This is a genomic window from Halorubrum sp. JWXQ-INN 858 (genome assembly GCF_009806985.1).
Lineage (GTDB): Archaea > Halobacteriota > Halobacteria > Halobacteriales > Haloferacaceae > Halorubrum.
In genome coordinates, this window is the sequence record NZ_WUAX01000006.1 from 229,769 (window position 1) to 286,772 (window position 57,004).

Below are 57,004 nucleotides of genomic sequence, written 5' to 3' on the forward strand. Positions count from 1 at the left end.
CGTCGGCGCGGGGGGGATCGGGAACGTCCTGATCCGGTCGTTCGACCGGTACGACTACCAGTACAGCATGGCGATCATCCTCTCGATCATCGCCGTGGTGATCGTGGGTGAAGTCGCCAGCGCCGTCGCCAGACGGAGGGTCCAGTAATGGCGACCGAATCGATCGAGACGGCCGGCGAGTGGGACCGGTTCGACCGTCGCGAGCGCCTGCTGCGTTACGTGGCGCTCCTCGGCACGGTCCTGCTGACGTACGTCTCCTGGCAGGCGCTGAACGTCCGGTACTCGTACCTCGTGACGGCGCCGGAGATGACGCTGAACCTCTTCCGTCGGATGTACCCGCCGGACGCGACGTACGCGCCGGAGATCGTGGCCCCGATGATCGCGACGATCAACATCGCGGTCGTGGGGACGATACTGGCGATCGTCATGGCGATCCCCGTGGCGTACCTCGGCGCGCGGAACACGACGCCGAACCGGTACACCTACGGGCTCGGCAAGTTCCTCATCGTCGCGTCCCGCTCCGTTCACGTCATCATCTGGGCGATCGTCTTCGTGATCGTCTTCGGGACCGGGACGCTCGCCGGGATCCTCGCCGTCGCGTTCCGGTCGGTCGGCTTCCTCGCGAAGCTGATCTCCGAGGAGATAGAGGAGATCGACCGGACCGCCGTCGAGGCGGTGGAGGCGACGGGGGCGAACGGCCTGAAGACGATGCTGTACGGGATCGTCCCGCAGGTCAAACCCGCCTTCATCGGGCTCTCCGTCTACCGCTGGGACATCAACGTCCGCGAGGCGACCATCATCGGCTTCGTCGGTGCCGGCGGGATCGGGATGGAGCTTCAGACGCGGATCGACTTCTTCGACTGGAGCGGCGTGTTGACCATCCTGCTCGCCATCCTCGTCGTGGTGATCTTCAGCGAGCTCCTCTCCGCGTGGGTACGCGGGAAGGTCCGATGAGCCGCCTCCGCGGCGCGCTCATCGACCTCGACGGGACGGTGTACCTCGGCGACGAGCTCCTCCCGGGCGTCGTCGACGGGATCGACGCGCTCGAGGAAGCCGGCGTCGAACCGGTGTTCCTCTCGAACAACGCGACGAAACGGCCCGCCCAGTACCGCGAGAAGCTCGCCGGGTTCGGCATCGACGTCCCCGCCGACAGCGTCCGTAACTCCGCGGCGATCGCCGCCGCGTTCCTCGCGGACCGCCACCCCGACGCGGGCGTGTACGTCATCGGGGAGCCGGCGCTCGTCGCCGAGCTCCGCGCCGCCGGTCTCGACGTGGTGACCCGTCCCGAGGACACGGACGTCGTCCTGGCGTCGATGGACCTCGAATTCGGGCAGGACGCGCTCCAGGACGTGCTCGACGCCGACCGACAGGGCGAGATCGCGATCTACGCGACCAACCCCGACCGGACCTGTCCCGTCGAGGACGGCGAGATCCCCGACTGCGGCGCGGTGATCGGTGCGATCGAGGGGCTGCTCGGCCGCGAGATCGACGGGGTGCTCGGCAAGCCCTCGCGGGTGACGATCGACGTCGCGCTCGACCGGCTCGGGATGGAGCCGGACGAGTGCGTGATGATCGGCGACCGACTCGGGACCGACATCCGGATGGGCAAACGCGCGGGCATGCGGACGGCGCTCGTGCTCACCGGCGTGACCGATCGGGCGGCGGTCGAGGCCCACGACGTCGAGCCGGACCACGTCCTCGACTCGCTCGCGGACGCCGGACAGCTGGTCGACGACCGGCGATCGACGGACCGCCCGTGACGGGGCGGGACGACGCCCGCCCGTCCGACCGAGACCCGATACTGTTCGACATGGACGGCGTGTTGCTGGTCGGTCCGGGCACGCACCCGGGCGTCTACCGGATGGCGGCCCACGACGCGCTCGCGGACCTCGGGGTTCGGGACCTCCCCGCCGCCCCCGCCGACCTCGCCGCAGTGCTGGAGGGAAGCGCGTACGATCCGTCGATGGCCGACGCGTGTGCGGCGCTCGGGATCGACGTCGACGCGTGGTGGGCCGCCCGGGAGCGGCACGCCTCGCGTCGGGCGAACGCGCGGGTCCGGTCCGGTGCCCGGGCGACCGACCCGGACGCGGCGGCGACGCTGACGACGCTCGCCCGCGAGCGTCGGCTCGGGCTGGTGAGCAACAACCGGCTGGCGACCGCCTCGTTCGTCGCGGCCTACCGCTTCCCGGGCCGGTTCGAGGTCGTCATCGGCCGGCGACCGACCATTGAGGACTACCGGCGGCGCAAGCCGGACCCGACGTTCATCGAGCGGGCGCTCGCACGGCTCGACGCCGACGGCGGCGTCTACGTCGGCGACCGCTGGACCGACGTGACGGCGGCTCATCGCGCGGGCCTCGATCCGGTCCTGATCGAGCGGCCACACACCGCGGCGGCCGGCGAGGGCGGCGACGGTCCGCCCGCCGACGCGACCCCCGCGGTGACGATCGACTCGCTGTCGGCGCTCCCGGCGGCGATCGACTCGATCCGCGGCGACGACCGGGTCTGAATCGCGCCGTCGACGAACCGGGGGTGAGTCACGTCGCCGACGACCAACCCCGTCACCCGTCGCCGGCCCGCGTATTTATCTCACTCCCCGTCGACGGTGGATGTCATGAGTCAGTCTGTCCCGCGAAAGAACGGGCGGCAGTGGGTCGAATCGCGCGGCGGACGCGAGGTGACGGTCACCGAACACCCCGTTCGAGCGGAGCGCGTCACGTTTTACAACGAGCCCGACGACCCCGCCGTCGGGCCGCTCACGCTCACGTTCTCGCTCGGGGTCGGCCACGAGGTCGGGGTCCACGCCCACCCGAAACAGACGGAGACGATCAGCGTGAACGAGGGTCGTCTCCGGGCGACCGTCGACGGGATCGAACACGCCCTCGAGGTCGGGGACACGGTGACGATCGATCCGGGGACGCCCCACGGGTACGAGGTCGTCGGCGACGACGAGGTCGTGCTCGCGGTGAGTATGACGCCCGGGTTGGCGTTCAAGGAGTTCGTACTCGCGGAACACGCGCTCGCTCCGGAGGACTACGGGGACCACGGGTTGAACCTGCCGTACCTGGGGCTCGTCAGCCGGCGCTACGGCCCGATGATCGCCCCGCCGCAGAGCGGCCTCCGGCTCACACTGCTCCTCGGGGCCTTCACGGCCGTGGGACGGGCGAAGCGGCTGCGGATCCCCGACGAGCCGCTGCCCGTCCGCGACGGCGACGGCCCGGAGACGTGAGCGGACCCGAGTCGGACGCCCGGCGGTGTGTTGCGGGGCCGGTCGTGGGGTCCGAGAGCGGCCGGGGGTTATCAGAGCATGTCTGTGTTGAAATCATGTTCTTCAGACATATCCCCGCCTGAAACAGTCGGCCGATAAGAGCTGCGTACTGTGCAGTTTTTTAGCACATACCCGGACGTGTATTCAGACGCGGGTCATCACGTGGCAATGAGGGCGACTGTAACAGCACCAAACGTGATGTCAAGTTCCTCAAACTAGACGGCTGGCCGCTTACTCTGGCCGTCTTATCAAAGAAAATAATATCCAGCTAGGCGAGCCGAATGAGCTCCTCGTGGACGTTCTTCACGTCTTGGCCAACAACCTTGCAGTCTTGTTGATACTGGATCGCTTTTCGCGACGGATCGCTTCGATGAGATCAAGGGCTTGGAGGGCCGCATTGACGAACGTACGAGGTTCCGTACTGGATTAGAGATACATGAGTGACAACTACCATAGTACCACCAACTCAGTAATAGTCTTTCCATTAATTGATAATAGTTAAGAACACTTACAATCAATGAACTCTCCGATTGACTTGTGTCCCAAGGAACCCCTCTCCTTCGTTTCATTAAGGGAATGACCCTCGATGAATTAAATTCGATCTGTCGCCGTTGTGATTGGTGTAATGTTCGGGCCTATAACGACAAAGCAGACTTAGCAAAGCGAGTTCGAGATTCAATAAAACGCTCAGTTGATAGCGGTGCTCTAACCTACAGCGAAGCTATGCAAGATATTCGGCTACAGGTTCTCATACCGAGACCAGAGACTATTGAAACTGTAGTCCGTCAGACCCTCTATGAGGCACCGATCACAGATCCCACTGGAGATGTCCGGTTAATTGAGGAATGGTTTTCTGCTCAGTTGTATGGGGCTCTGAGCGCAAAAGTACACGAGCCGTATGAAGTATATCTTGAGTACGAAGTCAATAACCGGAGTCGCCATCAGGCTGACGTATATATTAAGAATACAGAAGGTGAAGGAGACATTCTCATCGAAGTAAAGCGGGAAGGAGAGATCAATAACGGAGAAGCTGTCAAACGCCAAATTCAGAGATACCGCCGCCATATTAGTGCCCGCTCTGATCTTAATCATCAAATGACCTATCTTTGTATTATCACTGAGAAAGATACATCGGAGTGGAATCCGGAAAAGATGTTTTTATCAGACTATTTAGAAGTACCCGACACACTAGATAACATTGAGTCAGACCTCAATGATACAGAGTTAGTAATAACGGCGATAGAGTAGTTGGATTTCTCACGAAACACAGTCAATACTCAGCCTCTATTTAATCGGCTTATTGTCGTGACCGCAACTGGACCAGAATATATAATTTGCTAAGGATTTCAACAGAGCCGGTTATACTGCTCCGGTCACGCCGGCGTATAGGAGGGCAAAAACCCCGGCAATCACGACAAGTTCGATCCAGTTCTTCTTCAATTCCTGTTTCAATAATGCTGTACGGGGCCATTCGTCGCTGATCCGTTTTCCGTCACGGCGTGCCTTCCGCTCCACACCAGCCACTGCACCCGTGACTGCTGCAGTGCCGAACGCAATCGCAACAAGTTGCCAGAGCATGGTTAAGACAGCTGCACTTCCCACGACGAAAAGGAACCCCAGCCCAAGGATCGTACCGAGAGAAGTGACGCCAATAAATGGGATGTTCCGCGTAATCGTGCTTAAAAATGAAGATCCGACCCACGCAGCGCCGGCTACGCCGCCTGCTATGAGTAAGATCATAGAGATACCGGGTTGTATGTCTGAGGCCACCATCGCTACCAGAGCGGCTAGGAAATAAGCTGATCCAGCATCAAGCGTTTTTGAAACGCTCCGCTTGATTTTGGGAGATGAGAACTTCGTATTCGTGTATATCGCGGCACCAGCGACTGCCAGAGGTGGAACGTATCTGAACGGTATTTGGCTATCAATGAGTGAGAGAGGCTGTGTTGAATTGAACCCAGTTCCACCCAAATAAATGTCCGATAGCGGAACTCCGTGAGCTCCTAAATAAAGCCACAGAGATGACTTCCATCTGGGAATGCCCGTAAAAGAACCATCAGGTGTGAGCACAGCAATAATCGCCCATCCCGCGACAAAAGCAAGTGACCCAGAAAAAAGGGCATACTTTCGATTATACCGTGTTGTATTATACACCGTTACCATAGCCCACAGTTCAATTTAGAGATGATATAAAACCAACTATCTCTGTTGAAATTTTAGAAATTTGATAGAACCACGAGCAAGGAGATCGACGGATAAATGCAAGATGCGCGCTGTGTCCCGCACAGCTATGGGAACATCTTTTGAATTGGTAAGTCTCAGCGGTCAGTACGCAGGCGTGTTCTATCGGCTAATTCAGGATCCATTTTGAGAAAATAACACTGTCTCTCATGCTGACTACAACTTCTGTGTTTAGCACGGTTGCTGGAAGCTTATCACCAATTAAGTATTACAACAGAGCCGTAGTGGTGTGAGATACTGGGAACGAACTCAGCAGGACGCCAGGATTTGTGAACAGAAAATGTTTGAATATTGTCAATAATGTCGGAATATGATCCTCGAAAACGACTCGTCTGGGCCGATCCTCCGATCCCTCGAATCCATCGCCGCTCGCACTGACAAGTGGTGGTATTTACCGATGTTGTCCGGTGTCAGTGCGTTGTTCCTGTCAGCCGTAGTTTTCTTCACGAATACGTCTGCATGGGCGTTAGAGACGTTCGTCGTCCTGTTTTTTTTGCCGACAACCGTTCTCGCGGGTCCTGCCGTCGTCTTCGACATACTCAACAAGCATACAGGATCCCTCCCACCGGGACTGTTCTTCTATCCACCTGCTTTTTTGATAGCCCTCTTCGTTGGCACGTTCCCGCTCGTCACTGTCGTCGCGGTGTATCTCCTTCTATGGGTGTGGCCTACTGGGACCGTGCTTCGTACGCTTCGGAACTGACCAGTACGGTGCCGAGTTCTCAGGTTTCAGATCGTGCTGGGGTTCGGGCCCCGTCCCGCAACGAATATCGAAACTGCCTCTCCAACTATCGGCATACCGCTTGCCGGTCCGCAGGACGTTCTACCCTCCGATCGCTGGTCGGATGGACGTCGACGACAACGAACCGCCGGGGTCGCACCGACCGATCGCCGGGGTCGCACCGGCCGATCGCCGGAGTCGCATCGACCGACGATCCCGGCACGTTCGTCGTCCCGGAACGCGCCGCCGACGCCGGGAGGCTCATTACCCGTCGGGTGGACCGCCAACGTATGAACCGTCAACCGGTTTCGCGGCGGCAGGTGAGTCCCGATGGTCGGTGAGGCGCGGACCCCCTCGGGCGACGCCGGCCCGCTCGACGGCGTCACCGTGCTCGACGCCTCGCGCGTGCTCGTCGGCCCCTTCTGTACCATGCAGCTCGGCGACCTCGGCGCGGAAGTGATCAAGATCGAGCGGCCGGGGATGGGCGACCAGACCCGGACGTTCCGGCCGCCGGCGTTCGGCGAGGGCGAGGACGCGGAAAGCGCCTACTACGTCAGCGTCAACCGGAACAAACGCTCCGTCGAGTTGAACCTCGCGAGCGAGGAGGGGCGGGCGGTGTTCCGCGACCTCGCGCGCGAGGCCGACGTGCTGGTCGAGAACTTCCGCGTCGGCAAGATGGCCGACTGGGGGCTCGATTACGGCGACCTCGTCGACGACAACCCCGGGCTGGTCTACTGTGCGATGTCGGGGTTCGGCGAGTGGGGCCCCGACCGCGACAAGCCCGCCTACGACATCATGATGCAGGCGCGCGGCGGGTTCATGTCGATCACCGGGATGGAGGACGGCCCGCCCGTCCGGATCGGCGTCGCGCTCGCGGACATCGGGGCCGGGATGTACGCCACGCAGGCGATCCTCGGCGCGCTGCTCGAGCGCGAGCTCGGCGACGGGACGGGACAGAAGATCGATATCAGCCTGCTCGACGGGCAGGCGGCGTGGACCAGCTACATGGCGACGAACTACTTCGCGAGCGGCGAAGTCCCCGGCCGCATGGGGAGCAAACACCCCAACATCGCGCCGTATCAGGCGTTCGAGACGAGCGACGGCTACGTCGTCGTCGCCTGCTCGTCGGACGCGTTCTGGCCCCGACTCTGTGAGGCGCTCGACCGGCCCGACCTGCTGGCGGACGAGCGGTTCGAGACGAACGAGAAGCGCGTCACCAACCGCCAGGCGCTCGACGCCGCGCTCGACGCGCAGTTCGCCGACCTCTCCACGGCGGCGGCGATCGACGCGCTGGAGGCCGCGGGCGTCCCGGCGAGTGACGTCCGTGACGTGGCCGAGCTGTTCGACGACCCGCAGCTGGAGGCGCGCGGGATGCGCGTCGAGGTCGACCATCCGACCGCCGGCTCCATGTCGTTCCCGGGGTCGCCGATGCACTTCTCGCGGACGCCGGCCACCGTCCGGCGACACCCGCCGTCGCTCGGTGAACACACCGACCAGGTGCTCCGCGAGTACGGCTACCGCGACGACGACCTCGATCGGCTCCGGTCGAGCGGGGCGATCCCGGACGACGACTGACCACGGTCGATAACGAGCGCCGCCCGCCGCGAACGACCACCGACCACCGCCGTCGGCCGCGGACGACTGACGACCGCGGACGACTGCCCACGGCCGCGTCGTCGCCGAGGCGATCGGCCTCGCGAGCGTCGGTCCGCCCCCGCGGATCGTGGCCTTCTATAGTCGCGCGGCGAGTTGCCACGGCCGTGAACGAGCGCGACGCCCTCCGACGACTCGCCGCCCGGCTCCCACACGCCGGCGACGACGCGGCCGTCGTCGACGGGACGGTCATCACGACGGACATGCTCCACGAGCGAACCGACTTCCCCGCTGGCACGACGCGGGACACGGCCGGCTGGCGCGCGGTCGGCGCGTCGCTGTCGGACGTCGCCGCCATGGGGGCGAGCGCGACCGCCGCGGTCGCCGTCTACGCCGACGAGACGTTCGATCCCGACGAGCTCGACCGGTTCGTCGCCGGCGCGGTCGCGGCGTGCGAGGCGGTCGACGCCGACTACGTGGGCGGCGACCTCGACACGCACACCGAGTTCACCACGGCCACGACCGCGATCGGACGGGTCACCGACGCCGGACCGGTCCGACGGTCGGGTGCGGAGCCCGGACAGGCCCTCTGTGTCACCGGCGAGTGGGGACGATCCGCGGCGGCGCTCCGGCTGTTCGACCGCGGGACGGCCACGGCCGTCGAGCGCGCGAACGACCTCTTCCGGTTCACCCCACGGATCGCCGACGGCGTCGCCCTCGCGGGGCGTGCGACCGCGATGATGGACTCCTCCGACGGGCTCGCGCGGTCGCTCCATCAGCTCGCGGAGGCGAGCGACGTGGGGTTCACGCTCGACGCGGACGCCCTCCCGGTCCATCCCGCCGTCGACGACGTCGCCGACGATCCGGCCGAGCGGTTCGACCTCGCCGCGATCTTCGGCGAGGACTTCGAGCTCGTCTGTACGGTCCCCGAGGACGCGCTCCGGGCGGCTCGCACGGCGTGTCCGGCCGGTCTCACGCGGGTCGGCTCGGTGGTCGACGCCGCGGACGCGGTCACCGTCGACGGCGAGCCGCTCCCGGACGAGGGGTACACCCACGGGTGAGCCGGCGGCTCCGACCCGCCACACCCGGACTTTTATCGCGCTTCCGACGAAGTGGTTCCAGTATGAGACACGCACAGGGGCCGCTCCTCACGGTCGATCTAACGAACCGAACCGCCACCGCCGAGTCGATCGACGACGTCCTCGCCGACTTCCCGGGCGGCCGCGGGCTCAACACCCGGCTCGCGTACGACCGGATCCCCTTCGACGTCGACCCGCTCGGGCCCGAGAACCGTCTCTATCTCTCGACGGGGCCGATGCAGTACTCGACGACGTCGTACACCGGGCGGATGTCGGCGACCGCGGTGTCGCCGCTCACGAACGGGCTGTGCTCCTCGAACGCGGGCGGGTTCCTCTCGCGCAACTTCACGGGCGCGGGGTACGCCGCGGTGGAGTTCGTCGGCGAGAGCGAGGAGCTCCTCGCGGTACACGTCCGCGAGGCCGACGCCGACGGGACGCCGAGCGTCGAGTTCGAGCCGGTCGAGGACCTCGCCGGGGCCGAGGTCTCCGCGGTCTCCGATCGCTTCGCGGAGAGCCACGACCTGGCCGCCGAGAACGTCGCGTGTATCGGCCCGGCCGGCGAGAACGGGGTCCGCTTCGCGTCGATCATGACGTCCGACACGCGCGCGTTCGGCCGCGGCGGGCTCGGGGCCGTCCTCGGCTCGAAGGGGGTCAAAGCGGTCACCTTCGACGGCGACGCGGACGCGGCGATCGACGTCGACTGGCCCGACGACGCGGGCGACGTCCACCGCGAGGCGGCCACCTCCGACAGCATCATGAAACGGCAGGGGACCGCGAGCGTCACCGAGCTGGCCAACGAGGTGAACGCGCTGCCGTCCTACTACTTCTCCGAGCGCTCCTTCGAGGGGGCCGCGGGGATCTCCGGGGACCGCGTCGAGGAGAAGAAGTACAAGAAGGGGACCTGCTCGGCGTGTGCGTTCGCCTGTAAGCTCCCGACCCGCGACGAGGCGACCGGGCTCGAGACGGAGGGCCCGGAGTTCGAGACGGTGATGGCGTTCGGCTCGAACGCCGGGATCGACGACATCGTCGACGTGATGGGGGCCAACGAGCTGTGTGACGAGCTCGGGATGGACACCATCTCCTGTGGCGACGTCGTCTCGATGTTCCTCGAGAGCGAGGACGAGTTCGGCAACGCCGAGCTGGTCCACTCGCTCGTCGAGCAGATCGCGTACCGCGAGGGCGTCGGCGACAAGCTCGCGGAGGGGGTCCACCGCGCCCACGAGGAGTTCGGCGCGGCCGACTGGAGCGTCAAGGGCTTGGAGTTCCCCGGCCACGACGGGCGAACCCTCAACGGACAGGGGCTCGCGTTCGCGACGTCGAACCGCGGAGCCGACCACATGTACGGGGAGTTCTACCCGTACGAGTACCCGCTCGTCGGCAAGGAGGACGCGCTCGAGCCGAGCGGGCTGGACGGGAAGCCGCCGAAGATCGTCGCCAAGGAGAACCGCAACGCGGTCCTCGACTCCGCGGTGATCTGTAAGTTCTCGCGCGGCGTCGTCACGGACGACCGGCTCGCGCGCCTGCTCGACGCCGACTACGAAAACCTGATCCGCATGGGCGGGCGCGTCGTCGAGTTGGAACGGGCGTTCAACAACGCCCGCGGCTTCGACCGCGACGACGACACGCTGCCGTACGTGGACGCGATAGACGGCTTCGAGGCCGGGCTCTCGGAGTATTACGAGCTCCGCGGCTGGAACGACGACGGGACCGTGCCCGGCTACGCCGACGGCGACGTGCCGGCGGTCGCCGACGACTGATCGGCGTCGGTCCGACCCCGATCCCAACGGAACCCCCGAACGATGGTCGATCAGTCGGCGACGATCGACACGCCACGGAACTCGAACCGTGCGCCGTCGCCGTCGCGTTCGCGTCCCTCACCGCCCTTCTCGTGTTGCTCGCCGTCGGGCTCCGGATGGCTGTCGTCCGCGAGCGAGACCGACCAGCCGTGTGCCCGAGCGATCTCCGAGACGATCTTCAGCCCGAACCCGGTCCCGTCGGGGGCCGTCGTGACGCCCGCCTCGAACAGGTCCTCGCGGCGCGACGGGTCGACCCCTGGCCCGTCGTCGGCGACGTAGAACCCGTCCCCGTCCGGGAGCGCGCCGACGGTGACCCGAGCGTCCTCCTCCCCGTGTTCGACCGCGTTCCGGAACAGGTTCTCGAACACCTGCGCGAGCCGGCTCCGGTCGGCGCGGACCGTCATGTCGGTCGCCATCGAGAGCGTCGCCGCCCGGGTGTCGACGCTCGCCCAGCACTCCGCGGCGAGGTCGGTGAGCGGGACGGATTCGAGCTCGTCGACCTCGTCGCCCTGGCGTGCAAGGGTCAGCATGTCGTCGACGAGCGCGGCCATGCGGTCCAAGGCGTTGGCGACCGTCCTGAGCTCGTCGCTGTCGTGTGCCTCCCGCGCCAGGTCGAGGTTTCCGGCGGCGACGTTGAGCGGGTTCCGCAGGTCGTGGCTGACGAGGCTGGCGAACTCCTCCAAGCGGTCGCGCTCGTGTTTCACCTCCGCCTCCCGGGCGCGGAGCTGGCGCTCCCGCTCGATGCGGACGAACACCATCGTGACGGTCGCACCCCACAGCCGGGCGACCGTCCGGTCGGCCTCGTCGAACCCCTCCGGCTCCGTCGAGCCGACGGTCAACACGCCGTACCGGCCGAGCGGGACGTGGAGCTCGCTCCGGATCGGCGTCTCGGGGTTGTACCGGTCGGGGTCGCCGTGCGTGTCGGCGACGTATCGCGGGTCGCCGGCCTCGAAGACGTCCCACGCGATGCTCCCCGTGCCGGCCTCGAACGTCGGGTGGTCGCCGACGACGTCGACGGCCGCGTCGGTCCACGCGGCCGGGACGAGCGCGTCGACGTCGTCGTCGTACAGCCAGATCGCCGCGATCGGGAGCCCGAGGACGTCGTTGACGTAGTCGACGGCCGCCGCCGCGCCCAGCTCCCTGTCGGTCGTCTTCAACAGCTCCTGGGTGGCCTGGTGGAGCGCGGCGAGCGTTCGGGTCCGGCGGGTGAGCGCCGCCTCCCGTTCCCGCTCCTCGCGGACGTCGATCACGGTCGCGACGATCACCGTCTCGCCGTCGCGCTCGACGGGGCCGAGGCTGATCGTCACGGGGATCTCGGTGCCGTCGGCGCGGCGCGCGTACAGGTCCAAGCCCGTCCCCATCGGTCGGGGTTGGGGGTCGCGCATGTACGCCTCGCGCATGGCCGCGTGCGGCTCGCGGTCGGGCGCGTTGAGGAGCGTCTCGACCGAGTCGCCCTCCAGGTCGTCGGGGTCGTACCCCAACACCGCCTCGACGTGCCGGTTCGCGAACCGAACGGTCCCCGCGCCGTCGACGACGAGGACGGCGTCCGGAAGCGCGTCGAGCACTTCCCGGAGCGCTTCCATGGTCACTCTTCGCTCGCGTCGTGGACGTGCCCGCATTCGGGACAGCGGACCTCCTCGCCGCGGAGGTCGGCGGACGACTCGCGGACCTCGCGCATCACCGCCGAGATCCGGTCCTCCGCGTCGAGCTCGTCGGCGACCGCGAGGTCGACGCCCTCCACCTCGAGGAGGAACTTCGCCACCTCGGTCACCTCGTACATCATCTCGTCTACGTCCTCCGCCGTGAAGAAGCCGGACATCGCGCCGTAGAGGAACGTCGCGCCCGACTTCGTCACCTTCTCCTCGAAGGAGTAGCGGGCCTGGTTGACCGCCTGTGGGGTGTACGTGTCCGTCATGAACGGGACGAGCTCGGGGAGGTTCTCGCCGATCTTCGTCATCTCGACGCCCGTCTCCGTCCGGAAGTCAGCACAGAGCCGGGCGATCGCCCACTCCCGTGCCGTGACGTACGTCCGGTCGCGGAGGAACTCGTTGACGCGCTCGTAGCTCGCGCCGTCCATCTTCTTGAACCGCTCGTACTTGCGGACGTCCGGCGGGAGGTCGTTCGACGCGTCCGCGTCGACCGGCCCGTCGTCGGCGGGTGCGGTCGTCTCCCCGGTTTCGACGTTGCCGTCGGGTGCGGTCGTCTTCCCGGCCTCGGCGTCGGTCGACGCCGCAGTCGCTTCCGTCCCGTCCGAGGCCGTCGAGGGGTCGGTCACGTCCTGCCCCTCGTCCTCGTTCGAGGGCGTCGGCGCTTCCGCCTTCTCCTTCCCCTCCGCTTCTTCGGGCCGGTGCGCCGGGGGCTCGTCGTCGGAGGCGCCCGCCGCGGGGCCGGACTGGTCGCTCATGCACGCAGTGTTCCGACGCGCGGTCAAAAGGGTTGCCGGTCGGGGGCGACCCGACGCCGAACCCTTTTTACCACGCCGGTGGACGTGGGGTTCATGAAGGTACTCTGCGGGATCGGCGGCACCGACGACTCCCTGCGTGCGCTCGAGCGGAGCGTCGACCGGGCGGCCGTGGCCGACGACGACCTCACGATCGCCGTCCTCGACAACCCCGACTCGACCCGGACGCCGGACGACCTCGTCGAGCGGGCGGCGGCGGCGGTCGAGTCGGCCGGCATCGACGCCGAGGTCCGTCGCGTCGACGGCGATCCGGGGAGCCGGCTCATCGAGATCGCCGAGGACGAGGGGTTCGACGAGATCGTCCTCGGCGGCGGCCAGACCAGTCCCATGGGGAAGATCACGATCGGGTCGATCGCGGAGTTCGTCCTGTTGAACGCCAAGACGTCCGTGACGCTGGTGAGATGACGGGACGACGCTTCCCGGAGACGGTCGCCGGCGCGTTCCCCGACGTCCCGGTCCCGTTCGTCGACGCCGCCGGACGCGACGTCGAGATCCGCGCGTACGACGGCTCGGACGGGGCCCGCGAGGCGCTCGTGGCGATGTACGACTCGTTCGACCCCGCCGACCGCGCGCAGGGGATCCCGCCCGGCGGCGACGAGCGGATCCGCGAGTGGCTGGAGACGATCCTCGCCGCCGACTGCCTCAACGTGCTCGCGTGGTGTGGCGACGAGGTCGCCGGACACGCGACGCTCGTCCCGGACGACGAGGCGTACGAGCTCGCGATCTTCGTCCACCAGGACTACCAGGAGGCCGGCATCGGCACCCGCCTCATTAAGGGGCTCCTCGGGTACGGGCGGGCGGCCGGCGTCGAGAAGGTGTGGCTCACCGTCGAGCGCTGGAACCACGCCGCCGTGTCGCTGTACAAGAAGATCGGCTTCGAGACCTCCGACGCGGAGAGCTTCGAGATGGAGATGTCGCTGCGGTTGAACGAGTCGGCCGACGGCGAGGCGTAGCGTTCGAGCGGGGAGCCAGCGACGCTTTTAGCGCGTCCGGCGGGCGCGCCACGCGGAGGGTACGTGGTGGAGGGCGTTTGTCTCCGGTTTGAGGTGACGTCGTCCTCGCCCCTCACGCTCCGGCTGCTCGACCCGGCTCGCGACGAGCGACGTGGCGACCAGTCCGACGACGAGCACGAACGGGGCGCTCGTGGGTCCGTCGTCCGTGAACGCGGATCCGGCCGGCTCCTTAAAAACGGCTCCACTGAGATCGTCTGCGAGTGGGGTAGAAACGGTTGTTGAAGCGAGGGCGACGACGATCACGCCGAAAGGGACCGCCAAAGTCCCGCAAGCGAACCGCACCGCACCTCACACCTCCCCAGCCTCGTCGTGACGGCCTTAAAAGGCCGTCACGACTCCCTCGCGCTCCGTTCGCGCCCGACGGGCGCGAACGGGCGCGCCACCGCACCGCAGCTCTGCTGATAAACGACATCGACACCGAACACCGTCTCTTTTAAGCGGAAACGTGTCCAAAGAACACGGTTCTAACGGAGGATTGACACCTTAAAAACGAGGACGAGTGACCGAACGCCGAGGGGCCGGTCAGACGGAGAGGACGGGCTGGCTCGCGTAAAGGAGCACGTACTCCGCCGCCTTCTCGAGCACCTCCACGGGGCCGCCGGTGACCGGCTCGCGCGGGACGACGATGAAGTCCGCGTCCAGGTCCTCGGCGGTGTCGAGGACGACGCTGCCGGGGTGGACGGTCTTCACCTTCGTGGAGAAGCCGTACGCGATGGAGTTGCCGTGCGGGACGCCGGCGGCCTCCGCGCGCTCGATCACGGAGTCGGTGAACGACTCGGTGTCGTCGGCCACGTCGGCCTCGTCGATCGCGCCCGTCTCGATCGCCCGGACGACGTCCTCGCCGAGGACGTAGAGGGCGTGCACGCTCGCGTCGTACTCGTTGGCGACGGCGATGGCGTAGTCGACTGCCTCGTGTGACTCCTCGCTGCCGTCGACGGGCACGAGGACGAGGTCGATGTCGAGGTCGGTCATACCGGAGCAGTCGACGCCGGAGTTGAAAAACCCCGCTGTGTAACGGTTCTTCCCGATCCGGCGGTCAGTGACGGAACAGGTGGACCGCGTCGCCGTCGCGCAGGAGACAGAACGGCGCGCCGTCGGCGGCGGGGAACCGGGTCCCGACCCGCCGGGTCGTGAACAGCCGCGCGAACGGCTCCGCACACACCGGACAGGGGACGTCCCCCCGGTTCGCCCACAGGCGCGTCCGGCCGTCGTCCCGAAGCTGCTTGAGCGCGTGCCGGTGCTCGTGGACGTCGAAGCCGGTCATGGCTGGGGGTTCCCGCTCTTGCTTATAAACGTGTGGCTCCGCGTCTCACGCGTGGATCCGCGTGTCGGTTCCTCGCGTCCGCCGTCAACCGCCCCTGACCCATCGGCCCATCGTCCCATCGGCCTGCTACAGCTCGGCCTCGGCGAGCCCCTCGCGCGCGGCGTCCAAGGCCTCCGGGTCACCGGTCCGAACGTACTCCCCGACCGCGTCGGCGGCGTCGACGAGCGCGTCGGCGACCGCGGGGTCGACGTCCCCCTGTAGGGCTTCGACGCGGTTGGTCCGGTCGCGGAGCCGCTCGAGGAGCTCCCTGGCCGGGTCGATCCGGGAATGCGGGTCGTCCCCTTCGACCGTCACGGACCGGTCGTCGCGGTCGTCGCGGTTGCCGCGGTCGTCGCGGTCGTCGTGGTCGCCGCGGTCCTCGTCGGACGACAGCTCCTCGAGGAACGTGAGGAGGTCCTCCCGGTACGCCGACACCGACTGCGCCGCGGCCAGCCCGCGCGCGCCGTACAGCGCCGTCGGAACGTCGCCGGGCGCGGGGCGGTCACCGGCCTCGGCCCCGGCGAGCAGCGCGAGGAGGTACTCCCGGTCGGGGTCGGTCGGGTCGCGCAGCCGATCGTAGGCGTCGACCGCCTCCAACAGCTCCCGCGCCGCGAGGTACGTCGCGTCCAGCGGGCGGAGTTCGCCGCCCCGAACGAACCCCCGCTTGCGGACGTACGCTCGGAGGTCGCGTTTCAGTTCGTCGACGCCGCCCGACGGGAGCGTCCCGCGCGCCTCCCCGAACCGCGTGCGGTGGGCCGTGAGGTCGAGGTCGACGGGGGCGTCCGTGTGCGTCGTCCGGCCGCCGACCCCGACGCTCCGGAGGCTGTCACAGTCGGGGCAGGCGACGCTGCCCGTCCCGTAGTAGGACCACCGGGCCCCACAGTCCCGACACTCGCGTTCGCCGCGGACCTTCATACCACGGGGTTGTCCCCGTCCGCGCTAAAGGGCTGTGGGTCCACGCGAAGGAGTCGACCGATCCGGTCGCCGGCCCCGATCCGGTCGCCGGCCCCGATCCGGTCGCTGGCCCGATCCGGTCGCCGACCCCGCCGATCCCCAGCCGGGCTCGACCCCGATCCCCGGGCGCGGACTTTTATATCCGATCCCGAAGAACGCCCGCACATGACGTGGCACGCCGTCGACGCCGTCGACGACGCGGTCGGCGCGACTCGCCGGTTCCTCTTCCCGTTCAGCGTCGTCCGCTGGACGAAACTCGTCCTGCTCGTCCTCCTGATGGGCGGGGCGGGGGCGAACGTCTCGGTTCCGCCGCTCCCGGTCGGGGAACGCGCCGCCGAACGCCTCGATGCCGACGGGCTCGCGGGCGTCGCGACGGACCCGTTCGCGGGCGTCTCACCGAGTATCGTCGCCGGCATCGTCGCCGCGACCGTCGCCCTCGCGATCGTGTTCTCGGTGGCGTCGCTGTCGCTCCGGCTCGTCTTCTACGACGCGCTCCGGACGAACGAGGTCCGACTGCGTGGACCGTTCGTCCGCCGGCTCCGACAGGCGGCCGGTCTCTTCGCCTTCTCGCTCGGCCTCGGGCTCCTGCTCGGCGGGCCGTTCGCGCTCGCGGCGGCGGCGAGCGAGCGGTCGCTCGTCGGGGTCGAGACGCTGCCGCCCGCGGCGATCGCGGCCCTCGCGCTCTGCGGGGCCGTCCTCGTCGTCGCCGTGCTGGCGGCGCTCCGGGCGACCTACGAGTTCGTCGTCCCGGTGATGGTGCGCCGCGACGACGGCGTCATCGCCGCGTGGCGGCGCTTCTGGCCGACGCTACGGGCGTCGTGGACCGGTTTCCTCGTCTACCTCGTCGTCCACTTCTTCCTCGCGCTCGGCGTCGCGATCGCGGAGACGGTCGTCCTCCTCGTGGTCGGCGGCACCGTGCTCGTGCTCGCGGCCGTCGCGCTCGTCGTCGCCGCCGGTCTGCTCGGCGGGCTCGCGGCGCTCACGGGGACCGCTGCGGGGATCGCCGCGACGGTCGCCGTGGCGCTCGTCGCGGTCACGACGCTCCTCGTCGTCCTGTTGCCCGTCCGGCTGTTGACCCGCACGTACCTCGTCGCCTACGAGGTCGCCACGCTCGGCGGGATCGACCCCGACCTCGCCCTGCTGGCTCCCGCGATCGACCCGACGACGGAGGCGGTGGCGGACGGATCGACGACGGACGAATCGACGACGGACGGATCGACGACGGACGGATCGACGACGGACGGGCCGTGACGGCGAGTCGACCCCTCACGACGGATCGTGGACCGACGCCGGCGGAGCGGACGACGGAGATGACAACGAAGCGGCGTGAAACCGGAAGAATCGGCGGCGGTGTTCGACGATCGTCGTCGGTAACGATCGACGGGTTCGGATAGCTTTTTACCCTCTTCGTGAAACGCGTAACACATGGGACTAGACGACGACGCGAGGGAGTATCACCGGCGGGACCCGCCGGGGAAGATCGAGATCTCGACGACGAAGCCGACGAACACGCAGCGTGACCTCTCGCTCGCCTACTCGCCGGGCGTCGCGGCCCCGTGTCTCGACATCGCCGAGGACCCGGAGGCGGCGTTCGAGTACACGGCGAAGGGGAACCTCGTCGCCGTCGTCTCGAACGGGTCGGCCGTGCTCGGGCTCGGCGACATCGGTGCGCAGGCGTCGAAACCCGTCATGGAGGGGAAGGGCGTGCTGTTCAAGCGCTTCGCCGACATCGACGTGTTCGACATCGAGCTCGACATCGACGAGGTCGAGCCGTTCTGTACGGCCGTCTCCGCGATGGAGCCGACGTTCGGCGGGATCAACCTCGAGGACATCAAGGCCCCCGAGTGTTTCGAGATCGAGGAGCGCCTCCGCGAGGAGATGGACATCCCCGTCTTCCACGACGACCAGCACGGCACCGCGATCATCTCCGGTGCGGCGCTTCTCAACGCGGCCGACGTCGTCGACAAGGAGCTCGCCGACCTCGAGATCGTCTTCTCCGGCGCGGGCGCGTCGGCGCTCGCCAGCGCGCGGTTTTACGTCTCGCTCGGCGTGAAGCCCGAGAACATCACGATGTGTGACTCCTCGGGGATCATCACGACCGCCCGCGCCGACGCGGGCGAGGTCAACGAGTACAAACGCGACTTCGCGCGCGACGTCGAGGGCGGCGACCTCGCGGACGCGATCGCTGGCGCGGACGTCTTCGTCGGCCTCTCGGTCGGCGGGATCGTCTCCCAGGAGATGGTCCGGTCGATGGCCGACGACCCGATCATCTTCGCGATGGCGAACCCGGACCCCGAGATCACCTACGAGGACGCCAAGTCCGCCCGCGACGACACCGTGATCATGGCGACGGGCCGCTCGGACTACCCGAACATGGTGAACAACGTGCTGGGCTTCCCGTTCCTCTTCCGGGGCGCGCTCGACGTGCGCGCGACCGAGATCAACGAGGAGATGAAGACCGCCGCCGCCGAGGCGCTCGCGGAACTCGCCCGCAAGGACGTCCCTGACGCGGTCGTGAAGGCGTACGGCGACGACCCGCTCCAGTTCGGCCCCGACTACGTGATCCCGAAGCCGCTCGACCCGCGCGTGCTGTTCGAGGTCGCCCCGAAGGTCGCCGAGGCCGCGATGGACTCCGGCTGTGCGCGGAGCGAGATCGACGCGGAACGGTACCGCGAGCGGCTCGAGGCCCGGCTCGGCAAGTCCCGCGAGATGATGCGCGTCGTGTTGAACAAGGCGAAAAGCGACCCGAAACGGATCGCGCTCGCGGAGGGGACCGACGAGAAGATGATCCGCGCCGCCTACCAGATCGCCGAACAGGGGATCGCGGAGCCCGTCCTTCTCGGCGACGCGGAGTCCATCCGGGGGACCGCCCGCCGGCTCGGGCTCACGTTCGACCCCGAGATCGTCGACCCCGACGAGCGGGACGTCACCGCCTACGGCGATCAGCTCTACGACCTCCGCAAGCGGAAGGGCATCACCCGCCGGGAGGCCGGCGAGCTCGTCCAGCGTGACACGAACTACCTCGGGAGCGTGATGGTGAAAGCCGGCGACGCCGACGCGCTGTTGACCGGACTCACCCACCACTACCCGTCCGCGCTCCGGCCGCCGCTACAGGTGATCGGGTCGGCCGAGGACACCGACACGGTCGCCGGCGTCTACATGCTGACGTTCAAGAACCGGGTCGTCTTCTGTGCGGACACCACGGTCAATCAGGACCCGGATGCAGAAACCCTCGCGGAGATCACCCGCCACACCGCGGAGCTCGCGCGCCGGTTCAACGTCGAGCCGCGCGCCGCGATGCTGTCGTACTCGAACTTCGGCAGCGTCGACAACGCGGGGACGCGGCAGTCGCGCGACGCGGTGTCGCTGCTCCACGACGACCCGGCGGTCGACTTCCCGGTCGACGGCGAGATGCAGGCCGACACCGCGGTCGTCGAGGAGATCCTCACGGGGACCTACGACTTCTCCGACCTCGACGAGGCGGCGAACGTCCTCGTCTTCCCGAACCTCGAGTCCGGCAACATCGGGTACAAGCTCCTCCAGCGGCTCGGCGGGGCCGAGGCCATCGGGCCGATGCTCGTCGGGATGGACGAGCCCGTCCACGTCCTCCAGCGCGGCGACGAAGTGAAGGACATCGTCAACCTCGCGGGCGTCGCCGTCGTCGACGCACAGGAATAAGCGGCGCTCGGGCTCTCCGAGGAGTCCTCGACTCGGAACCCGCGATCGAACCTCAGAACCCGCGCTCGAACTCGAGCGGCTCGGACACGGTGTAGTACGGACCGCCCAGCCGCCCGACGGTGTCGACCTTTCGGGAGTCGATCTTCCCGTCGGTCAACACGTCCTCGTCGACGTGGTAGTGACGGACGTCGCCGAGGATCATCACCTTGTCGTACACCTCGATCGCGTCGTAGAGGGTACACTCCATCGTGACGACGGCGTCGGCCACCCGCGGCGGATCGATGTGTCGGCAGTCCGCCCGCTCGACGCCCGCGGCCTCGAACTCGCTCTCGTCGGGGGCGAGCCGCTCGGAGGTCCGGTCCATCCGCTCGATGAACGCCTCGGTGACGACGTTCACGGCGAACTCCTCGGTGTCCACCGCGTTCCGGGCCGTGTCCTTCATCCGTCCGGACGCCTCGCTCGGCGAGTTGAACACGAGAACCGGCTGGCTCGACCCGACGTAGTTGTACGAGCTGAACGGCGCGAGGTTCTCGTTGCCGTCGGCGTCGACCGTGCTTATCCAGGCGATCGGTCGTGGAGTGACGGCGGTCTTGATCAGCCGCGCGTTCTCGTCGCGGTCCAGGGTGTCGGCGCTGAGTTCGGGCATCGTGACCCGGGGTTGGACGGACCGACGCTAAAAGGTCGCCCTTCAGGCAGGGAACCGCCGGGAATCGCCTCGAATCGTCCCGACCCGTTTCGACCCGTTTCGACTCATTTCGACTCGTCTCGACTCATCTCGAATCGCCGCCGGGAGGCTCCCGCTCGGTCAGGGGTGGAACTCGTCCTCGTACTCCTCCTCGTCGTCCCCCTCGTCGGGCGGCACGAGGTGGCCGGTAAGCAGGAAGCTCACGACGAACAGCACGATGAAGCCGACCCCGACGGCGGCGGTCGTCCGGACGACGAACGGCCACTCCATCCAGAGGAAGTAGCGGTCCGCGATCATCATGGCGACGATCGCGACGACGATCGCCTTCTGCTCGTCGGTCGGGTTCGTCACAACCTGTTTGAGGTCGGCTTTGATCTCCGCGAGGAGTCCGGCCATGGTCAGCGTTCCTCCTCGTCGCGAATGACGCGGCGGACCCGCGCGAGCCCCTCCTCGAGCTCCGCCGTCGGGAGGCCGAACCCGATCCGGAACCGGCCGGGATAGCCGAACAACCCGCCCGGCGCGAGCACGACGCTCGCCTCCTCGGCGACGGTTCGACAGAACGCCTCCGCGTCCGCGAAGCCGTCCGGCACCGTCACGAAGCCGTTGACGCCCACCGGCTCGTACCAGTCGAGCCCCATCCGGTCGATCCAGTCGACGACCAGCGTGCGGTGTTCGTGCGCGAGGTCGCGGTTCTCCTGGAGGATCCGCCGTTCGCGCCGCCCGAGCGCCTGCTTCGCGACGTGCTGATCGATCAGCCCCGGCGAGATGGTGGTGTAGTCCTTCCACTCCCAGGCGCGCTCGACGACGGGCTCGGGGCCGGCCAGCCAGCCGAACCGCAGCCCCGCGAGCCCGTACGCCTTGGTGAGACTCGTCGTCGAGATCCCGTGGCTCCCGAAGCTCGCGACCGGCGGCAGCGGGTCCTCAGCGAGCAGGCGGTACACCTCGTCACACAGCAGGTACGCGTCGTGCTCGACGGCGACGTCGTACACCGCGCGCATGACCGTCTCGTCGTGGTACCGGCCGGTCGGGTTGTTGGGGTTGTTGACGACGATGACGGCGGTGTCGTCGCGGACCGCCTCGGCGACCGCGTCCGGATCGAGCGTCCACGTGGGCTCCTCGAGCTCGACGCGCGTCACCTCGCCGAACGCCGCCGGGACCGCGTGCAGGGCCTGATACGTCGGGGTGACGACGACGGCGTGCGAGCCGGAGCCGGTGGTGGACCCTTCGCCACCCGGTGCGGCGTCGCTCGCGAGCAGCGCGAGGAACGCGAGGAAGTTCGCCTCCTGTGTGCCACACGTGAACAGCACCTCGTCGGCGCTGCGTCCGTATCGCTCGCCGACGTCGGCCCGGAGCTTCGGGTCGCCGTTCGTCGGGATGACGTAACCGAGCGCCCCCGGGTCGAGGTCGAACCGGTCGGCCTCGAGCGACCGGATCCCGCTTTCGGCCAGCATGACGTCGGCCTCGTGTTCGTACTCCGCGAACCAGCGTTCGAGGCCGAACGGCTCGATGTGCATACCGAACGTCCGGGTGGCGACAGGTTAGATGCTACGGTCCCGCTCGAAGCGTCGGTCGCCGATCGACGGTCGACCGTCGTCCCGAGCCCGGCCGAACGAGGACTACTGGAGCCCTTCGAACTCCGCCGCAGACACGAGCGCCGCGACGTCGTCGAGCTCGAGCGTTTCGAGCACCGCGGCCGCGTCGCCGTCGACCAACAGCGCCCCCGCCTGGACGCTGCTGTCCGCCACGGCGAGCCCGTCGATGTCCACCACGTGCTCCTCGACGGCGGCGGTCGCGCCCTCCAACGCCTCGAGCTGGGCCTCCTGGAACTCGGCCTGCGCCTCCTCCTGATCGATCTCCTCGTCCTGCAGCCGCTCCTGGATGTCGGCCTCCCGTTCCGCCATCCGATCGTCGATGTCGACCGCGACCGTGGCGGCGGCCTCGCCGCTCGGGGTCGTCCCGCTCGTGTCATCGTCGCCCTCCCCGTCACCGGAGGCGGGGGCGTCCTCCCCGCCGTCGGTAGGCGCGTCCTCGTCCCCATCGAGCGCGCTACAGCCGGCGAGCGAGAGGGCGGTGCCGGTCGCTGCGACCTCCAGTACGCGTCGTCGCGGTGTCTCGACCATACCTGGGCTTCGAGCGCGGAGACAAGGGCCTTGTGTTGTTTCCCACGCGCCCGGAGCCGGGCGCTCGGACTCTCGGACTCCCGGGATCCCGCGGGATCCGCCTCTCTGTGTCCCGTCGGTCCGATCCTCCGAACCCCGTCGGTCCGTCCCCTCGTATCCCGTCGACACCGACTCGTTCACGATCGTGTCCTCCCGACGATCGAGCGGCTCACGAAGGACGGCCCGAACAGGAGACGTTACCGGGGGAAGCGGGACGCCGTCCGGTCGACGCCTCGGCGGGACCACTCACGAGACGCGATCACGACCGGCGTGGGCTATCATTACAACTATCATACCAATTCACTCGGATCACCACTTTTCGGAGCGAACGGATCCGTTCTCGTCGGCCGTGAAAAGTCGTATAGAACCATTACCGGCTCGTTCGAAAATCGGTTACGAGAATGAAAAACGCGTGATAAGTTTCCCAGGGGTTAAGTAACCGTTCGTCGAGGCTCACCTAATGGTACCTGGAATCGCCGTCCTCCATGTGGACGATGAGCCGGATTTCAGCGATCTGGTGGAGATCTACTTGGAGCGAGAGTGCGACGAGATCGAAGTCACGGCCGAGTCCGACAGCACGGCGGTCCTCGATCTGCTGGAGACACACGAGTTCGACTGTATCGTCTCCGACTTCGACATGCCGTCGCTGAACGGTGTCGAGCTTTTGAAACGACTCCGAGAGGAGGGACACACGCTCCCGTTTATCCTCTACACCGGGAAGGGCTCCGAAGAAGTGGCGAGCGAAGCGATCTCCGCCGGCGTCGATGACTACCTCCAGAAGCGGACGAATACGGAGCAGTACACGCTGCTCACCGCTCGCATCCGAAACCTCGTCTCGAAACACCGCGCGGAGACGGAGGTCGAACGTATGCGACGCTACTACGAGAAGGTCCTCCAACGCTCTTCGGACTACGTCATGATCCTCGACCGGGACGCGAACCTCGAGTACATCTCGCCGGCGGTCAAGCGTGTGATCGGATACACCGCCTCGGAGATCACACGCCGGGACGTGTTCGACTTCGCCGTCGATGCGGACCGAACGCGTGCTCGGGAGTTCTTTCAGAGAGTCGTCGCTCGGTCGGGTGAGGAACTCACGACGCGGCTCCGCGTACATCACGCGGACGGCTCCTCACGGTGGATCGAGTTGCGAGCACGCGACCTCACGACGGACCCGATCATACGAGGCGTTATCGTCAACGCGCGGGACGTCACGGAGAGCGTGGAAGACCTGCAGTGTAACGAATCGATCATCGAAAACCTCCCCGGATACGTCTACCGCCATCACGACGAGGAGGGCTGGCCACTGGAGTTCGTCAGGGGCAGCGCCGAACGGGTTACCGGCTACACCACCGAGGAACTCGAGAACGAAGTCGTGGACGCGGAGGACATCATCTATCCGGACGACAGGGACCTCGTCCGCGAGATAATCGTCGACTGCATACGGTCAAACGAGCGATTCGACGAGACGTACCGCATCATCACGAAGCGCGGTGACGTCGAGTGGATCCGGGACCAAGGCCACGTGATCGACGACCCGCTGACCGGGGAGCAGTACCTCGACGGCTTCATTAATACGTGTGAAAAGCCCAGGCCACAGCCGCCGTAGGGGGTAACAGGGAGTGCTGTATCGACCGGTTTGCGAGTGAGTCGCCGGTCCGTACTGTGAACCGACACGGGGTCATACTTCGAGACTCTCGCTTTCGTTGTGACTGGGAACGTGAATAATGTCGTGAGTGGCCGGGGTGGGCTCCACACATGGTGTTTACATGCGCAGTAATATACTCTCCATGAATGACCGATCAGCCGGGGAACGCGATCGATCGCAACGTCGAGATCGAAGGAGGATTTCGTTGACGCCAAGATCATAGATATCATCGTCGTCCCGGGTTGTCGTGTCGTGTGCGGACATCGGACTTCGACGTGTACTTCGAAACCATAGAAATAGGACGTCGAACTTTCGGAGATGACTTCGCGAGTCCGGACGTAATTAATTTAAAAATAAAGTCATATCTACTCATATACATTTGATAAGAACCGTAGATGGTATTTTCAAGGATATAGAATGGGTAAGGCCACCGAATACGGGCCATAATTCCTTCGCATGGGCGTAAATAAGACGGCGATATTTTCTGTTTCAGGCGAGGTCTGATGCGTTTTCACTCATTAGGAATGCATTATTGGCAGACATGTTTATGAGGTATGGTGTTTTTACTGCCTTTGTCTCATCTCGAATGGGAAGCACATATATCCGACATCGATCCCGGTCGTATCGCCTCTCACACACTCTGCGTTCGACGATGCAGGCCAGCAGTGTGGGTGTGCAGTGTACTTTGAACCGATCTTCCTTCGCGAGCGCGCACAAGCGCACTACGCATGGTGACGACGGATCGGTTGAGCACAGCGTGGAGTAACACGATAGCATGACGGACACACGCATACGAGTGCAGGCAGTACTGTTCGCCGTGATCATGGTCGTTTCCATGGTCGCGGTTGGAGCTGGCGGCATCGCCGCCGAGGAGACGTCGTCGAATGGAGTCATTGAGGTTGAGACGGCAGATGAACTTCGAGATGCCGCAGCGGGTGAAGAGGTAGACGGCCAAACAGCAAGTTCCGAGACTCCTATCGAGATCGTCGGTGACATCACGCTCACCCAAGATGACATCTCCGTTGAGGCTGCGGACGTGACGATCACGAGCGATGATACCGATCGGACGGTCAAGTACCAGCCCAATAGCGAATCCTCGGACAAGGTCTTCCGAGTCAACGCGGACAACGTGGAGATTCAGGACATCGAAGTGAAGCGAATCGCCGCAGACGATCGCGGCGAAGATGCCACGTCATTCGCACACGGGATCGTTATTCGAGACAGAGCCGGTGATGAAATCTCCGGTGTTTCCATCGAGAACGTCGACGTCGTCGGTGAAGGTTTCGACGATCAGAACAATCGGGGTGTACAGGTTCTCGACGGCACGGACAATGAGGCCGCTGATGCGTCCGATATCAGCGTCACGGATTCAACTGTCGAGGGCTTTGACGGTGGCTTTTCTGCCGGAGCAGCCTACGGAGGAACGATCACCGATGTTTCCATTACAGATAACGACCTGATAGATGGAAATTCGGTCGGTGTGGACGTCTCTACTGCCGCACTTGATGGTAGTAGCGGCGGTTTCTTCGGCGATGCAGGGATCACGGTCATCAACAACGAGTTTGGTGATTTCGATGGTGAAGACCAGGCACCTATGGTCGAGATCGCGCCTGAGGATGAAGATCCAAGCGTCCTCAATTTCCGTGAGACGTTCGAAGGGAATGACTTCGAAGGCGCAGCTGTCGCGTTTGAGTTTGATAGCGATATCGGCGCACAGTCGTATACTGCTGAAAAACTCCCGGACGTTGATGCGACCTTCGCCAGCATCACCTCCGACATTCAGTCCTCCGTCGACATTGCGGAAGGCGGAAACACTGTCGAAGTTGCTCCTGGAACCTACGACGAGGATATGTTGGTTGTCGGTGACGAAAAGGAGGGGCTTCTGATCAGCTCTCAGGCAAGGCCTGAGGAGACACTCATCGACACTGAAGCCGGTGTCGACCTTAGAGCCGAAGATGCGAGGATCGAAGGCTTTGAGATCGATACTGAAGACGCAGAGTTCACCGTGTTCGCTGATGCACCTGGTGTTGAAATCGTAGACAACGTCATCAACTCCGGCACTGGCCAAGATGCGAACGGCGTTCTGGTAAACGTCGATGACGTCGTCATCGAAGACAACGAAATTACTGGTGCTGAGGCCGGTGATCGCGGTGGCGATATTAACATCGAAACAGAGACCCCGGATATTGTAGACTACCCGATCACGGTTAATGGCGAGGAGTTTGCTGACGGCGAAACAGCCGAAGCCAGTCAGAAGCTCTTCGACGACAACACCGAGATAGGCGTGGTACAGATCGGTGACGAAGAGTTCCTTGAGTCTGGCGAGGTCGACGGTGCGCCTGTCGTAAACGTCAATCAAAAAGAAGGATTTGACACCATCCAAGCTGCAGTCGACGCAGCCAGCGACGGCGACACGATCGAACTCGCTGCTGGAGAAACCTTCGAGGACGACGATATCCGTCTGAACACGGATGAGATCACGCTCACGTCCACTGACACAGAAGACGTAGCAGAGATTCAGAGTGACACAGCTGAGGGCGACATCCTGAAAGTCGAGAATGATGGAATTACCGTCGAGAACGTCGATATCACCGTGACCGAAGATGGTCAGGGTGCGATTGACGACAGCGGCGGTGCCGACTTCACGCTTGAGGAGAGCACGGTTGCATACGATGCTGATCCGGAAGAGAGGCCCACCTCAACCGTGAACTTCGCCCAGAATGGTGCGACAGTCGTCGGCTCCGAAGTGGAGGGTCAGATCCGCGTGAACGCTGATGCGGACTTCACTGCGATAGATAACGAACTCGACCAGATCAACCACAACGCTGACAACTCAGAGATTCGTGATAACGAGTTCAACCCCGAAGGGACGAACTCCGGAATTACCCACAATGCCGATCACGTCGAGATTGTAAACAACGCCTTTAGCGGCGAGCAAGTGGGTGTGTTCCTCCGCGGTGACGGTAACGAGGTTCGTGACAACACCTTCGAGGACATGTCCGGTGAAGTGGTAGCCGGTGGTGAACAGCAGACAGTCCAAGGCGTGACCGTCCTCGCCGGGACGAACAACGACATCGAAGACAACGAGTTCGATAACGTTGCACGCGGACTCGTGGTCTTCAGCCCCGAAACCGAGACTGGGGACATCGAAAATAACGATTTCCTTGGTGGTGACAATACCGAAACGTACGTTGAAGATCCAGACGAGAACCTCAACCTCGATGACGTGGTAGATAACAACGAGTTTGACCCGGGTGCGGTAGTTGAGGAGAACCAGGTCGTTGTCGGAGGACCGGCCGAGCCCGAGCTGAGCAACCTCAACATCGCTGGCGACGGTGACGACGCGACGATCACGGAGGGTGACGACGAGTCCATTGAGGTCGACGTCGAGAACGTCGGTGACGAAGCGGATCGGTTCTACCTCACGCTCGAGATCGGGGATGAGGTGGAATCTGAGGAAGGTATCGATGTAGATGCTGGTGACACGGAAACGCTCACTTTCGATGGCGTGACTGACGGCCTTGGCGCACAAGATGAGGCTTACACAGTCAGCGTACAAGACAGCGATGAGGTAGGTAGCGAGCTCACTGGTGAGCTGACCGTTGAAGAGGCGCCTGAGCCGGCTGAGCCCGCACTGAGCAACCTCGATATCGCCGGCGACGGTGACGACGCGACGATCACGGAGGGCGACGACGAGCCCATCACGGTCGACGTCGAGAACGTCGGTGACGAAGAAGGAACGTTCGTCATCGAGCTCGAGATCGGTGGAGAAGTCACTGAGAGTGAAAACACCGGAACGCTCGAGGGTGGCGAAACCGAGACAGTCACGTTCGAGGATGTCACTGGCGACCTCGACGCAGATGAGTACAGCGTCACTGTCACTGCTGATGACGATCCCACGGAACTCACCGGCGACCTGACTGTCGAAGAGGCAGACGAGGTGCCCGAGGTCGGCATCAAGCACGCAGAAACCTCTGCCGGGTCGACTGGCACTACGGATGGCGATGATCTCGTCATCAGCGAGGTTCTGAGCGCTGCGCCCGACGGACAGGATACGATCGAGTTCGGTAGCGACGCCGACCGCACGATCGAAATCCGCAACACGGAGACCGATATGAGTGTCGAGATCATCCCTGAAGCGGACGAAGGGACCTACGACGTTGATCGCATCCGGCTTGACGTCTACGACGGCACTGGAGAGCTTACTCCTGAAGATGCCGACCCGGACGTCAGCCTTACGATTCCTGAAGAGGAAGATGATGGAACAATCAACCGGACAAACGAGCGCCTGAACGTCACGCTGGAGGGTGATGACGACGTCTTCACCTCCAGTGATGGGACCTTCACTGAGTTCGAGCTCGAGCTCGTCGATGACGGTACCGTCGTCGATACGAGCGACGAGCGATTCATCGGGGTCGGCTACGTCGGCGGGATCGAGCAGGATAGCACCGAAGACGAAGTCACGGTGACGATCCCGCGCGATGACGAAGTCGATGAGGACTGGTTCGTTCAGTTCGGTATTGCTGATCTCGACTTCGAGACTGAAGTCGAGCACAGCGACGATGATGACGTCTTCGAGTTCACGATCGACGTCTCCGATATCGAAGACGGTGAGTACACCCCGCGACTGGAGATGTACGAGACTGAAGATGCGCCACTCGGTGAACGCATCATCAACGTCTTCGACGTGGATGGCTTCCAGGTTGGTGAAGACGAAGATGTCGTCGACGTCGACATCGACCTCGACGTACAACCCGACCTGGTGAGCACGCAGACGCCGCTCGAAGTCACCACCGAGATCTCCGAGGGCGACGTTGAGTCCGCACAGGTCTCGATCGTCGACGCTGACGGCGACGTCGTCGCCAGCGCCGATGCGAGCGGTGCCATCAACGAGGAGATCGAACTGTTCTGGGCCGCCACCGACGGTGAAAACGACCCAGTCGCGGACGGTGAGTACTCCGTCGAAGTGACGGCAACGACTGACGACGGCGACGAGGTCACGGCCGAGTCCGACCCGTTCGAGGTCGACAACTCCCCACCGGAGGTCGATGACATCGAGCTTGACACGGACCTGACGAACGATGAGGTCACGGTCAGTGCGGACGTCTCGGGCGTCAACAGCGACGTTACGGACGTCCAACTCGGCCTGAGCGCAACGTTCGCCGCCTTCACCGTCACCGAGCCCGCAGCGGGCGGCGAGACTGAAGGCGAGGTCGAAGCGACGATCGATGCGGATGACGTCGTCGCTGACGGCGACTACTCCGCAATCGTCGTTGCGACTGACGCCGCCGGCAACGAACAGGAAGTCGGGGACGGCCTCGTGACGATCGACACGTCCGCACCCGAGATCCAGCCGCGCGTGACGGACCTCGGTGAGGACGATGCGACGCTGGAGATCGAGGCTGACGAGGACGTCACGATCGAGGAGCTCGACATTGAAGCAGCTGCTGGCGAGGATACGGAGGACCGCTTCACCGAGGACCCGCCGAGCGAACTCACTGACGAGTTCGAGATCGAGTTCGACGGAGCGACCGTCAATGAGGAAGACACCACGTTCACGATCGACGTGGTTGCAGAGGATGAAGCAGGCAACGAGGACACCTACCAGCTGACATCGTCGATCACCGGCTACGAACTCGAGGACGGTGAGGCGACGGTCGAGCCGGAGTCGACTGACGGGGTGTTCGACCTGAGCGCCGACGACGACGCCGACGGTGAACGCAGCGCGGCCGTCGGCCAGACGTCCAGCGCGCCCGCTGGAACGTCCGTGGATGCCGACCAGATCGCGGAGGAGTTCATCGACGTCGCTGACATCGGTCTTGAGGAAGAAGAGCTCGAGGACGCGACGGTTCGCGTCCCGCTCGAGGACATCGACATTGAGGCCCTCGACGATGATGAGGACTTCGACGAGGAGGACCTCGTCTTCTTCTACTCACCCGAGGGTGAGGAGGACTACGAGGTGCTCGAACCGGAGATCGTCGATGACGAGCTCGTCGTCGACGTCGATGGCTTCAGCCAGCTCGCACCCGGTGGCGTGGACGACCAGCCACCGTCGCTCGGCGAAACGACCATCGACCCCGGCACCGAGCTCGAGGTTGATGACGGAGCCGTGACGCTCACGTTCGAGTACTCGCCCGTCATCTCCGACATCGACGTGTCGGCGACGACCGTCGATGCCGACGTGGATAACGCGCGAACGGACGTGCAGATCACGAGCGAGGGTACCGAGGTTACCGTTAGTGACCTCCAGCCCGACGAGACGTTCGACGTCGAGCTGACGGTCGTCGACGAGGCAGGCAACGAGGTCACGACGACAGAGACGTTGTCGGTTGCTGACATCGAAGAGGAAGAAGAAGAAGAGGAGACGACCGCTCGTAGTGGTGGTGGCGGTGGTGGTGGTGCAGCCAGCCTCACCGCACCTGACGGCACGTCCGTCGCTGATAGCATGCGACAGACGGTGTCTGACTTCAACCAGAACATCGATGGCACGACCGTCGTGCTCCCGCAGACTGCGCTCGACTCGATCGCGTTCGCAGAGGGTGGCCTCAGCGGCGACGTCGATGTGTTCGAGCTTGACGCGCTACCGGAGTACGCACCCGGACTCGATGACGGCCAGCCGTTCGTGTCTGGCTTCGTCATCGAGCTGGACGACGAACTGACCGAGGAGTCGGCCACGCTAACGGCGACTATCCCGGCCGAGCAGGTCGAGGATGCTGGCGCTGATGCGGATGACCTGGTCATCCTGCGCGTTGCTGGTGACGACTACGAGCAACTCGAGACGACCGTTGAGTCGAACGGGGAGCTCACTGTCTCCGCAGAGACGCCTGGCTTCTCAACGTTCATCGTGACGACCGGCGAGTCAGCTGAAGAGGTCGAAGAGACGCCGGAGGACACGCCGGAGGATACACCTGAAGAGACGCCGGAGGATACACCTGAGGAGATGCCCGAAGACACGCCAGAAGACGTTGACGAGCCCACGGATGACGACACGCCCGGCTTCGGTGCTGTCGCTGCACTCGTCGCACTGCTGGCTGCAGCACTCCTCGCAACCCGACGGCGAACGCAACTCTGACACGAGCGCCCGCACGCGCGTGCCGTGACGCACGCACCGGTCGCGGTAACCGGTGACATCATTTCGGTTGCGGCTTTTTTATGGACGATCGCTAACTCTACGAATTCTCTGTGGCCGCCGTTCTGAGATGCTGTGGAGTCGAACCGACGAGTGCGAGGCAAAACGTCCACCTGCGTCGTGAAAATATACTTTGATAAGCAAGCAGACAACACTCTCCACGAAATGCAGGCGGTTATGACTATCACCGACATGACTGACTAGATCAAGACTGCGGCACCACACGATCATACCTCAAAATATCCCGTTTGGTCTCGGAACCGGCGTCAAACGGTGAGTACAACCACCGGCGACCGGGACGCTATCGCTCGAGCAGATCGTATTCTCGGACCTTCGCAGGTTGTTCTGTCGACTGTGCCGACTGATGGGCTCTGTGTTGTCCGATCATCAGTGTAGACGAGGTCGGTGACGCACTCCTATCGCTGGTGTAACCGCGTGAGTCGCTCAGTGTTCGGCGTGTTGTGCGCGGCATCGCCTCCGCTGGTACTTTGCAGAAACAAGGCTGTCGAACCCTACGATTCGATAGCGAACACACTCTATCTCGAAATCTGAAGTATGGCCGGGGTGGGCTCCGAACCCACGATCTCCGCATGTCCCAGGTCCGAGGCTCGGCGGAGCCACGGGAAGGACGCGGACGCTTCCAAGGCAGCGTACCGCACCGAATCTCTGAACCCTATGAGTGCGGCGCTATGTCCAGCTAAGCCACCCGGCCTCACCGTTACGTACCGCGATGACACTCTTTAACCTTCTCATCCGCCGCACCATTGCTACCCGATACCACGTTCGACGTCATCGCTCGTGAGAACCGGACCCCGCGGATTTATGCCGGACGGGGCGAATCCACGGGCAATGAGCCTTCCCGAACGACTCGCGGGGGCGGTCGACGACGAGGACGTCGTCGCCCGGGTCCCGCTCGGCGGCGACGACGTGCTCGTCGTCACGCCGACCCGAACGCTCGTCTATCGGGCCGAGGGGCTGCTCTCGGACGAGACGGTCGAGGAGTACGGTCACGACGCCGAACGGATCGACGTCTCGAAGGGTCGCCGCAAGTCGAAGCTCACCCTGAGCTACGGTCTCGACGGCGACGAGACGGTCACGATCCCCACCAAGCGACTGGACGACGCCCTCCATCCCGTGCTCGCCGGGGTCCTCTCGGGCGTCGGGGTCACGGAGCCCGGCGAGTCGGTCGTGCGGACGTTCCGGTTCTCCGAGCTCACCCTCGTCGTCACCAGCCATCGGCTGGTCAAACACATCGGGTCGGCCGTGTGGGACGGCGACTTCGAGGAGTTCCCGTACGCGGACCTCACCGGGCTCGACTTCGAGGAGGGGACCGTCGCGACGTCCGTCGTCCTCACCCACGACGGGCGCTCCGAGCGGTTCAAGGCCCCCAACGAGTCGGCCCGCGCGGTTCGGGAGACGCTTACCGACGCGGTCTGTGAGTTCCACGGGGTCGACAGCGTCGAGGAGTTCCGGATCGTCGCCGCGGAGGCCGCTGAGGCGGCCGGAGCCGACGCGTCGGGCGGCGGATCGGGCGGGACGACGGACTTCGGCGACGGACCGGACCCGCTGTCGGCGTCCCCGGTCTCCGACGCCGAGGCCGAGGCGGGGGCCGACGCGGGACCCGGCCCCGCGGAAGCGTCCGGAGCCGACCCTCTCGCCGGGAGCGGCCGATCGGCCGCGGCCGGATCGAACGAGGGGATGAGCGTCGCGGACGCCGCGACCGGATCGGTCGAGCCGGACGACCCGCTCGCGGGCGATCCCGGGGGCGACCCGATGCCGTCGCCGACGGGGTCCGCCGAGTCCGCCGGATCGGGGGCCGCAAGCGGGTCCGAGCCCGCCGGTTCGGGCGCGGCCGGCGTGGATGGTGCGGCCGGCGGCGACGCGGGCGACGCGTTCGAGGGGTCGGCGTTCGAGAGCGCCGGAGTCGAGGACGAGGACCTCACGGCCGAGGTGGCCGCGCTCCGCGAGACCGTCGAGCAGCAGTCCGAGCGGCTCGACCGGCAGGCGGAGCTCATCGAGCAGCTCATCGCCGAACTCCGTCAGGGGCGGTAGCGGGGGACGTCCGCGACTGACGGCCGTCCGGATTTCACCCCAGCCCAGTCGCGTTCCGGTTTTCACTCCCGTCCAGTCACCTTCCGGATACACGACGAGCCGAACGGTCCGAGCTCGCCGGCCTCGAACCGGACGAAGTGACCCGTCGAGATCCCCGCGCCGCAGCGACGGCACTCGAACTCGCCCTCGCGGGTGACGACCTGGCTGTCGAAGTCGACGTACGTCCCGCCGCGGCGCACGCGGAGCCGGGCGTCCTCGCGCTCGATGACGCCCCGCTTCTCGGCGGCGTCGAGGATCTCGCGCGTGAGCGACGGGCTCGTCGTGACCGTCTCGATCCGGTCTATCGCCTCCGGGAGCCCGAGCGTCCCGTGTTCGAGGTGGGCCAACAGCTCGACGCCCAGTTCGCGCTTCTCCGCCCGGGTCGGCTCGTCCGTCACGTTCGAGGGGAACACGGCGACCCTCTTAAGCCGACGGGACGGGCGGGCGGACGCCGCGGGTGCGATCGGCGCACCGTCGTCGCGGGGGGCTCCGACCCCACAAGGCGTTTATCGGTCGGGGACGCAGTCCGAGCGTGAACCGTCGGTTCGTCGCCGGAGGGGCGTTCGTCACGCTCATCGCGGCCGCCGCGCTGCTCGTCTCGCCGGGGAGAGCGATGGCGACCCTGGAGTGGCTCGCCGCGGACCCCGTGCGCTTCGGGGCCGCGCTGCTCGCGCTCGCGCTGGTCCGCCCGTTCCTCGCCTGGCCGACGACGCTCGTCGCCGTCGCGGTCGGGTTCGGCTACGGCTGGGTCGGCGTCCCGTTCGGGGTGGCCCTGCTCACGCTGACGGCGCTCCCGCCGTACTACCTCTCACGGGCCGGGCGGGCGACCGTCGAGGACCGGCCGGGGAGCCGACTCCTCGACGCGGGCGAGCGATTCGTCGGCGTCGCGGGCGGGACCCGAACCGTTGCGGCGACGCGGCTCCTCCCGATGCCGTCGGACGCGATCTCGATCGGCGCCGGCGTCGCGGGCGTCCGGCTCCGGCCCTTTCTGTTCGGCACCGCGGTCGGCGAGCTGCCGTGGGTGATCGCGGGGGTCGCGGTCGGCGTCTCCGCCGACCGGCTCGTCGCCGGCGACCTCTCGGCGCTCGACCCCGCGCTCTTCGTCGGAATGGCGGGCGTCGCCGCCCTCCTGCTCGCCGGCCCGTTCTACCGCGCTTATAAACGGCGCGGCGGCGAGGCCACGTCGCCAACGACCTGACGCCGACCGGATCCGCTCCGCTCCCGCCGCCGCCGACGGTTCTCAGCGAGCCCGCGAGGGGAGCCGCTTCCGAACGCCGATCCCCCGCCGACTCTCCCTGCTGAGTTCACACGTGCCGAGGCCGGCGGCGGCGACGAGTCGGGAACGCCTAAGTCGTGGAACCCCAAGCGGAAGCATGGTCGAGGCTCCAGCAACCGAGGAGGGTTGGTTCGCGCTCCACGACTTCCGGTCGATCGACTGGGACGCGTGGCGTGAGGCCCCCGAACACGAGCGGGACCGGGCGATCGAGGAGGGGGAGTCGTTCCTCCGACACCGCGAGCTGCTCGCGGACGCCGACGCCGGCGACTCGGCGGTGTTCTCCGTGCTCGGGCACAAGGCGGACCTCCTCATGGTCCACTTCCGCCCGACCCTCGACGACCTCTCGTCGATCGAGCGCCGCTTCGAGGACACCGCGCTCGGCGCGTTCACCGAGCGGGAGACCTCGTACGTCTCGGTCACCGAGGTGTCGGGGTACGTCTCGGACGACTACTTCACGGGCGACGAGGACGACGTCGACGAGGGGCTCCGCCGCTACATCGAGGGGAAGATGAAACCGGAGATCCCCGACGACGAGTACGTCTCCTTTTACCCGATGAGCAAGCGCCGCGGCGAGGAGTACAACTGGTACGACCTCTCCTTCGAGGACCGCGCCGACCTGATGGCGGGCCACGGCGAGGTCGGCCGGGAGTACGCCGGCCGGATCAAACAGGTGATCGCCTCCTCCGTCGGCTTCGACGACCACGAGTGGGGCGTCACGCTCTTTGCGGCCGACCCCACCGACATCAAGGACATCGTCTACGAGATGCGCTTCGACGAGGCGTCCTCGCGATACGGCGAGTTCGGCGACTTCTACGTCGGCCGCCGGTTCCCGCCGGCCGACCTCGGGGCGTACCTCGCCGGTGCGAAGGTTCCCGCGAGCGCCCACCCGGACGACGAGGGGAGCCACTCCCACGACGAAGGGGGCCACGGTGGGTCCGCACACGGCCACGGTGGGTCCGCACACGGCGACCACCCGCACGGCGAAGGCGGTCACGGCGGCTCCGGCGACCACCCGCACGGCGAGGACGGCCACGGCGAGTCCGGCGACGACCACCACGGCGACTCCGGCGACGCCGACGGAGAGGCCGAAGACGGCGACGCGGGGATCCGCGGGGAGCTCGCGGACCTCGACATCTACGCCGGCAAGCCCCACGGCGAGGACGTGTACGCGACGGTCCTCTACAGCGAGGCCGACGTCGACGCGCTGTTCGACGAGGTCGAGGGGCTCCGCGGCAACTTCGACCACTACGGCTCGCACGTGAAGACGGCCGTCTACGAGGGGCGCGCGACGGACCGGGCGGCGGTCGTCTCGATCTGGGAGACCGCCTCTGCGGCCGAGACCGCGGGAGGCTTCCTCTCGGAGCTGCCGGGCGTCGTCGCCCGCGCCGGCGAGGAGTCCGGCTTCGGGACGATGGGGATGTTCTACACGACGAAGTCGGAACACCGCGAGGACTTCGTCGAGACGTTCGACGACGTGGGCGAGCTGCTCGGCGAGATGGAGGGCCACTTCGAGACCGATCTCATGGTGAACGTCGAGAACGACGACGACATGTTCATCGCGAGCCAGTGGCGCTCGAAGGAGGACGCGATGGCGTTCTTCCGCTCCGACGAGTTCGGCGAGACGGTGCGGTTCGGCCGCGAGGTGCTCGCGGACCGGCCGCGACACGTCTTCCTCGCGTAGGCGACGCCCGACGCCCGGCACCCGGAACCCGGCTGTCGACCGGGCGAGCGACCCATCGCCCGTTTTTAAGTTCCCGCTGATCGAACGGCGAGTATGTTCGATACGATCGTGATCGCGACGGACGGCTCCGACAGCGTCCGTCGGGCCGTCGAGGTCGCGCTCGACATGGCCGGCCGGTTCGACGCCGACGTCCACGCCCTGTACGTCATCGACGCGGGCGAGGTCGAGTCGTCGCCGGAGGCCGTCCGCGAGGACCTGCGGGACGCGCTCGACGAGCGGGGCGAGGCGGCGCTCGAACGGGTGATCGACACGGCCGCGACCGCCGGCGACGGCGTCGACGTCGCCGTCGAGGTGCGCCAGGGCCGGCCCGCGGCGGAGATCGGCGCGTACGCCCGCGAGATCGACGCGGACCTCGTCGCCACCGGCACCCGCGGCCGACACGGCGAGAACCGGTTCCTCATCGGCTCGGTCGCGGAGCGGGTCGTCCGCACCTGTCCGGTCCCCGTGTTGACCGTCCGGCAGCTGACCGACGAGGACCCCCGGCGGACGACGATCTGAGTCCAGCGGACGACGTCGATCCGGGTTGCGGACGACGTCGATCTGGGGGCGACGGGAGACGGCGGTCTGGGTTGCGGACGACGTCGATCTGGGGGGACGGGCGGCGACCGATCGGGGCCGAACGCGCGTCGTCCGCGGGGAGAACGGCGGAGTTTTCCGGCTGCCGGCCGCCAACGCGAGTATGGACGACGAACTCATCGACGAGACGGGCCGTCCGGTCTCGCGGTACACGCGGCTCCCCGGCAAGGGCTTCTTCTACCCGGATTCGCTCGACGACGGACATCAGGAGGAGCGCGCCGCGGAGACGATCGAGGGGGCCGACGCGGTCGTGATCGCCGACGGCGACGCCGACGGCCTCGCCTGCGCGGCGATGGTCCGCGAGACGCACGACGCCGCGCTCGACGTCGCCGCCTTCGAGGCCGCCATCGAGGCCCGACTGGCCGCCGAGGGCGTCGACGGCGCGGGGGCGGCGGCCGACGTCGGGGACGATGCGGACGCCTCCACCGAGGACGAGTCCACGGAACCCGATGACTCGACCGCGGAACCCGATGACCCGACCGCGGAAACGGACGATCCGACCGCGGAAACGGACGACCCGACCGCGGACGCCCACGCGGAGTCGCCCGTCGGGCTGATCGCCGCCGGGCCGTACGCGCTCGCGCGCTCGCTCGAACGCGTCGTCGAGTACGCCGACGACGGGATCGACCTGTACGTCTGTGACCTCTGTCCGGACGAGTACGAGCCGATCGCGGAGTCGTTGGAGGCGCTCGCGGACGTCTGTGCGTCGATCCGCTGGTTCGACCACCATCAGTGGGACGACGCGGTCGCGGCGTCGGTTCGCGAGGCCGGCGTCGACCTCGTCGTCGGCGACTCCGACGCCGAGTGTACGGCGGACGTGGCGCTTCGCTCGCTCGACGGCCTCGACGACGACCGCTGGGCGGAGCTGGCCGCGGTCACCCGCGACCACGACCTCTGGATCAAGGAGGACCCGCGCTCGGACGACCTCGCCGACTACGCCTACTGGACCGGTGCGGAGGAGTACACGACGGTCGTCGGCGCGTACGGCGCGGACCTCCCCCGGACGGTCCACGACTACGTCGAGCACCGACGGGTCGAGAAACGCGCCCGGATCGACGCCGCCATCGACCGCGCGGTCACCCACGAGGTCGGCGAGTGGACCGTCGCCGTGACGTACGGCCGGTGCTCACAGAACGAGGTCGCCGAGGGGCTCCGGGAGAGGGGCGCCGACGCGGCCGTGATCGTCAAACCCGCGGGGTCGGCGTCGATCCGCGGCTCCGAGGGCTTCGAGCACGCCCACGAGGTCGCCGGGAAGGTCAACGGCGGTGGCCACCCGCGGGCCGCGGGCTGTAAGCCCGACATCTACGACGACATGCTCGACTACGCACACCACTGGACGACCGACGGACAGGCGTGCCGACGGGTCATCCTCGCGGCGTTCGAGGCCGTCGCGGAGGCGGTCGCGGACGCTGAAGAGGGTACGGAAGGCACGGAGGCGGACGCGGAGGCGAACGCCGACGACGCGTAGCCGACGGCGACGACGCGTACCCGACGACGGTAAGCGCCTCATACTCGAAGTAACGCCGCCGTACGACGCTTAACGGTCTATACAACTCTTATAGGGGACCCTCCAACGGGGCGGCATGACGTGGTCAGCAACGGCGGTCGCGGTCGGGGTCGTGGCGGGACTCGGCGGGCTCGTCGCCGGAGGACGCGGAGCGGACGACGGGTTCGACCCGACAGTCCGGATCAGCGACGACGGGTTGAGCTTCCGGCTCGCGTACGACGACGTCGAGCCCGACACCGTGACCGTCCACACCGCGGACGGCACGGTCCACGAGTTCACCGGTGCGATGGCGCGCGAGGGGGGCTACCGACGGGGGTGGGACGCGCTCCACATCGACGACGGCTGGTACGGCCCGATCGAGCGCGTCGAGGCGACGCGAGGGTCGAAGACGGTCGTGGCCGAGGCCGAGCGGGAGCCGTCGCTGAGGGTCACCTGTTCGCTGTGGCGGACGCCGGACCGTCGCCCGGACGACTTCCGGATGGAGTACGACCACGCCTCGCTGTGGTACGACCCGCCGGTCGGCGACGAGCCCGTCTACGGGTCGCCCGGGCGCGTCCTGCGGTCGGTCGAGGACGTCGCCTCGGAGCTACGGATCGACTTCGACAACCGCCCGGACTGCGAGCCGGACGGCGACGTGGCGGTGGTCTTCGACGACGACGCGGTGACCGTCCACCCCGAGGAGTTCGTCACTGGCGTCGCCGAGATCTATCGCCCGCAGCTAACGTTCGCGGACGGCAGCCGGGCGATCCTCGCGGACCGCGACGACCCGATCGAACCGCCCGTGACGTTCGTCGGCGACGGCGAGCACGCGGGGACCCCGATCCGCGAGCTCCACTTCCGGAACGACCCCGGCGGCGAGACGGCGTTCACCTACCGGAACCCGGACCTCGATCACTCCCCTCGCTGACGCTCGTAGTTACGGTGTCGACGAGAATGGGTTGGGGCGGATTCGAACCGCGAGGACTTCGCTCCGCTCGTCCTCTGGGCTCGGATCCGTGTCATCCATCCTGGCGGCACGGCTCCTCACTCGCGTCGCTCGTTCGTCGCAGTGTGCCGCCAGAAGTGGGTTGGGGCGGATTCGAACCGCCGACCTGCTCCGTGTGAAGGAGCCGTCATAACCGGGCTAGACCACCAACCCGTGCGGATCAACGTACCCGACGTCGAAACTTAAGGGTTGCTTTGTCGGGCCGATCGGCGGGTCGGTTTCAAGCCCTCCCCGCGCATGTGTGGGGGTATGACTCACGAGCTTCGGTTCCTCGAACGGCTCCGTCAGCGCGTCGCCGGCCTGCTTCACCTCCCGCTGTCGGCGGTCGGCCTCTACGCCGAACGCGAGACCTCACGCGACCAGTACGCGCTCACCCTGCGGGAGCCGTACCCGAGGGTCGAAGCGACGCTCCATCGACTCGGCTTCGTCCGCAACCTCGTCTCCTCGCTCAAACACCGCGCGTACGACGCCCCATCGGAGACGACCGTGGCGAGCTGGGCGCGCTACCCCGAGGGCGCGCTCGCCAGCACCCACCAGCTTCACCTCGGGCTGTTCGTCGGGGCCGACGGCGAGACGACCGACGTGTACGCCCACTGGGAGCCCTCGTGGATCCGCCACCCGATCCGCCACTACCGTGCGCGGGAGGTGGACTCCGCCGCCGGCGTCGCCCGCGTCCGGGACCTGTTCGAGCGCGAGGGGGTCGAGTACGTGATCGTCCCGGCGGGCGACCGGCTCGCGACGGAGCCGGCACACGACGCCGAAGCGGGGCGGGAAGACCTCGACGGCGAGCGTCCGGGCGACGACGTCGACCACGGAAGCGACATCTGATCCGGCTCAAACGCCCGCCCACAACGGCTCCGTTGGCGGTCACACCGTTTCCGGTTACTTCTCGGTCGCCGCCGACTCCGCCGACTCCGTCGGTTCGCCCGCCTCACCCGACGCCGCCTCGTCCCCGCCGCGGTTCCGGTACGCCTCGATCCGCTGTCGCGCCGCGGCGACGGCCTCCCGCGCCTCGCCTTCGGCCCGCTCCTCCAGCTCCGCGAGGTCCGCCTGGAGCTTCGCGAGCCGGGACGGCTCCGGCTCCTCGGGTTCTTCCTCGTCGCCGACGAGCTCCGAGACGCGGCGCTGGAGCGGTTCGAGCTCCTCTTTGATCCCCGCTTTCGCGTGTTCGGCCGCGCGACCTAGGTAGTACCGAGCGTCCTCGAAGTGCTTGCTCATATCTGCCCTTTGGCGAACAACAGATATAATCTTTCCGTCCGAGGGAGGTGGGATCAGTACGTCGGCGACTCTTCGCGCTCGCCGTCGCGCGCGTTCGCCACGCGACCGAGCGTGAAGAGGAGGTCGGAGAGCCGGTTGAGGTAGGTGACGACGTTCCCGTTGATCGCCTCGGTGCGGGCGAGCGCGACCGTTCGGCGCTCCGCCCGGCGCACGACCGCCCGAGCGTGATGGAGCGCCGCCCCGGCCTCGCCGCCGCCGGGCAGCACGAACGAGCGCAGCGGCTCCAGCTCGTCGTCGAACCCGTCGATCCGCGCCTCGAGCGTTTCGACGTGTGCGGGACGAACGCGCGGCGCCTCGGACGTCGGGGCGGCGTCGGTCGCGTCGGCGTCGCCCGTGTCGGCGTCGGTCGCGTCGGCGTCGCCCGTGCCGGTGTCGGTTGCGCCGGCATCATCCGCCGCGTCGCCGACGGCCGGGTCCGCGAGGTCCGCCTGCACGACGTGGAGGTGGTTCTGGACCGTGGCGAGCAGCTCGTCGATGTCCTCGTGGCCGGTCGGTCTGACCGTGCCGATCAGCGCGTTCGCCTCGTCGACGGTCCCGTACGCCTCGATGCGCGGGTCGGTCTTCGGGACCCGAGTTCGATCCCGGAGGTCCGTCTCGCCGGCGTCGCCGCGGCCCGTGTAGATCGTCATGCCAACGTCCGCTCGACGTACTCGAGGATGTTCGCGCTCTCCGACATCGTCACGCCGCGTTCCTCGTCGACGAGCACGGGGACGCCGCGCTGGCCGCTCACGCGTTTGACCTCGTTTCGGTCGGCGTGGAGCGCATCGACCCACACCGTCTCGTAGTCGACGCCGGCGTCGGACAGGGCGTCGTGGACCGTCACGCACCACGGGCAGCCGTCCAGCGCGTACAGAGTGATGCTCATACGGCTACGTCTCCGTCGGCGACGCTCAAGAAGGTGTGGCCCGCTCCGTCCGTCGGCCGCCGCCGGCCGCCGCCGGTCGCCGCCGGTCACCTCACGGACGCGACGATCGCCGACGATCGAAGGCCGTGAGCCGGCGGCTACAGGTCGTGGTAGTCGACGATCGCCGAGCGGTACGCCTCGGGGATCGGCATCGGTCGTCCGGTCGACTCGTCGAGGAACACCTGCGTCGACTCCGCCTCCGCGGCGACCCCCTCGTCCGTACGGATCTCGTAGGTCATCGGGAGGCTCGACGTCCCGATCTCGGGCACGTCGATCGCGGCTGTCACCGAGCCAGCCTCGAGTTCGACCGGCCGCCGGTACTCGATCGACAGCGCCGCCAACACGGTCGGGATCGACGAGAGGTCGGTGTCCAACACGTCGCGGGCGTACCGCGTGCGCGCCTGCTCCGTGTACGTCGCGTAGACGGCGTTGTTCACGTGTCCCATCGAGTCGATGTCCCGGAAACGTACCTCGATCTCGGCCGCGTACTCGGTCATACCCCGAGCGACGTCGACCGCCCCCATGTAGCCACCGCCTCCGGCCAGTTCGTCCGTTCCTGTCTCGCCACCGCCGCCGGCCGGTTCGGCCGTTCCTGTCTCGCCACCGCCGCCGGCCGGTTCGGCCGTTCCTGTCTCGCCACCGCCGCCGGCCGGTTCGGCCGTTCCTGTCTCGCCACCGCCGCCGGCCGGTTCGGCCCTTCGGCTCCGTTGGAATCCTCAGCGAGAGACCTCTGTTTTCGTGGTCGTGCTGAATGCGAGGAGCAGGTAACGACCCCGGTCTTGCAGTGGAGTCGGAGCTTCTCACAGCGGCCGGTTGTCCATACGGTTTCTTACGTCGGGGGTGTCTCTTCGGACCATGTCTACATGGACGACTGACGAGATGGGGCCGACACTGTATCAGCCGGTCGAGGACCTCGAAACCCCGGCGCTGCTCGTCGACATCGATGCAATGACATCCAACATCGAAGCGTACGTGGCGTTCGCCGACGAGCACGACGTCTCGCTCCGGTCGCACGTCAAAACGCACAAAAACGCCGAACTCGCGGCACTCGAAGACGAGATGACTGACGGTGGGGGCATCTGCTGTCAAACGCTGGGTGAGGTAGAAACGATGGCACGCAACGGAATCGATGACATCTACCTCTCGTATCAGGTCATCGGCGACCGGAAACTCGACCGGTTCTGCTGGCTCTCGCAGAAGGTCGACAAACTGGCGACGACGGTCGACTCGGTAGCAACGATAGAGATGCTCCAAGACGCCGCCAGCGATCACGAAACAACGATCAACGTCATCCTCGAGATCGATTTGGGACTACACAGGACGGGGGTCAGTCCCGACTCTGAGGCCGTCGCCCTCGCGAAACGGGTCGATGAGGCAGCCGACCTCGAGTTCGACGGCATCCTCGCATACGAGGCCCAGGTGAAGTCCAAGGCCGAAACGGAAGCGGAGTACGACGAGTTATGCTGGGAGGCAATGGAACTGGCCCGAGGCGTCGTCGAGGACATCGAGGTCGCAGGCGTTCCCGTCGACGAGGTGAAGGTCGGTGGAACCGCGACTTCGCGCTACAGCGGCAAGCACCCGGTAGTCACCGAGATCAATCCGGGCATGTATCCGTTCAACGACGTTGGCGAACTCAAGCGTCGACCGTGGGAGGTATCGAAGGACGACTGTGCAGCGACGGTCGTTACGACGGTCGTCTCCGTGCCCGAGGAGGATCGACTCGTTGTCGACGGAGGCAGTAAGACGTTCTCGTTAGACACTCCAGAAATGCCGGTTCCGAAGAACCGCGATGACATCGAGTACGTCAACGCGAGCGAGGAACACGGATGGATCGACACCAGCGACGCTGAGGAGTCGTTTGCAGTCGGCGACCGGCTGGAGTTCATCGTCCCCCACGTCTGCACGACGATTAACCTCCACGACCTCATCATCGGCGTTCGCGCCGACCGCGTCGAAGAGCTCTGGGAAGTTCAGGCTAGAGGGAAGGTACGGTGACGTCCTCCTCGCCGTAAACGCTGAGGCCGGACGAGGCTACGCTCCTATCCCTCTTGAATCAGAACGCCCTGTTCGAGTGACGGTTCGTACCAGACGTCTGCCTTCGAGGCTATGCTTCCCAACTCGCTGTTCGACGCTGGCCACGGAAACGACATCTCTTCGGACGAATCTATCTCGAGATAGATCCGGGATGGGGTGTCCTCTACCGGGACGTTCTCGTTGGCTGTCTCAGCGTCCATCTCGAACACTTCTTCTTGAAAGTGCCCCTCCAAAGAATTTCCAATTCGAACGGTGATCGTATGGGAGTCCTGTGAACCATTATAGATCCCAACTTCATACTCCGGCTGCTGCTCGTCGGATATGACATCCGAACAGCCAGCGGTCAGGACAGTGAGAGTGGTTCCTGCCGCAGCCAGCAATGACCGCCTTTTCATATTTCATAAGCCCTGTCGCCAATTTAACTGTCTTCTGGATAATAAGACTGCAACCACGGAACGCTCTCGATATCGACCGATTCGTGGAAGCCCTGCACTGACCGATCCGATTCCCCGTTAGGGGAGTTGCAAGGCTAATACCCGCCCTTCAGGGCGGGAAGGACGTCGATGGGAGAGGGGTGAGTGCGGGATACGCGCGTCGTATTCACCACACCGCGTTGTCAGCCAGCGAGACTTCAACGAAGCCGACCCTTCCGTCTCGCCACCGCCTCCGGCGGATTCGCCGTCACGCGTAAACGGATTCCGTAGCTTCGGTGCACGAAATACTTTAGTGACGCGTGAGAGAGGTGTTCGATAGGGACTCGGTATCATGTCACTCGACGTCTTCCCGCAGTCGGAACACGAGCGGCGGGTCGAACGGACGAAAGCGCGGCTCCACGAGCGCGACCTCGACGCGGTCGTCGTCTCGGACCCGGCGAACATGAACTACCTCGCCGGCTACGACGGCTGGTCGTTTTACGTCCATCAGGCGGTCGTCGTCACGAGGGAGCACCCGGAGCCGGTCTGGGTCGGCCGCGACATGGACGCCAACGGGGCGCGCGCGACGACGTGGCTCGCCGAGCCGAACATCCGGGCGTACAGCGACGACCACGTCCACTCGCCGTACGACCTCCACCCCATGGACTTCCTCGCGGAGGTGTTGGCGGACTTGGGGGTCGACCGCGGGCGGATCGGCCTCGAGATGGACGCCGCCTACTTCACCGCCAAGTCGTACACGCGGCTCGACTCGGAGCTCCCGAGGGCGGAGTTCGTCGACACGACGCTGCTCGTCAACTGGCTCCGGGTGAAGAAGTCGGACCGCGAGATCGCCTACATGGAGGAGGCCGCCCGGATCTCCGAGAACGCGATGCTCGCGGGGCTCGACGCGATCGAGGCGGGCGTGCCCGAGTACGAGGCGGCCGCCGCGATCTACGACCGTTTGATCCGGGGCACCGACGACTACGGCGGCGACTACCCCGCGATCGTCCCGCTCATGCCCTCCGGGGACCACACCGGAACGCCCCACCTCACCTGGACCGACCGCGAGTTCGAGGAGGGCGACCCGGTGCTCATCGAGCTGTCGGGCTGTCGCCACCGCTACCACTCGCCGCTCGCGCGGACGACGTTCGTCGGCGATCCGCCCGAGGCGGTCGAGCGGACCGCGGAGATCGTCGTCGAAGGGATGGAGGCGGCGCTCGACGCCGTCGAGCCGGGGGTGACCTGCGAGCGCGTCGAGCGGGCGTGGCGCGAGACGATCGCACGGTACGGCGTCGAAAAGGAGGACCGGATCGGCTACTCGATGGGGCTCGGCTACCCGCCGGACTGGGGCGAACACACCGCCAGCATCCGCCCCGGCGACGAGACCGTCCTCGAGGAGAACATGACCTTCCACGTGATCCCCGGGCTGTGGGAGGACGAGTTCGGCGTCGAACTGAGCGAGACGTTCCGGGTGACCGCGACCGGCGCGGAGACGCTCGCCGACTTCCCCCGACGGCTGTTCACGGCCTGAAGCGGCCGAAGCGATCGCCTCCGACAGCCTCACGCGATCGCCTCCGACAGCCTCACGCGATCGCCTCCGACAGCCTCCGGACGTCCCCGACTGTTTCCGACCACCCTGCCCGCCGCCTCCCATCGGCGCCTGTCGCCGCCACCCACCGCATCTACGACCGATCAGGGCCCGCGAAAGCCACTTGCCGCCGCGGCACGAACGGACGTCGATGGACGACGAGGTCGAACGGACCCTCCGAGCGGACCCGGTGCTGGCGCGGCTGATCGACCGTCACGGCCGGCTCTCGGTCGAGCCGGCCGCCGACGAGTTCGAGCGGCTCTGCGTCTCCGTGCTCAACCAACAGCTGTCGACCGCCTCCGCGGCGGCGATCCGCGGGCGCGTCTTCGACCTGCTCGACGACGAAGTGACCCCGGAGCGCGTGCTCGACGCGGACCCGGAACGGCTCCGCGAGGCGGGCGTGAGCGGGACCAAGGTCCGGTACCTGCGGGCGGCGGCGACGGCGTTCACGGAGCGCGACCTGACGCGGGAGGGGTTGGCGTCGATGAGCGACGACGCGGTCGTCGACGAGCTGACGACGATCCACGGCGTCGGCGAGTGGACCGCACGGATGTACCTGATCGGCGCGCTGGGCCGCGAGGACGTCCTGCCGCTCGGCGACCTCGCCGTACGGCGCGGGATCGAGGCGCTGTACAACGACGGCGCGGAGCTGAGCCGGGCGGAGATGCGGGCGATCGCCGACCCGTGGCGACCGTACCGGAGCTACGGGACGCGGTACGTCTGGGCGGCATACGAGTCGTGAGGAGGGTGTCGAAGAGTGGGGGACGAGAACCTTGCACGGACGGGCCGCGTGCTTACTGCTCCTGCGTTTCCGCCTCCGCTTCCTCCTCCTCTTCGAGGACTTCGCCGGTCTGCTCGTCGGGGTCGGCGTCGACGCGCTTGCGGACGTCGACGCGGTAGTTCTCGAGGATGTCGCGGCCGAGGAGGATCGGGTACTCCATGTGGCCGCGGTCCTCGACGCTCGCGGTGACGGTGTGTTGGTTGCCGCCGACGCCGATGACCAGGTCGACGACCGGCCGTGCCTTCCCGCCCTTCATGCTGCCGGACTTGACGCGCGTCATGCTCTTGATCGGCCCCGCGCCGATCTCCGCGGCGAGTTTCGTGTCGATGCTGGTCCGGGTCGCGCCCGTGTCGGACTTCGCGAGCGACGGCGTCGATCCGGAGGTGCCGGTGACGACGATCTCTTCGATGTAGCCGATGACGGGCTGTTCGGCGGGGCGGGGCTTCGGCGTCGGCGCACAGTCCGGTCGCGAGTCGTCGAGGGTGGCCGTCAGCTGCTCGACGGTCTCGTCGTCGACCTCGCCGCCGGCGGTCTCGATCGCGAGCTTGGCGATGTACGGGGCGGGGCTTCGACCGGTCGCCGCGAACAGCCCCTTGAAGCCGGCCGTCGGGTTCACCTCGAGGACGTACCAGCCGTCGTACCCCTCGACGAGGTCGACGCCGGCGTAGTCGAGCCCCATCACTTCCGCCGCGTAGAGGGCAGTTTCGGCGGCCTCGTCGGGCATGTCGTCGGTCGCGTCCTCGACCGCGCCGCCGAGTGCGACGTTCGTCCGCCAGTCGCCCTCGGGCGCGTACCGGTACATCGAGCCGACGATCTCGTCGCCGACGATGTACACGCGGAGGTCGCGGTGTTCCTCGTCGTCGCGGTCGATGAGCCGCTGGAGGAACGCTTGCCGGTTGCCCACCTTCGGGTTCACGGGCTCCGTGAGGTCGACCTTCCACGTGCCGCCGCCGTGGGTCCCGATCGCGGTCTTGTAGACGCCGACGTCGCCGAAGCGCTCGCGACCTTCGTTGAGCCGGTCGTTCGAGAGCGCGAGCAGGGCGTCGGGGACGCGGATGTTCCAATCAGCGAGCGTCGCGGCGGTCGCGAACTTGTGGATCGATGCGAGGACCGTGTCGGGCTCGTTAAGCATCGGTCGGATCCGCTCGAACGTCGCCGCCAGCCCGAGCAGCTCCGCGGGCTGGTCGGTGTTCGAGAGCAACAGTCGATTGGCGATGACGTCGACGGCCGGTTCGATGTCGACCTCGCCGTCGTCGACGCTGACGGCGGTGTTCTCCTCCCGCAGCCACACCGGCTGGTGTCCGAGGTCGTCGACGGCGTTGCAGATAGCTTTCGTCTCCTTGCTGTTGTGGAGCGACAGGACACCCACACGGACCGGATCCCGAGTCATGGGAAGTGCTGTGTCGGCCGGCATAAAAACACACCCGATCGACGCTCAAAACGATCACACACGGCAGGATCGGGATCCGAAACGGGGGCACGAGGGCGATCGGATCCCTCCGAAATCGACGGACTGCGAGGCCTTGGAAGGGGCGCGGGCGGGACGACTCGGAACGACCGGGGACGATACGGACGGAACGGATCGGTAGGGTGGACCGACGCGGAACGGATCGGCGGGCGGACCGACGCGGAACGGATCGACGGGCGGACCGACGCGGAACGGATCGACGGGGCGGACCGGCGCAGAACGGATCGGTAGGGCGGATCGGCGCAGAACGGATCGACAGGGTGGACCGGCGCGGAACGGATCGGGGCGGCGAGCCGGAGCGCGGCCGTCATATATATACCCACCCTCCTGTTCCGGTGTGACATGAGCGACGATGGGGTCTTCACGTACAACGGCGGCGCGGTGCCGCCCGGTGAGACCCAGAACATCCGGTACGGAATCAGCGAGACGTACCTCGGGGACCCGGTCCGCATTCCGGTGACGATCATCAACGGGGAGCACGACGGCCCCACGGCGTTCCTCTCCGCGGCCGCGCACGGAGATGAGCTCAACGGCATCGAAGTCGTCCGCGAGGTCGCCCACGAGTGGGACCTCACGGGGCTCGCCGGGACGCTCGTCTGTCTGCCCGTCCTCAACGTGCCGGGCTTCCTCGCACAACAGCGGTACCTCCCCGTGTACGACCGCGACCTCAACCGGTCGTTCCCCGGCCAGCCGGAGTCGACGAGCTCGAAGCGGATGGCTCACCGGATCTACTCGAACTTCGTCGAGCCCTGCGACATCGGGCTCGACTTCCACACGTCGACGCGCGGGCGGACGAACATGCTCCACGTCCGCGGCGACATGACCGATCCTGACGTCCACCGGCTCGCGATGTCGTTCGGCTCCAGCGTGATCCTCGACAGCGACGGGCCGACCGGGACCCTCCGGCGGGAGGCGTCCGACGCCGGCGTTCCGACGATCACGATCGAGATGGGCGAGGCACACCGCTTCCAGCGGACGCTGATCGACGACGCGCTCTCCGGGGTTCGCTCGGTGTTCGCGGAGTACGGGATGCTCGAAACCGACATCGTCCGATGGCCGGGCTGGCGGACGATCGTCTCGGGGGCGGGCGAGAAGACGTGGCTCCGCGCGGACGCCGGCGGCATCGTCGACACCCACTACGAGAGCGGGTCGCTCGTCCACGAGGGCGACCGCATCGCCACCATCACCAACCCGTTCAAGCAGGACGCCATCGGCGTGGAGGCCCCGTTCACGGGGCTGTTGATCGGCGTCTTGGAGAACCCGGTGGTCTACCCGGGGAACCCGCTGTGTCACCTCGTCGAGATCAATGAGTCGACGCGCCGGGCACTGGAGAGCGAACAGTCGCCGCCGAATCCGAACGTCCGCTGAGGACGCCGTATCGACAGTATATTTATATACAGCGTCCAACCGTTCGGTATGAGCTTGGTCGTGGTGCCGGTACGGTACCCGCCGTCGTCGCACTCGGAGGCGACCCTCCGCGAGGCCACCCGTATCGCCACGGAGCGCGACGCGGACCTGACGGTCCTCCACGTGGACCTGTACCAGAACAGCCGCCACGTCACGCGGACGGAGCTGAAGCGGGCCGTCGAGCGGCGCATCGGCCCGCTCGAACGCGCCCGCTACGTCGTCCGCCGAGGGTTCCTCGTCGAGGAGACGATCCTCGAGGAGATCGCCGCCGAGGGGGCCGACGTCGTCGTCATCGGCTCGAAGCAGGCGGGACGGTGGCGGCGGATGGTCCAGAAGCTGCTCTCGGACCCCGACATCGACGCGTTCCTCCGCGAGAAGCTCGACTGTACGGTCGTCACCGTCGACGGGTGACCGGCGACGCCGAGCCGAAGCCGATCTTTTATATCACGAGTGGCCGTTCCGGCGTGCATGGGAATCGGCGATATCCTCAGCGGGCAGGAACTCACGATGCGACAGATCGGGATCATCATCATCGGATGGATCGTGCTCGTCTCCCTCATCTCGGTCCTGCTGCTCCTCTACACCCGGACGTTGCTGTAGCGCCGTCGGCTGGCCGTTCGACCTCGAACCGGTCAGGCGGGGTCGTCCGCGACCGTGCCCCGCCGCTCGTGTTCCATGACCGTCGCGATCCGCTCGGCGAGCGGCGCGCCGAACTCCCGCTCGACGAGGTATAAGGCGAGGTCGATCCCGGAGGTGACCCCGCCCGCGGTCACGAGGTCGCCGTCGTCGACGACGCGGGCCTCGACCACCTCCGCGCCGGAGTCGCGGAGCTCCGCCACCGCGCTCGCGTGGGTGATCGCCCGGCGGCCGTCGGTGATCCCGGCCTCGGCGAGCAACATCGCGCCGGTACAGACGGTGCCGATCCGGACCCCGGCATCGTGGTACTCCGCCAGCGCGCGCGGGACGTCGCCCTTCTTCGCCTCCGCCCACGCGCTCGCGTCCTCGTCGCGGGCGGTCCAGCCGCCGCCGGGGACGACGAGGAGGTCCGGCGCGTCAGCGGCGGACGGGTCCGGAAGGACGCCGTCGATCCCGACGCGCGTCCCGTGGCTCGCGGTCACCCAGTCGCGTTCGTCGAGCGTCACGTACCGGACGGCGAGCGAGCGCCCGTCGGCGTCGTCCTCGGCGAGGTAGCCGCCGGCGTAGTCGAACACTTCGTACGGGCCGATCCCGTCGAGTTCGTCGAACCCGTCGTACAGCAGCACGTCGACGTTCATGCCACCGGTAGGCCCGCGGCCGTCAAGTGCGTTGCCCACGCGGCGACGACGGCCGCGAGACCGTCCCGGGATCGGGACGGATCGACGGGGGGACCGTCGACGACGTTTATAAACGGGACGCAGGAGCATCGAAGGTACTTATAAGTGGAGGCAGGGTTTCGGTGGGGGTCCGGGGCGCCCAACGACGCGCCACGGCGGTGGCGTACCGCGACCGCACCTCGAACCTCCCCAACCTCGGCAGCGGACCGCCGTCGGAGCCGCTCGACGGCGGTCCGACTGCCTCCCTCGCGCGCGTCCGAGGGCTCCCGACGGTCGCCCTCGGGAGTCGCGCGCGCCACGGCCGTTTATCAGGGACGCCGCCTCCGCCGCGTCGGTCGGACGCTTTTTATAAGGTCTGCGCGACCGGTTCAGGACGGTTTATAAGGGGGTGGGGAGTCGGCCCGTTCGTCCATTCGGCTCGTCCGGGCCGTCCGAGCCGTCCGAGCCATCCGGGCCGTCCGAGCCGTCCGACCACCGGATCGCCCGAGCCGTCCGGATCGTCCGACTGCCGGACCGCTCGAGCCCTCCGACCGTCGGTTCACTCCTCGGGGTCCTCGCCGCGCGCCCGCTTGTACATCGCGAGCGCCGCCTCGCGGCGCTCGCCGTGGTCGACGATCGGGTCCGGGTACTCGGGGGCCGCGTTCGCCCGCTGGACGGCCATGAGGTCGGGCCACTCGTGGATCAGGTCGGCGTCGACGCCGCGGAGCTCGGGGACGTGCTCCGTGATGTACGTCGCGTCGGGGTCGTACCGCTCGCCCTGCGTGGTCGGGTTGAAGATCCGGAAGTACGGCTGCGCGTCGGTGCCCGTCGAGGCGGCCCACTGCCAGCCGCCGTTGTCGTTGGCGGTGTCGTGGTCGGCGAGCAGCTCGCGGAAGTGGTCGTAGCCGTGCCGCCAGTCGGCCAGCAGGTCCTTCGTGAGGAAGGAGGCGACGATCATCCGCACGCGGTTGTGCATGAAGCCCTCCGCGCGGAGCTGGCGCATCCCCGCGTCGACGATGGGGTACCCCGTCTCGCCCCGTTTCCACGCCGCGATCTCCGCGGGTTCGTCGCGCCACTCGATCCCCTCCTCGTACGACTTGTAGTTCGCCGTCACCACCTCGGGGTTGTGGTACAGCACCTGCGTGTAGAACTCCCGCCAGGCGAGCTGGCCCTGGAACTCCGCGACGGACTCGTCCGCGTCGTCTTCCGGCCGGTCCGCGGCGGCGTCCCTCGCGCGCTCGGTGGCGGCGTACACCTCGCGGACGCCGATCTCGCCGTACTTGAGGAACGTCGAGAGCCGCGAGGTCCCGTTCCGGACCGGGTAGTCGCGGTCGGCCGCGTAAGCGAACACGTCCGCGTCGAGGAACGCCTTGAGGCGCTCGCGCGCCGCGTCGGTCCCGGCCGGACCGAGGTCGGCGTCCGGCTCGGCGAACCCGAGCGCCGACGCGCTCGGGAGGTCACCGACCGCGACCGTGGCGTCCCCGTCGAGGCCGTTCCCGCCGTTGTCGAGGGCGTCGCCGCCGTCGACCCCGTCCCCGTTCCCGTCGAGGACCGCGTCACGAAGGGTCCCGGCGTCGACGAGGTCGGCGGCGTCGGGTGCCGGTCGGGGGGCCGCCTTCTCGCGGTCCCGCCACTTCTTCCAGTAGTACGAGTACACCGAGTAGGGGTCGCCCGCGTTCGTCCGGATCGCGTCCGGCGTGTGCAACACCGCGTCGTGGTGGGCCTCTCGGGGGACACCGACCTCGTTCAGCGCCCGGCGGACCCGGGCGTCGCGCTCCCGCGCGAGCCCGGAGTAATCGCGGTTCCACACGACCCCGTCCGCGCCGAGCCGGTCGGCGAGCGCCGGCAGGACCGTCGCGGGGTCGCCGCGGGCGACGAGCAGGTCGCTCCCGCGCTCGCGGTAGGCCGCCCTGAGCGCCGCCAGCCCGTCGAGCAGTCGTCGAACCCGGACGTCGCTCGCGTGCGCGAGCACGTCGTCGTCGAAGACGAAGACGGGGGCGACGGCGGATCGGTCGACGGCGGCCGCGATCCCGACGTTGTCGGCGACGCGTAGGTCCCGCCGGTGCCAGAACAGCTCCATGCGTCACCTGCGGACGGCACGCTCCTGAATCCATCGGGAACGGCGGTGAGGGCGGTAGCGCGACCGGTGGAGTCGGTCGGTTCGCTCGAGTTCAGATCTGCGTCACCCACGCCTTGTACCCGTCCTCGAGCCCGTACACCTCCCGGAACGCGCGCTCGATGAAGCCGGCGACGCGGTTCGCGTCCGACCGGGCGGTGACGACCGCGTTCGTCCCCTCGGCGTCCTCGGGGCTGACGAGCTCGTCGATCCGGAACTCGGGGAACGACCCGAGCAGCGACTTCAGCCGCTCCAGCTCCGCGTCGGTGCAGTCCAGGACGACCTCCGTGCCGGCGAGCTGGATCCACGGCGGGACCTCGCCGCCGTCGGTGACGTCGCTGTCGGGGTCGACGTCGACGGTCATCACCGCGCTCGACCGGCTCCGGTGGGCCGTCGCGGCGTCCGCGAACAGCTTCAGCCGCTCCGTCTCCGTCGCGGCATCGAATCGAGTCATGCGTACGGGTCCGCCGTACGAACCCTTAAAACGCGGAGGTCTCCGGGAACGGAGTTCCCGATCGGGCGGCGGTCCGAAGACCGTCATGCCGCCCGCACGGGACCCTGTCGTTCGCACGGGGCCTTGCCGCCCGCACGGAAGGTTCATAACCGTCCCGCGTGGTGTACGCCCGTATGGATGGCCCCCGATCGGACGAGTCCGATGCCGACCGGCGGGACACCTCCGATCCCCCCGACGCCCCTGCGACGAGCGGGGGCGATCGGGCGGGATGGAGCCGGGACGACCGAAGGGGATCGAGCGGGGACGGGGTCGCCTGGGGAGATGGAGACACGGATCCGGGCACCGTCCTCGTCGTCGACGACGAGCCGGGCGCGGCCGACCTCGCGGCGACCTACCTCGAGCGGATCCTCGACGGCGTCGAGACGGTCACGGCGACGGCCCCCGAGGACGCGCTGGAGTCGATCTGTGAGCGCCGCGTCGACTGCGTCGTCAGCGACTACGACATGCCCGGGATGAACGGGCTCGAACTCCTCCGGGACGTTCGGTCCGTCGCCGGCGACGTTCCGTTCGTGCTGTTCACGGGGAAGGGAAGCGAGGAGATCGCGAGCGAGGCGATCTCGGCGGGCGTGACCGACTACCTCCAGAAGGGGACGGGAACGGACCAGTACGCCGTGCTCGCCAACCGGGTGGAAAACGCCCTGTTGCGCCGCCGCGCCGAGGCCCGCTCGCGGGCCCGCGGCGAGACGATCGGGCGGTACGAGACCGTCCTCGCGACGCTTCGAGACCCCGTCTTCACCCTCGACGGGAGGGGGCGGATCGCGTACGTGAACCGCGCGCTCTGCCGGCTCACCGGCGCGCCCGCGTCCGACCTCCGCGGCAGCGATCCGGCGACGCTGTTCGAGGGACCGCCGCCGACCGCGCTCCGGTCGGCTGCCGGCGAGGGGGACGGCCACGAACCCGGAACTCACGACGGCCACGAACCCGGAACTCACGACGGCCACGAACCCGGCGCTCACGAAAGCCACGAGCCGGTCGGGTTCGACGTCCTCGTCCGGACGGCGGACGGCGGGGTCGTCGAGTGCGAGAGCCGCGTGAGTCGCGTTCGGGGGGACGAGGACGCCCTCGCGTGCGTCCTCCGGGACGTCAGCGACCGAGTCGGCGTCGAAACCGAGCTCACGGAGATCAACCGGAAGGTCACGGCGATCCACGAGTTCGCGTCGACGGTGTCGACCGCAACGACGGTCGCGGCGGTGTTCGAACACGTCGTCGACGCCGCCGAGCGGATCCTGGAGTTCGACCGGTGTATCACCGCACGCCGCGAGGGCGACTACGTCTATCCGGCGGCGCTCTCACGGGACGTCACGTCCTCGGAGGTCCGCCGGTTCGAGGTCGGCGAGGCGATCGCCGGGCGGACCGTCGCCGAGCGACGGACGTTCGTCATCGACGACTTCCACGACGAACACAGTGCGGACGCGAACGCGGCCGACCCGGTCGCGGACGACCTCCGCTCGGCGATCAGCGTGCCGATCGGCGAACACGGGGTGTTCCAGGCGGTGTCGAGCCGGATCGGGGAGTTCGACGGGACCGACGTCGAGTTCGCCGAGCTGATCGCCTCACACGCCGGGGACGCGATAGAGCAGATCCTGACCGAGACCGACCTCCGGACCGAACGCGACCGGCTCGCCGCGCTGTTCGACAACGTCCCGGTCCCGATCGCCCGGGTCGCGATCGATCCGGACGGCGAGAAGACGCTGGACGCGACGAACGAGGCGTTCGAGTCGACGTTCGGGTTCGCGGCCGACGAGGAGCCACACGCCACGCTGGTCGACGAGCTGATCCCCGAGGACGGGCGGCGGCTGCGCCCCGGGCCGGCCGCGGAGGTCGGCGAGCCCACCCAGTGGGAAGTCAGGCGGGTGACGACCGACGGCGCTCGGGACTTCCTGTTGAACGTGATCCCCACCGAGCGGAGCGACGGCGTCCTCGTGTACGCCGTCTACGCCGACATCGGCGAGCAGAAGCGCATCGAGCGGACGCTCCGCGGGCTCCACGAGACGACGCGGGAGATGTTCCTCGCGGAGGACCGGGAGGCGGTCGCGTGGGTCGCCACCCGTGCCGCGATCGACACCCTCGGGTTCCCCAGTAGCGGGGTCCGGCTGTACGACCCGGCGGCCGGGACGCTGCAACCGACGGCGATCAGCCGCGAGGCGACCGCCGTCATCGGCGACCGTCCGGCGTTCGGTCCCGGGGACGGGGTGATCTGGGACGCCTTCGGGACGGAGGAACCGGCGGTCGTCGACGACCTCGACGGGATCGACACCGCCGTCGAGTACGGCGACCTCCGGAGCCTCCTCGTCGTCCCGCTGGACGATCACGGGGTGATGCCGTTCGGGTCGACGGAGCCCGACTTCTTCGACGACACCGACGTCCAGCTCGCGCGCGTCCTCGCCGCGAACGTGGCGGTCGCGCTCGACCGCGCGGAGCGGACCGAACAGCTCCACGAGCGCGACGCGGCGCTCGAACGGGAGGTCGACCGGCTGGAGAAGTTCGCCGGCGTCGTCTCACACGACCTCCGCAACCCCCTCAACGTCGCCATGGGGCGGCTCGACCTCGCACGCGAGCGGGTCGACGGCGCCGACGTCCGGGCTGACCTCGACCGTGTCGCCGACGCGCACGACCGGATGAGCCGACTGATCGACGACCTGCTCGCGCTGGCCAGGCAGGGGAGGACCGTCAACGACCGGGAGCCGGTCGCGCTCGCGGCGGCGGCGACCGAGGCGTGGCGGACCGTCGAAACCGGAACGGCCGACCTCGACGCCCGCGACCCGGACGCGTCGGTCGAGGCGGACCCCGAGCGGCTCCGCACGCTGTTCGAGAACCTCTTCCGGAACGCGGTGGAACACGCCGCGACGGACGCCGACCCCGCGGTCCGGGTGACGGTCGGGCCCCTCGATGGTGAGGCCGGGTTCTACGTCGCCGACGACGGACCCGGGTTCGACGTCGACCCCGAGCGGGCGATGGAGTACGGCGTCAGCGGCCGCGACGACGGCACGGGGTTCGGGCTCGCGATCGTCCGCGAGATCGCGGCCGCACACGGGTGGACGGTGACCGTGGACGACGACGACGGTGCACGGTTCGAGTTCCTGACGGCCGACTGAGAGCGGATGGCCGTCGGGGCGGAGATGGGGGTGGATATGGGGCGGAGACGGGGCGGAGACGGGGCGGAGACGGGACGGGAACGAAGCGGTTCGCGACTGTCGTGCGCGACGGGTGCACGGCCGAGCCACGGTTAACCCGGCGGAACTCGCATCGGGAACATGGACGAGCGCGCATCCGAGCGACTCGCGTCGCTTCCCCCGAGCGCGAAGCTGGTG

The 57,004-nt window shown here is 67.0% G+C and carries 51 protein-coding genes, 2 tRNA genes and 1 pseudogene (2 of these 54 cut by a window edge); 32 read left to right on the forward strand and 22 right to left on the reverse strand.

The window, feature by feature from the left end; genetic code table 11:
• From phnE (GRS48_RS04465) to GRS48_RS04490, 6 genes are all read left to right on the forward strand, one after another.
• Positions 1–148, forward strand: partial view of a phosphonate ABC transporter, permease protein PhnE gene (gene phnE, locus GRS48_RS04465; RefSeq protein WP_159483949.1) — the final stretch only. 749 nt of this gene lie to the left of the window's left edge; only the last 148 of its 897 coding nucleotides appear in the window; the start codon falls outside the window, past its left edge; it ends in the stop codon at positions 146–148.
• Positions 148–954: a phosphonate ABC transporter, permease protein PhnE gene (gene phnE / locus GRS48_RS04470; RefSeq protein WP_159483951.1), complete on the forward strand. Its 807-nt coding sequence runs from the start codon at positions 148–150 to the stop codon at positions 952–954. Before phnE (GRS48_RS04465) ends, phnE (GRS48_RS04470) begins: the two co-directional genes overlap by 1 nt.
• Positions 951–1,760: an HAD-IIA family hydrolase gene (locus GRS48_RS04475; RefSeq protein WP_159483953.1), complete on the forward strand. Its 810-nt coding sequence runs from the start codon at positions 951–953 to the stop codon at positions 1,758–1,760. The genes phnE (GRS48_RS04470) and GRS48_RS04475 overlap by 4 nt, the downstream gene beginning before the upstream one ends.
• Positions 1,757–2,506 (forward strand): HAD-IA family hydrolase, encoded by a 750-nt coding sequence (locus tag GRS48_RS04480; protein WP_200840204.1) that lies wholly within the window; start codon positions 1,757–1,759, stop codon positions 2,504–2,506. The genes GRS48_RS04475 and GRS48_RS04480 overlap by 4 nt, the downstream gene beginning before the upstream one ends.
• A gap of 105 nt (positions 2,507–2,611) precedes the next feature.
• Complete coding sequence (locus GRS48_RS04485) at positions 2,612–3,226, forward strand: cupin domain-containing protein (RefSeq protein ID WP_159483955.1); 615 nt, start codon at positions 2,612–2,614, stop codon at positions 3,224–3,226.
• A 576-nt stretch (positions 3,227–3,802) separates the two neighbouring features.
• Positions 3,803–4,513, forward strand: coding sequence for a hypothetical protein (locus GRS48_RS04490; RefSeq protein ID WP_159483957.1), 711 nt, complete (start codon positions 3,803–3,805; stop codon positions 4,511–4,513).
• 111 nt (positions 4,514–4,624) lie between these two features.
• On the opposite strand, the gene GRS48_RS04495 is transcribed toward GRS48_RS04490, so the two are convergent.
• Positions 4,625–5,428 (reverse strand): hypothetical protein, encoded by an 804-nt coding sequence (locus tag GRS48_RS04495; protein ID WP_159483959.1) that lies wholly within the window; start codon positions 5,426–5,428, stop codon positions 4,625–4,627.
• 388 nt (positions 5,429–5,816) lie between these two features.
• Between GRS48_RS04495 and GRS48_RS04500 the strand changes: the two genes are divergently transcribed.
• From GRS48_RS04500 to GRS48_RS04515, 4 genes are all read left to right on the forward strand, one after another.
• Complete coding sequence (locus GRS48_RS04500) at positions 5,817–6,209, forward strand: hypothetical protein (RefSeq protein ID WP_159483961.1); 393 nt, start codon at positions 5,817–5,819, stop codon at positions 6,207–6,209.
• Between the two features lie 348 nt (positions 6,210–6,557).
• Positions 6,558–7,802: a CaiB/BaiF CoA-transferase family protein gene (locus GRS48_RS04505; protein WP_159483963.1), complete on the forward strand. Its 1,245-nt coding sequence runs from the start codon at positions 6,558–6,560 to the stop codon at positions 7,800–7,802.
• Between the two features lie 185 nt (positions 7,803–7,987).
• Positions 7,988–8,881 carry a thiamine-phosphate kinase gene (thiL, locus tag GRS48_RS04510; protein WP_321168291.1) on the forward strand — a complete coding sequence of 298 codons (894 nt, stop codon included), beginning with the start codon at positions 7,988–7,990 and terminating at the stop codon, positions 8,879–8,881.
• Positions 8,882–8,943: 62 nt separating this feature from the next.
• On the forward strand, positions 8,944–10,656 hold the full coding sequence (locus GRS48_RS04515; protein ID WP_159483965.1) for an aldehyde ferredoxin oxidoreductase family protein: 1,713 nt from the start codon (positions 8,944–8,946) through the stop codon (positions 10,654–10,656).
• A 50-nt stretch (positions 10,657–10,706) separates the two neighbouring features.
• Here GRS48_RS04515 and GRS48_RS04520 read toward each other — a convergent pair whose 3' ends face one another.
• Entirely contained in the window at positions 10,707–12,278 is a 1,572-nt protein-coding gene (locus GRS48_RS04520; protein ID WP_159483967.1) for a PAS domain S-box protein, read from the reverse strand.
• Positions 12,279–12,280: 2 nt separating this feature from the next.
• Positions 12,281–13,099 carry a DUF5806 family protein gene (locus GRS48_RS04525; protein ID WP_159483969.1) on the reverse strand — a complete coding sequence of 273 codons (819 nt, stop codon included), beginning with the start codon at positions 13,097–13,099 and terminating at the stop codon, positions 12,281–12,283.
• Between the two features lie 93 nt (positions 13,100–13,192).
• Between GRS48_RS04525 and GRS48_RS04530 the strand changes: the two genes are divergently transcribed.
• Positions 13,193–13,561, forward strand: a complete 369-nt coding sequence (locus tag GRS48_RS04530; protein WP_159483971.1) for a universal stress protein — start codon at positions 13,193–13,195, stop codon at positions 13,559–13,561.
• The gene (locus tag GRS48_RS04535) at positions 13,558–14,109 is read left to right on the forward strand and encodes a GNAT family N-acetyltransferase (protein WP_159483973.1); all 552 of its coding nucleotides are present in this window, start codon (positions 13,558–13,560) and stop codon (positions 14,107–14,109) included. Before GRS48_RS04530 ends, GRS48_RS04535 begins: the two co-directional genes overlap by 4 nt.
• 582 nt (positions 14,110–14,691) lie before the next feature.
• On the opposite strand, the gene GRS48_RS04540 is transcribed toward GRS48_RS04535, so the two are convergent.
• From GRS48_RS04540 to GRS48_RS04550, 3 genes are all read right to left on the reverse strand, one after another.
• A complete protein-coding gene (locus GRS48_RS04540; RefSeq protein ID WP_159483975.1) occupies positions 14,692–15,141 on the reverse strand; it encodes a universal stress protein in 450 nt (149 codons plus the stop codon).
• Positions 15,142–15,205: 64 nt separating this feature from the next.
• Positions 15,206–15,433 carry a flagella cluster protein gene (locus GRS48_RS04545; RefSeq protein ID WP_159483977.1) on the reverse strand — a complete coding sequence of 76 codons (228 nt, stop codon included), beginning with the start codon at positions 15,431–15,433 and terminating at the stop codon, positions 15,206–15,208.
• A gap of 126 nt (positions 15,434–15,559) precedes the next feature.
• Positions 15,560–16,387 carry a hypothetical protein gene (locus tag GRS48_RS04550; protein ID WP_159483979.1) on the reverse strand — a complete coding sequence of 276 codons (828 nt, stop codon included), beginning with the start codon at positions 16,385–16,387 and terminating at the stop codon, positions 15,560–15,562.
• Between the two features lie 204 nt (positions 16,388–16,591).
• On the opposite strand from GRS48_RS04550, the gene GRS48_RS04555 reads away from it, so the two are divergent.
• Positions 16,592–17,677: a hypothetical protein gene (locus tag GRS48_RS04555; RefSeq protein ID WP_200840205.1), complete on the forward strand. Its 1,086-nt coding sequence runs from the start codon at positions 16,592–16,594 to the stop codon at positions 17,675–17,677.
• Between the two features lie 174 nt (positions 17,678–17,851).
• Positions 17,852–20,104 carry an NADP-dependent malic enzyme gene (locus GRS48_RS04560; RefSeq protein WP_159483981.1) on the forward strand — a complete coding sequence of 751 codons (2,253 nt, stop codon included), beginning with the start codon at positions 17,852–17,854 and terminating at the stop codon, positions 20,102–20,104.
• 52 nt (positions 20,105–20,156) lie between these two features.
• Here GRS48_RS04560 and GRS48_RS04565 read toward each other — a convergent pair whose 3' ends face one another.
• The 4 genes from GRS48_RS04565 to GRS48_RS04580 form a co-directional block, all read right to left on the reverse strand.
• Positions 20,157–20,750: a flavin reductase family protein gene (locus GRS48_RS04565; RefSeq protein ID WP_159483983.1), complete on the reverse strand. Its 594-nt coding sequence runs from the start codon at positions 20,748–20,750 to the stop codon at positions 20,157–20,159.
• A 159-nt stretch (positions 20,751–20,909) separates the two neighbouring features.
• A complete protein-coding gene (locus GRS48_RS04570) occupies positions 20,910–21,185 on the reverse strand; it encodes a hypothetical protein (protein WP_159483985.1) in 276 nt (91 codons plus the stop codon).
• A gap of 2 nt (positions 21,186–21,187) precedes the next feature.
• The gene (locus GRS48_RS04575; protein ID WP_159483987.1) at positions 21,188–22,303 is read right to left on the reverse strand and encodes an aminotransferase class I/II-fold pyridoxal phosphate-dependent enzyme; all 1,116 of its coding nucleotides are present in this window, start codon (positions 22,301–22,303) and stop codon (positions 21,188–21,190) included.
• Between the two features lie 102 nt (positions 22,304–22,405).
• Positions 22,406–22,909, reverse strand: a complete 504-nt coding sequence (locus GRS48_RS04580) for a hypothetical protein (RefSeq protein WP_159483989.1) — start codon at positions 22,907–22,909, stop codon at positions 22,406–22,408.
• Positions 22,910–23,408: 499 nt separating this feature from the next.
• On the opposite strand from GRS48_RS04580, the pseudogene GRS48_RS15415 reads away from it, so the two are divergent.
• From GRS48_RS15415 to GRS48_RS04590, 3 genes and pseudogenes are all read left to right on the forward strand, one after another.
• A pseudogene (locus GRS48_RS15415) lies at positions 23,409–23,687 on the forward strand (response regulator); the annotation flags it as partial.
• Between the two features lie 177 nt (positions 23,688–23,864).
• Positions 23,865–24,554: a PAS domain-containing protein gene (locus GRS48_RS15190; RefSeq protein WP_235027988.1), complete on the forward strand. Its 690-nt coding sequence runs from the start codon at positions 23,865–23,867 to the stop codon at positions 24,552–24,554.
• 814 nt (positions 24,555–25,368) lie between these two features.
• On the forward strand, positions 25,369–31,665 hold the full coding sequence (locus GRS48_RS04590) for a PGF-CTERM sorting domain-containing protein (protein ID WP_159483993.1): 6,297 nt from the start codon (positions 25,369–25,371) through the stop codon (positions 31,663–31,665).
• A gap of 613 nt (positions 31,666–32,278) precedes the next feature.
• Here the strand turns inward: GRS48_RS04590 and GRS48_RS04595 are convergent.
• Positions 32,279–32,434 (reverse strand) — tRNA-Met (locus GRS48_RS04595).
• Between the two features lie 137 nt (positions 32,435–32,571).
• Between GRS48_RS04595 and GRS48_RS04600 the strand changes: the two genes are divergently transcribed.
• Positions 32,572–33,774 carry a hypothetical protein gene (locus GRS48_RS04600; RefSeq protein ID WP_159483995.1) on the forward strand — a complete coding sequence of 401 codons (1,203 nt, stop codon included), beginning with the start codon at positions 32,572–32,574 and terminating at the stop codon, positions 33,772–33,774.
• Between the two features lie 62 nt (positions 33,775–33,836).
• Here GRS48_RS04600 and GRS48_RS04605 read toward each other — a convergent pair whose 3' ends face one another.
• Positions 33,837–34,211 carry a DUF5830 family protein gene (locus GRS48_RS04605; protein ID WP_321168292.1) on the reverse strand — a complete coding sequence of 125 codons (375 nt, stop codon included), beginning with the start codon at positions 34,209–34,211 and terminating at the stop codon, positions 33,837–33,839.
• A gap of 134 nt (positions 34,212–34,345) precedes the next feature.
• Between GRS48_RS04605 and GRS48_RS04610 the strand changes: the two genes are divergently transcribed.
• From GRS48_RS04610 to GRS48_RS04630, 5 genes are all read left to right on the forward strand, one after another.
• A complete protein-coding gene (locus tag GRS48_RS04610; protein WP_321168293.1) occupies positions 34,346–35,011 on the forward strand; it encodes a VTT domain-containing protein in 666 nt (221 codons plus the stop codon).
• A 175-nt stretch (positions 35,012–35,186) separates the two neighbouring features.
• Positions 35,187–36,770 (forward strand): heme-binding protein, encoded by a 1,584-nt coding sequence (locus GRS48_RS04615; protein WP_159483997.1) that lies wholly within the window; start codon positions 35,187–35,189, stop codon positions 36,768–36,770.
• 93 nt (positions 36,771–36,863) lie between these two features.
• Complete coding sequence (locus GRS48_RS04620) at positions 36,864–37,328, forward strand: universal stress protein (protein ID WP_159483999.1); 465 nt, start codon at positions 36,864–36,866, stop codon at positions 37,326–37,328.
• Between the two features lie 181 nt (positions 37,329–37,509).
• Positions 37,510–38,874, forward strand: a complete 1,365-nt coding sequence (locus tag GRS48_RS04625) for a DHH family phosphoesterase (RefSeq protein WP_159484001.1) — start codon at positions 37,510–37,512, stop codon at positions 38,872–38,874.
• Between the two features lie 115 nt (positions 38,875–38,989).
• Positions 38,990–39,820 carry a hypothetical protein gene (locus tag GRS48_RS04630; RefSeq protein ID WP_159484003.1) on the forward strand — a complete coding sequence of 277 codons (831 nt, stop codon included), beginning with the start codon at positions 38,990–38,992 and terminating at the stop codon, positions 39,818–39,820.
• Positions 39,821–39,976: 156 nt separating this feature from the next.
• On the opposite strand, the gene GRS48_RS04635 is transcribed toward GRS48_RS04630, so the two are convergent.
• Positions 39,977–40,051: transfer RNA gene (locus GRS48_RS04635), tRNA-Val, on the reverse strand.
• Between the two features lie 96 nt (positions 40,052–40,147).
• Between GRS48_RS04635 and GRS48_RS04640 the strand changes: the two genes are divergently transcribed.
• The gene (locus tag GRS48_RS04640; protein ID WP_235027989.1) at positions 40,148–40,726 is read left to right on the forward strand and encodes a hypothetical protein; all 579 of its coding nucleotides are present in this window, start codon (positions 40,148–40,150) and stop codon (positions 40,724–40,726) included.
• A 54-nt stretch (positions 40,727–40,780) separates the two neighbouring features.
• Here the strand turns inward: GRS48_RS04640 and GRS48_RS04645 are convergent, their stop codons facing one another.
• The 4 genes from GRS48_RS04645 to GRS48_RS04660 all read right to left on the reverse strand — a co-directional run bounded on the left by GRS48_RS04645 (position 40,781) and on the right by GRS48_RS04660 (position 42,577).
• Entirely contained in the window at positions 40,781–41,116 is a 336-nt protein-coding gene (locus tag GRS48_RS04645; protein WP_159484005.1) for a hypothetical protein, read from the reverse strand.
• Positions 41,117–41,169: 53 nt separating this feature from the next.
• Positions 41,170–41,805: an ATP:cob(I)alamin adenosyltransferase gene (locus tag GRS48_RS04650; RefSeq protein ID WP_159484007.1), complete on the reverse strand. Its 636-nt coding sequence runs from the start codon at positions 41,803–41,805 to the stop codon at positions 41,170–41,172.
• Complete coding sequence (locus GRS48_RS04655) at positions 41,802–42,041, reverse strand: glutathione S-transferase N-terminal domain-containing protein (RefSeq protein WP_159484009.1); 240 nt, start codon at positions 42,039–42,041, stop codon at positions 41,802–41,804. The genes GRS48_RS04650 and GRS48_RS04655 overlap by 4 nt, the downstream gene beginning before the upstream one ends.
• 137 nt (positions 42,042–42,178) lie before the next feature.
• A complete protein-coding gene (locus GRS48_RS04660) occupies positions 42,179–42,577 on the reverse strand; it encodes a thioesterase family protein (protein ID WP_159484011.1) in 399 nt (132 codons plus the stop codon).
• Positions 42,578–42,935: 358 nt separating this feature from the next.
• Between GRS48_RS04660 and GRS48_RS04665 the strand changes: the two genes are divergently transcribed.
• Positions 42,936–44,075, forward strand: coding sequence for an alanine racemase (locus GRS48_RS04665; protein WP_200840206.1), 1,140 nt, complete (start codon positions 42,936–42,938; stop codon positions 44,073–44,075).
• A 44-nt stretch (positions 44,076–44,119) separates the two neighbouring features.
• Here GRS48_RS04665 and GRS48_RS04670 read toward each other — a convergent pair whose 3' ends face one another.
• A complete protein-coding gene (locus tag GRS48_RS04670; protein ID WP_159484013.1) occupies positions 44,120–44,509 on the reverse strand; it encodes a hypothetical protein in 390 nt (129 codons plus the stop codon).
• A gap of 370 nt (positions 44,510–44,879) precedes the next feature.
• On the opposite strand from GRS48_RS04670, the gene GRS48_RS04675 reads away from it, so the two are divergent.
• Positions 44,880–46,058, forward strand: a complete 1,179-nt coding sequence (locus GRS48_RS04675) for a M24 family metallopeptidase (RefSeq protein WP_159484015.1) — start codon at positions 44,880–44,882, stop codon at positions 46,056–46,058.
• Between the two features lie 208 nt (positions 46,059–46,266).
• On the forward strand, positions 46,267–46,857 hold the full coding sequence (locus GRS48_RS04680) for a DNA-3-methyladenine glycosylase (RefSeq protein ID WP_159484017.1): 591 nt from the start codon (positions 46,267–46,269) through the stop codon (positions 46,855–46,857).
• Positions 46,858–46,909: 52 nt separating this feature from the next.
• Here GRS48_RS04680 and GRS48_RS04685 read toward each other — a convergent pair whose 3' ends face one another.
• Positions 46,910–48,286: a RimK/LysX family protein gene (locus tag GRS48_RS04685; RefSeq protein ID WP_159484019.1), complete on the reverse strand. Its 1,377-nt coding sequence runs from the start codon at positions 48,284–48,286 to the stop codon at positions 46,910–46,912.
• 420 nt (positions 48,287–48,706) lie between these two features.
• Between GRS48_RS04685 and GRS48_RS04690 the strand changes: the two genes are divergently transcribed.
• From GRS48_RS04690 to GRS48_RS15310, 3 genes are read left to right on the forward strand one after another with little or no spacing between them, the layout of a single operon-like run.
• Positions 48,707–49,732 carry a succinylglutamate desuccinylase/aspartoacylase family protein gene (locus GRS48_RS04690; RefSeq protein WP_159484021.1) on the forward strand — a complete coding sequence of 342 codons (1,026 nt, stop codon included), beginning with the start codon at positions 48,707–48,709 and terminating at the stop codon, positions 49,730–49,732.
• Positions 49,733–49,780: 48 nt separating this feature from the next.
• Complete coding sequence (locus GRS48_RS04695; protein ID WP_159484023.1) at positions 49,781–50,182, forward strand: universal stress protein; 402 nt, start codon at positions 49,781–49,783, stop codon at positions 50,180–50,182.
• A gap of 57 nt (positions 50,183–50,239) precedes the next feature.
• Entirely contained in the window at positions 50,240–50,371 is a 132-nt protein-coding gene (locus GRS48_RS15310; protein ID WP_255473053.1) for a hypothetical protein, read from the forward strand.
• 32 nt (positions 50,372–50,403) lie between these two features.
• On the opposite strand, the gene GRS48_RS04700 is transcribed toward GRS48_RS15310, so the two are convergent.
• The 3 genes from GRS48_RS04700 to GRS48_RS04710 all read right to left on the reverse strand — a co-directional run bounded on the left by GRS48_RS04700 (position 50,404) and on the right by GRS48_RS04710 (position 53,633).
• Complete coding sequence (locus tag GRS48_RS04700; protein ID WP_159484025.1) at positions 50,404–51,045, reverse strand: DJ-1/PfpI family protein; 642 nt, start codon at positions 51,043–51,045, stop codon at positions 50,404–50,406.
• A 577-nt stretch (positions 51,046–51,622) separates the two neighbouring features.
• The gene (locus GRS48_RS04705) at positions 51,623–53,143 is read right to left on the reverse strand and encodes a deoxyribodipyrimidine photo-lyase (protein WP_159484027.1); all 1,521 of its coding nucleotides are present in this window, start codon (positions 53,141–53,143) and stop codon (positions 51,623–51,625) included.
• A 91-nt stretch (positions 53,144–53,234) separates the two neighbouring features.
• A complete protein-coding gene (locus GRS48_RS04710) occupies positions 53,235–53,633 on the reverse strand; it encodes a hypothetical protein (RefSeq protein ID WP_159484029.1) in 399 nt (132 codons plus the stop codon).
• A 173-nt stretch (positions 53,634–53,806) separates the two neighbouring features.
• Between GRS48_RS04710 and GRS48_RS04715 the strand changes: the two genes are divergently transcribed.
• The gene (locus GRS48_RS04715) at positions 53,807–56,788 is read left to right on the forward strand and encodes a GAF domain-containing protein (RefSeq protein ID WP_159484031.1); all 2,982 of its coding nucleotides are present in this window, start codon (positions 53,807–53,809) and stop codon (positions 56,786–56,788) included.
• A 159-nt stretch (positions 56,789–56,947) separates the two neighbouring features.
• Positions 56,948–57,004 carry the 5' portion of a helix-turn-helix domain-containing protein gene (locus GRS48_RS04720; RefSeq protein ID WP_235027990.1) on the forward strand. It continues 237 nt past the right edge of the window, so 57 of the gene's 294 nt are visible here — the first part of the coding sequence; the start codon lies at positions 56,948–56,950; its stop codon lies beyond the right edge, outside the window.

Excerpts from the sequence above, each read along its gene's own strand:
- GRS48_RS04600 (WP_159483995.1), top strand. The coding sequence starts at position 32,572 with ATGAGCCTTCCCGAACGACTCGCGGGGGCGGTCGACGACGAGGACGTC.
- GRS48_RS04680 (WP_159484017.1), top strand. The coding sequence starts at position 46,267 with ATGGACGACGAGGTCGAACGGACCCTCCGAGCGGACCCGGTGCTGGCG.
- GRS48_RS04710 (WP_159484029.1), bottom strand. The coding sequence starts at position 53,633 with ATGACTCGATTCGATGCCGCGACGGAGACGGAGCGGCTGAAGCTGTTC.
- GRS48_RS04540 (WP_159483975.1), bottom strand. The coding sequence starts at position 15,141 with ATGACCGACCTCGACATCGACCTCGTCCTCGTGCCCGTCGACGGCAGC.
- GRS48_RS04625 (WP_159484001.1), top strand. The coding sequence starts at position 37,510 with ATGGACGACGAACTCATCGACGAGACGGGCCGTCCGGTCTCGCGGTAC.
- phnE (WP_159483951.1), top strand. The coding sequence starts at position 148 with ATGGCGACCGAATCGATCGAGACGGCCGGCGAGTGGGACCGGTTCGAC.
- GRS48_RS04495 (WP_159483959.1), bottom strand. The coding sequence starts at position 5,428 with ATGGTAACGGTGTATAATACAACACGGTATAATCGAAAGTATGCCCTT.
- GRS48_RS04630 (WP_159484003.1), top strand. The coding sequence starts at position 38,990 with ATGACGTGGTCAGCAACGGCGGTCGCGGTCGGGGTCGTGGCGGGACTC.
- GRS48_RS04705 (WP_159484027.1), bottom strand. The coding sequence starts at position 53,143 with ATGGAGCTGTTCTGGCACCGGCGGGACCTACGCGTCGCCGACAACGTC.
- GRS48_RS15190 (WP_235027988.1), top strand. The coding sequence starts at position 23,865 with ATGATCCTCGACCGGGACGCGAACCTCGAGTACATCTCGCCGGCGGTC.
- GRS48_RS04560 (WP_159483981.1), top strand. The coding sequence starts at position 17,852 with ATGGGACTAGACGACGACGCGAGGGAGTATCACCGGCGGGACCCGCCG.
- GRS48_RS04580 (WP_159483989.1), bottom strand. The coding sequence starts at position 22,909 with ATGGTCGAGACACCGCGACGACGCGTACTGGAGGTCGCAGCGACCGGC.
- GRS48_RS04505 (WP_159483963.1), top strand. The coding sequence starts at position 6,558 with ATGGTCGGTGAGGCGCGGACCCCCTCGGGCGACGCCGGCCCGCTCGAC.
- GRS48_RS04690 (WP_159484021.1), top strand. The coding sequence starts at position 48,707 with ATGAGCGACGATGGGGTCTTCACGTACAACGGCGGCGCGGTGCCGCCC.
- GRS48_RS04555 (WP_200840205.1), top strand. The coding sequence starts at position 16,592 with ATGACGTGGCACGCCGTCGACGCCGTCGACGACGCGGTCGGCGCGACT.
- GRS48_RS04485 (WP_159483955.1), top strand. The coding sequence starts at position 2,612 with ATGAGTCAGTCTGTCCCGCGAAAGAACGGGCGGCAGTGGGTCGAATCG.
- GRS48_RS04715 (WP_159484031.1), top strand. The coding sequence starts at position 53,807 with ATGGATGGCCCCCGATCGGACGAGTCCGATGCCGACCGGCGGGACACC.
- GRS48_RS04695 (WP_159484023.1), top strand. The coding sequence starts at position 49,781 with ATGAGCTTGGTCGTGGTGCCGGTACGGTACCCGCCGTCGTCGCACTCG.
- GRS48_RS04545 (WP_159483977.1), bottom strand. The coding sequence starts at position 15,433 with ATGACCGGCTTCGACGTCCACGAGCACCGGCACGCGCTCAAGCAGCTT.
- GRS48_RS04550 (WP_159483979.1), bottom strand. The coding sequence starts at position 16,387 with ATGAAGGTCCGCGGCGAACGCGAGTGTCGGGACTGTGGGGCCCGGTGG.
- GRS48_RS04700 (WP_159484025.1), bottom strand. The coding sequence starts at position 51,045 with ATGAACGTCGACGTGCTGCTGTACGACGGGTTCGACGAACTCGACGGG.
- GRS48_RS04515 (WP_159483965.1), top strand. The coding sequence starts at position 8,944 with ATGAGACACGCACAGGGGCCGCTCCTCACGGTCGATCTAACGAACCGA.
- GRS48_RS04530 (WP_159483971.1), top strand. The coding sequence starts at position 13,193 with ATGAAGGTACTCTGCGGGATCGGCGGCACCGACGACTCCCTGCGTGCG.
- GRS48_RS04575 (WP_159483987.1), bottom strand. The coding sequence starts at position 22,303 with ATGCACATCGAGCCGTTCGGCCTCGAACGCTGGTTCGCGGAGTACGAA.
- GRS48_RS04520 (WP_159483967.1), bottom strand. The coding sequence starts at position 12,278 with ATGGAAGCGCTCCGGGAAGTGCTCGACGCGCTTCCGGACGCCGTCCTC.
- GRS48_RS04665 (WP_200840206.1), top strand. The coding sequence starts at position 42,936 with ATGTCTACATGGACGACTGACGAGATGGGGCCGACACTGTATCAGCCG.
- GRS48_RS04660 (WP_159484011.1), bottom strand. The coding sequence starts at position 42,577 with ATGACCGAGTACGCGGCCGAGATCGAGGTACGTTTCCGGGACATCGAC.
- GRS48_RS04655 (WP_159484009.1), bottom strand. The coding sequence starts at position 42,041 with ATGAGCATCACTCTGTACGCGCTGGACGGCTGCCCGTGGTGCGTGACG.
- GRS48_RS04570 (WP_159483985.1), bottom strand. The coding sequence starts at position 21,185 with ATGGCCGGACTCCTCGCGGAGATCAAAGCCGACCTCAAACAGGTTGTG.
- GRS48_RS04670 (WP_159484013.1), bottom strand. The coding sequence starts at position 44,509 with ATGAAAAGGCGGTCATTGCTGGCTGCGGCAGGAACCACTCTCACTGTC.
- GRS48_RS04535 (WP_159483973.1), top strand. The coding sequence starts at position 13,558 with ATGACGGGACGACGCTTCCCGGAGACGGTCGCCGGCGCGTTCCCCGAC.
- GRS48_RS04525 (WP_159483969.1), bottom strand. The coding sequence starts at position 13,099 with ATGAGCGACCAGTCCGGCCCCGCGGCGGGCGCCTCCGACGACGAGCCC.
- GRS48_RS04500 (WP_159483961.1), top strand. The coding sequence starts at position 5,817 with ATGATCCTCGAAAACGACTCGTCTGGGCCGATCCTCCGATCCCTCGAA.
- GRS48_RS04590 (WP_159483993.1), top strand. The coding sequence starts at position 25,369 with ATGACGGACACACGCATACGAGTGCAGGCAGTACTGTTCGCCGTGATC.
- GRS48_RS04615 (WP_159483997.1), top strand. The coding sequence starts at position 35,187 with ATGGTCGAGGCTCCAGCAACCGAGGAGGGTTGGTTCGCGCTCCACGAC.
- GRS48_RS04640 (WP_235027989.1), top strand. The coding sequence starts at position 40,148 with ATGACTCACGAGCTTCGGTTCCTCGAACGGCTCCGTCAGCGCGTCGCC.
- GRS48_RS04675 (WP_159484015.1), top strand. The coding sequence starts at position 44,880 with ATGTCACTCGACGTCTTCCCGCAGTCGGAACACGAGCGGCGGGTCGAA.
- GRS48_RS04620 (WP_159483999.1), top strand. The coding sequence starts at position 36,864 with ATGTTCGATACGATCGTGATCGCGACGGACGGCTCCGACAGCGTCCGT.
- GRS48_RS04475 (WP_159483953.1), top strand. The coding sequence starts at position 951 with ATGAGCCGCCTCCGCGGCGCGCTCATCGACCTCGACGGGACGGTGTAC.
- GRS48_RS04565 (WP_159483983.1), bottom strand. The coding sequence starts at position 20,750 with ATGCCCGAACTCAGCGCCGACACCCTGGACCGCGACGAGAACGCGCGG.
- GRS48_RS04645 (WP_159484005.1), bottom strand. The coding sequence starts at position 41,116 with ATGAGCAAGCACTTCGAGGACGCTCGGTACTACCTAGGTCGCGCGGCC.
- GRS48_RS04685 (WP_159484019.1), bottom strand. The coding sequence starts at position 48,286 with ATGACTCGGGATCCGGTCCGTGTGGGTGTCCTGTCGCTCCACAACAGC.
- GRS48_RS15310 (WP_255473053.1), top strand. The coding sequence starts at position 50,240 with ATGGGAATCGGCGATATCCTCAGCGGGCAGGAACTCACGATGCGACAG.
- GRS48_RS04650 (WP_159484007.1), bottom strand. The coding sequence starts at position 41,805 with ATGACGATCTACACGGGCCGCGGCGACGCCGGCGAGACGGACCTCCGG.